Below are 55,890 nucleotides of genomic sequence, written 5' to 3' on the forward strand. Positions count from 1 at the left end.
AATCTGGTCCATTCCCCGAGCGCGCTTTCCACCCGTAGCGTGCCGCCGTGGCGCTGGATCACGCTATAGCTGATCGACAGTCCTAGTCCGAGTCCCTTGCCCACTTCGCGCGTCGTGAAGAAGGGCTCGAACACGCGGCCGAGCAGCTCGGGAGCGATGCCGCGGCCGTTGTCGCGCACCATCACGCCGAGGCGGTCCCCGTTCCAGCTCGCGACCACGTCGATCACGCTTTCCTGCCTGCCGCTGTCGCGGCAGGCCTGGCCCGCGTTGCCGAGCAGGTTGATCAGCACGCCGACGATGGCCGCCTCGTCGCCGGACACCAGGGTGTCGTCAGGAAGCGAGCGGTTGACCTGGACGCCCTTGATCTCGTGGCCGACCAGGCGCAGCGCGGAACTGAGCGCCCTCTCGAACAGGAAGTGCGACGGCTGCATCTCGCTGTCCGGCTTGCGGTAGGCGAACTTCTTCAGGTCGCCGACGATGTAGTGCACCCGCTGCATGCCCTGCTTGGCGTCGCTCAGGCATTCCATCAGCGACGGGCTGGCGCGCGCGGCCGGGTCCTCCATGCCCACGTCGATCGCCATCATGCAGAAGTTGACCGGGTTGTTCACCTCGTGCAGGAGTCCCGCCGACAGGGTGCCGATGGCCGCCATTTTTTCCTGCTGCAGCATCTGCCCCTTGATGTCGGCGAGGTCGCGGTTGGTCTTCTCCAGCTGCGAGTTGGTGGCGGCCACCTCGGCGCGCAGGCGAAACAGGCGGAAACGCGCGCGCTCGTTGAAGTAGGTGCAGATCGCGCTGATCGATGCGGACATGATGAGGAACAGCGAGTTCACCACCAGCGCGCCGCGCATGGTGAACGATTCGGGATGCGCCGAGCAGGCGGCAATCCACAGCACGAAGGTCACCGCGCTGAACGCCACGTTCTGCCACACCGTGAACGGCAGCGCCAGGCCGGACGCAAAGATCGCCAGCGGCAGGCCGCCGTAGTAGAGCGAGCTCGCGCCTTCGGTTTCCGCGATCATCCAGGTGATCATCACCTGCGGCAGCACCAGCCAGGTGAAGGTGAGTTCCATCCCGTGCGCCTCGCCCCAGCGCGTGCGCATCAGCCCGATGATGGCCAGGATCAGGAGGGAGAAGAAGATGCGGGCTTCCCCGAACAGCACCTGGCGCTCCGGATACAGGCCGTAATCCAGTCCCATGCCGAGCAGGATCAGGACGATCGCCGCCCACGCGCAGCCGCGCGAGAAGGCCAGCCGGTGTTCGCGGATCTGCGCCTCGTACCCTGTCATCAGTTCGGCGTTCACTGCAGCACTCCTACTTCGGCGAACACGTTCACGCCGGTGCTGTCCACGTATACGCGCTGCGGACCGCAGGTGGGCAGGATCGCCTGCATGCCGGCTTCGTCGCGGTACACCAGGTACCACTCGAGCAGGTGGCCCATCACGAACTGGCGGTCGGGATTGCAGGAATGGACATTGGTGACCAGCACCTTGCCGCCGGGCCGCGTGCGGCTGGCGAAATGGTCGGTCAGGCGGCTGCACACCTTGTCGGACAAATAGTCGAACAGGCCGGCGCAGTACACGGCGTCGAAATCGCGCGGCGGCGCCGGCGTGGTGCTGGTGCGGCGCTTGAGCAGGTTGTGGACCGAGTCGTGCACGCAGGTGATCGACACATCGTGGCCGGCCTGAGCGGCGATGCCGGACAGCTTGTCGCGCGTCCAGCCCAGGGTTTCCGCCGAAAAGTCGACCAGTTCGAACTGCAGGAAGGGCGCGTCCGGGCACTGCCGGATGAAGCGCTGGATCTCGATCGCCGGCCCGCACCCGACGTTCATCACGCGGTAGGGACGTCCCTCGCGCCGCGCATCGGCTGCCAGGCGGGTCAGGAAGCCGAGCAGGATGTCGATCCGGTTGCGGTGCGCCTGCGCCGCGGACGCGTTCAGGAATGCCGCATTCACGATCTGGAAGTAGGTGCTCGGACCCTGGCGCGGGTCGTCGATCATCTGGTTGACCATCTGGTAGTCGCCCGCATAGCCGAGCGGCTTGGTGAAGGTGCGGTGCACGAACGGCGCGCGCAGGATCAGCGGATGCAGCGCCGCCTGGGCGAACGAACGGTGGGCCGAATCCAGCTCGTCCTCGATCAGGCTCGCTTCGCCCTCCAGGCTGGCGAAATAGCCCTGCGTCTTCTCCACCAGCGGCGTGGCCAGCTCCTGGAAGAAGTCGGCGCGCAGCCGCCCGTCCTCCTTGGGCAGCGAGTCCGACATGTCGACCTGTTCGACCCAGCGCGATACGTCCGACAGGAACGCGCGCGCCTCGTTGACCAGGATCTGGTAATCGCGCCGGATGCGGAACCGTTCGCTCCAGTCCTTGACGAACAGCCTTGCCTGCGCCGACACCGAATCGGGCACGGGCACGTCGGACAGTTCGCGCCACTGCTCGATGAGCGTGACCGAGACCACTGCGGTCAGGCCGGTGTTGACCATGCTGATCACCACGGCCTTGCCGGAGTACGCGATGCCGGTGCCGAGCCGCACGGTGAGCTCGTTCAGCACCTCGCTGATCTGCACGATCGAATACGGGTTGTAGATCTCCATGACCAGCGCCGTACGCTGCAGGTTGACGATCGTGCCGCGCACGGACTCGCCCTGGGAGTTACGGAAGCTGACTACCGGATCGATTTGCGTTTGTGAGTGCACGATGTGGGCAGTAATAGTCAGGCAGCCTGGAAGCGCGTTGGCCGACTGGGTTCGTCAAGAAGCCATGGGAACTGATGGCGCGGCGGGGCGCATCAAAGGCGCGCGGGCTGGCAGGGTGCGTCGGGATGCGGTCGCGGCGGTCGGGGTAGGCAAATCATCCGTCTTGCTCCTCGCGGTGGATACGTAACGATCATAATAACGATCATTGATTTTTTGCAATGACAAAATGACCCTGTTGTAAGCGAGCAAAAATTCCCTGCCGAGGGGCCGGCGAGACGACCAAAGTTCACATATTTGATACACGCGGGCGGCCGTCCGACACACTCGCGCGCGGCCGGCGTGGCGGCCTTATTCCAGGCGCACCCAGACCTGCGAGCGGCCCAGCATGGGCACGCCGATGTAGCCGCGCACGCGCAGCTTGCGGCCGCCTTCGAGCAGCTCCAGCTTGCTGCGATAGACCTTGCCGTCGTCCGGATCGAGGATCTCGCCGCCGCTGTATTCCTCGCCATCCTTCCTGAGGCCGGACATGAAGACCATGCCGACCACGGGCTGGTTGTGGCGCGTGCCTTCGCAGCGCAGGCAGCGGGGATCAGGGTCCTGGCCGGGCGCGCGGTACAGCTTTTCGATGCGGCCTTCCAGCACGCCCTTGTGCTCGGTGATGCGGATCAGTGCCTTGGGCTTGCCGCTCACGTCGTCGACGCTCTGCCACAGCCCGACCGGCGACGCAGTCTGCGCGCATGCAGGCGCGCCCGATAGCAGCGCGATCAGGCCGATCAGGGCGGTGGTTCGCATTCGATGTCTCCCCAGTGATGTGTGAATCCTGTGTCGCCGGCCAACCGTCGCCAGATGCGGCCGGGTCAGCAGGCGCCGTTCTCGCAGTACAGCGTCACGCGGTTGCGCCCTTCCTGCTTGGAGCGGTACATGGCCTGGTCCGCGTGGTGCACCAGCTGCGCCGCATCCTCGCCGCAATCGGGGAACACGCTCACGCCGATGCTGCCCGAAATATGCAGTTCATTTCCGTCCACGATAAACGGTTCGTTGAGCAGGGCGAGGATGCCGGAGGCGACCTTTTGCGCGGCGGCGGCGGACGAGCAGTTCGGCAGCAGCACCGCGAATTCGTCGCCGCCCAGCCGGGCCAGCGTATCGGACTGGCGCAGGCCGCCGCGCACGCGCGACGCCACTCCGATCAACAGCTGGTCGCCGGTGGCGTGGCCGAAGGTGTCGTTGACCGGCTTGAACTTGTCCAGGTCGAAGTAGATGACGGCCAGGCGCGTCTTCTCGCGCTGCGCCAGCAGGATCGCCTGTTGCAGGCGGTCGCCGAACAGCGCGCGGTTGGCCAGCCCGGTCAGGGTGTCGTGGCTGGCCATGTGGCGCATCTGCTCTTCGTGCGACTTGCGTTCGTCGATGTTGGTGACCGTGCCGACCACGCGGTGCACGGCGCCCGACTCGCTGCGATCCACCACCATGGCGTGTTCCTGCACCCACGCCGTGACGCCCGGCGCGCGCTCGACGCGGTACTCGACGCTGTAGTCGGGGCTCCTGCCTTCGATCAGGTCGCGCAGTGCGGCGGTGACATGCGGCAGGTCGTCCGGATGGATGCGGTCCTTGAGGGCCGCAAAGCTCCACGCGATCGATGGCCCGGCAATGCCCAGCAGGGCCTGCGCGCGCGGCGTGAGCATCATGACGCCGGTGGGAACTTCCCAGTCCCACACGCCGGCGCCGGAGGCGTTCAATGCCAGCTGCCAGCGCGCTTCGGCGATGGCCATCGCCCTTTGCGCGCGCGCGCGGATGTAGCGCGCGGTGATCGCGCCCCAGCCCAGCACCAGCAGGGCGAGCGACAGGACGGCGCCCATCACGGTGGCGAACCGCTGGCGCTCGGCGTAGCGCGCCTGGGCGTCGAGCACCGATTGGCCGACCGTGACCACCAGGTTGTAGTTCGGCAGCCTGCGCCAGCCGTAGAAGCGTTCCACGCCATCGAGCCGGCTCACGCGGCGGAACCCGCCGCCGTGTTCGCGCACGCTGTCATCGTAGGGGTAGCCTGCCAGCGTGGCGCCGATATAGCGGTTGCTGCCGCCGCGCGAATTGCGGGCGAGGACCACGCCGCTGCGCACCAGGCTGATGGACGTGTCGTTCCCAAGATCGAGCTGGTTGTAGAAGCGCGAGAAGTATTCCGGCGACACCGATGCCACGATGATTGCGGCGAGCTGTCCGTTGCGGTCGAAGACCGGACGCGCGAACTGCACCCCGAGCACGCCGGAGGCCCTGCCGACCAGCGGACGGCTGATCACGAGGCGGTCGACCGGGTCGCGCAACAGGGTGGCCACGTGCTCGCGGTCCGATACGTCGATGCGGCGCTTCACCGGGCCTGAGCTGAGGAACGCGACGATGCCGTGCTTGTCGGTGACCGCGATCTGGAAGATCACCTTGCTGGTGAGCTCGCGGTTGAATTCGCCGAGTATGGCTCCGAAGTCCTCGCGGTTGCCGGTGTAGTGCCGCCGCAGCGAGAGCAGGGCGACGTCCACCGTGCTGATGGTGGAGTTGACCTCCTCGGAGAATGCGCGCGCCAGGTTGTTGACGGTGCGGTTGCTTTCGATCTGGGAGATCTTGCGCAGGTTCGCATGTTCGAGCGCCACACCGCCCCAGACGATCGACAGGCTGGCGGCAAGGAAAAGTGCCAGTCGTTTCAGCACCGCCGGACGCAAGTAGGGGCGGGAAATCGAATGCAGGGCTTGCAGTGTCGGCGCGTCTTGACCCATCAGATGCAGCGGAATAACCGAGTAGAAGAGCGGCTAGGATAACCGATGTCGTGATCATTGCGACAATAAAATGGAGGCGTTCCTGCGTGATCGCCGGACCGGTCCCGCCGGCGTCCCGGCTCCCGCCCGCCCAGCCACCCGCCAATCCGGATGCGCGAGGCCAAAAAAAACCGGGATCGCAATCCCGGTCTTTTGTGCAGTCCCGCTGTATCAGGCAGGCGGCAGCTTGGCGAACTGCTCGCGCATCTTGGCCAGCGTCGCCGAGAAGCTGGCGACGCGCTCGCGCTCCTGTTCCACCACCGCCGCCGGCGCGCGCGCCACGAAGCTTTCGCTCGACAGCTTGCCGCTGGCCTTGGCGATCTCGCCTTCCAGGCGCGCGATCTCCTTGGACAGGCGTTCGCGTTCGGCGCCGACATCGATCTCGACCTTGAGCATCAGCTTGGTGGTGCCGACCACGGACACCGCCGCCGGCGACTCCGGCAGCGTGTCGACGATCTGCACTTCCGACAGCTTGCCCAGCGACTGGATGTAGGGCGCGAAGCCGGCCATGCGCTCCTTGTCGGCTGCCGATGCCTCGACGATCAGCGGCACGCGCAGCGACGGCGCCAGCTTCATCTCGCCGCGCAGGTTGCGGGTGGCGTCGGTCAGCGACTTCAGCTCCAGCATCCACTGTTCCGCTGCCTCGTCCACTTTCGACAGGTCGGCCATCGGGTACTCCTGGCGCATGATCGAGTCGCCGTTCGGGTCGAGCGGGCGGCCGGCCATCGGCGCCACGGTCTGCCACAGTTCCTCGGTGACGAACGGGACGATCGGGTGCGCCAGGCGCAGCACCGTCTCCAGCACGTGCAGCAGGGTGTGGCGGGTGGCGCGCTGCTGGCCTTCGCTGCCGTTTTGCACCTGCACCTTGGCCACTTCCAGGTACCAGTCGCAGTACTCGTCCCAGACGAACTTGTAGATCGCGGCCGCGATGTTATCGAAACGGTAGTCGGCAAAGCCTTTCTCGACTTCGCTCTCGGCGCGCTGCAACAGCGAGATGATCCACTTGTCGGCCATCGACAGGTCGGCGTCGCTTGGCGAGCAGTCCTTGCCTTCGGTGTTCATCAGCACGAAGCGGGTCGCGTTCCACAGCTTGTTGCAGAAGTTGCGGTAGCCCTCGGCGCGGCCCAGGTCGAAGTTGATATTGCGGCCCAGCGAAGCGTAGCTCGCCATCGTGAAGCGCACCGCGTCGGTGCCGTAGGCCGGGATCCCGTTCGGGAATTCCTTGCGCGTCGCCTTGGCGATCTTTTCCGCGTCGCGCGGGTTCATCAGGCCGGTGGTGCGCTTGGCAACCAGGGTTTCGACGTCGATGCCGTCGATCAGGTCGATCGGGTCGAGCGTATTGCCCTTCGACTTGGACATCTTCTGGCCGCTCGAATCGCGCACCAGGCCGTGCACGTACACGGTCTCGAACGGGATCTTGCCGGTGAAGTGCGTAGTCATCATGACCATGCGCGCGACCCAGAAGAAGATGATGTCGAAGCCGGTCACCAGCACCGACGACGGCAGGAACATCTTCATGTCGACCGTCTCTTCCGGCCAGCCCATGGTGGAGAAGGGCACCAGCGCCGAAGAGAACCAGGTGTCGAGCACGTCTTCGTCGCGCTGCAGTTCGCCGCTGAAGCCGCGCGCCGCCGCCTGTTCCTTCGCGGCCTGCTCGTCGCGCGCGACATAGACATTGCCGGCGTCGTCGAACCACGCCGGGATGCGGTGGCCCCACCACAGCTGGCGCGAGATGCACCAGTCCTGGATGTTGCCCAGCCACTGGTTGTAGGTGGTGCTCCAGTTCTCCGGCACGAACTTGATCTCGCCGCTGGCGACTTTGTCGAGCGCGACTTCGGCCAGCGATTTGCCCGGGTTGAAGGTGCCTTCCGGCGCCGGCTTGGACATCGCCACGAACCACTGGTCGGTCAGCATCGGTTCGATCACGACGCCGGTGCGGTCGCCGCGCGGCACCATCAGCTTGTGCGGCTTGACTTCCTGCAGCAGGCCCTGCGCGTCCAGGTCGGCCACGATCTGCTTGCGCGCGGCGAAGCGGTCCATGCCGCGGTAGGCGGCCGGCGCGTCGTCGCTGATTTTCGCGTCCAGCGTCAGGATCGACGGCATCGGCAGGTTGTGGCGCAGCCCCACCTGGTAGTCGTTGAAGTCGTGCGCCGGCGTGATCTTCACGCAGCCGGTGCCGAATTCCTTGTCCACGTAGGAGTCGGCGATGATCGGGATTTCGCGGTCCGAGAGCGGCAGCTTGAGCATTTGGCCGACCAGCGGCACATAGCGCTCGTCGGTCGGGTCGACCGCCACGGCCACGTCGCCCAGCATGGTTTCAGGACGGGTGGTGGCAACCGTCAGGTGGCCGCTGCCATCGGCCAGCGGATAGCGGATGTACCACATCGAGCCGTCTTCTTCTTCCGACGCCACTTCCAGGTCGGACACGGCGGTGCCCAGCACCGGGTCCCAGTTGACCAAGCGCTTGCCGCGGTAGATCAGGCCCTGTTCGAACAGGCGTACGAACACTTCGGTCACGACCTTCGAGCGCGTCTCGTCCATCGTGAAATACTCGCGCTTCCAGTCGGCGGAGGCGCCCATGCGGCGCATCTGGCCGGTGATGGTGTTGCCCGACTTTTCCTTCCACTCCCACACCTTTTCGAGGAATTTCTCGCGGCCCAGGTCATGGCGCGAAATCTTCTGCGCGTCGAGCTGGCGCTCCACCACGATCTGGGTCGCGATGCCTGCGTGGTCGGTACCCGGCACCCATGCGGTGTTAAAGCCGCGCATGCGGTAGTAGCGGGTCAGGCCGTCCATGATGGTCTGGTTGAACGCGTGGCCCATGTGCAGTGTGCCGGTCACGTTCGGTGGCGGCAGCTGGATGCTGAAGGAGGGCTTGTCCGCGTCGGTGGTGGCGGTGAAATAACCGCGCTGCTCCCACTCGGTGCGCCAGAACTTTTCAATGTCGGCAGGCTCGAAAGACTTGGCTAATTCCATGATGTGGCAATAAGTTTTTTGCGAAACGACCATTATAGATGACGCAGGCAGCACCGGCACCGTCATTCAGCGCCGTCATCACTGCGCAGGCGGGGATTGGCGCCGGCCAGGACGAGAGGCGGCACCATGCATCCACGGACCTTTTTGCAGCCTGTCCCGCCAATCCGTCCGCCTGTCGCACCCGCCTCGCGTGGCCGCCCGGCCAGGATTATGGTTTCACCATCCCTGAGCCCATGTTCGAACTAGAAAAAAAGTTCTAGACAAAGCGATCTAGACGATTTATTCTGCTTTCAACAACAACGGAGCGCGCCATGCCGCCACTTGCAGATTTCCTGTCCACCTTCATGCCCAGCCTGGCCTGGGCGTTGCTCGACTTTGTCTGGCAGGGCATGCTGGTCGGCTGGGGCGCGGCGCTGCTGTTCTGCCTGATGCGCGGCGCTCGTCCGCAGGCCCGCTACCTGGTGGGCTGCGGGGCGCTGCTGCTGTGTATCGCCCTGCCGCTGTCGGGTGTCATCGTCCGCATGTCGGACGCACCGGCGCCGCCCGCAGTGAGCACGATGCTGCTGCCGCTGGCCGGCGCCGAACCCGGGGCCGCGATGCCGCAGGCGGCGCTGGCCGCGACCGTCCAGCTGTCCGGCTGGCGCGACGCGTTGCAGGAGCGCCTGCCACTGGTGCTGGCGCTGTGGGCCAGCGGCGCCGGCCTGCTGGCGCTGCGCATGGTCCTGGGCCTGGCCTGGGTGCGCAGCCGGAGCAGGGCGGGGCGCTCGACGCGCGACCCGGCGCTGCAGGCGCGGCTGACCCGCATGGCGCAGCGTTTCGGCATCGGGCGGCCGGTCGCGCTGGGCGTCGTCGGCGACCTGGACAGCCCGGTTACCGCCGGCTGGTGGCGCCCGGTCGTGCTGGTGCCTGCCGCCCTGATCGCGCGCATCCCGCCCGAGCTGCTCGAGGCGCTGCTCGCCCACGAACTGGCGCACATCCGCCGCCACGATTACCTCGTCAACCTGGTGCAGAGCGCGATCGAAATCGTGCTGTTCTATCACCCGACCGTCTGGTGGCTGTCCGGACGGGTACGCGCCGAGCGCGAACAGATTGCAGATGATTTAGCCGCAAGCATGCTGGGCGAACCGCGGCGCCTCGCACTTGCATTATCCGAGCTGGACCGCCTCCAGCTCGCTACGCCAACCCTGGCCCATGCGGCCCACGGAGGAAATCTCATGACACGCATTCAACGCCTGGTCAGCCCGACCAGCGAACCCCTGAACTGGAAAATCGCGGTGCCGATCCTCGGCCTGGCTGCGGCCTGCGCCGGCTTCTACGCCAACGCCGCGCAGCCGTCCGAACCTGGCGGCGGACGGTCCGCCGCGCATGCAGCGCATATCGCCAGCGAAGCCGGGCAGGCCTCTGCCGCGGCAGCGGCCGAGGCGGCGCGCTCGGCATCCGATGCAGCCCGTACCGCCAGCCGTGCAGCGGCAGGCGCGGCCCGCGCCGCCAAGGCGGGATCGGAGGAAGCGGCGCGGGCCGCCCGCGATGCTGCCCGCGATGCCGCCCATGCGGCGCGCGACGAGCGCAAGCGCGAGCGCCACTTTTCCCGCGGCGATGACGAAGGCGAACCTTACGCCATCGTCCGCCAGGGCGACCAGGGCAGCACCATGCACGGCAGCAGCGCCGACTGGGGCGACATCAAGGCCGCCCAGCGCAGCATCAACGGCGAATTCATCTGGTTCCGCCACGGTGGCCAGGCGTACGTGATCCAGGATCCCGCCTTGGTGGCCAAGGCCCATACCACCTGGGCGCCGGTCGACCAGCTGGGCAAGCAGATGAACGGCCTGGGCGACCAGATGAAGGAGCACGGCAAGGTGATGGAAAAACTGGGGCGTGAAATGAGCGCCGCAGCGCAGAAGAGCAAGCCATCCGACGCCAGGGTGCGCCAGTTCGAGCAGCGCATCCAGGAGCTCGCCGGCAAACAGGCGCAGCTGGCATCGCAGGCGGCGACCAAATCGATCAGCGCCGGCAGGGGCAGCGACGCCGAGCGCAAGGCCGCCGAACGCGAAATCGATCGCCTGGAGTCGCAGATGAACGCGATCGAAAAACAGATCGACGCCGAGAGCGACGCCTTCGAAGCCTACGTCGAAAAGCAGGCGCACGGCGACATGGAAGCCCTCGGCAAGAAGATGGAAGTGGCGGGCGAGCCGATGGAAAAGCTGGGCGAGCAGATGGACGCCCTCGGCGAGCGCATGGATGTCGCAAGCCGCGCCGCCGACAAGGCCATGCGCGCCCTGATCGAGGATGCGCGTGCGCGCGGCCTGGCGCGCCCGGCTCCACGCTCGTGATGCAGTCGGGGACTGTCCCCGCAGGGGACCGTCCGCCGATGTCTAGTCAGCTGGGCCAATAGAAGATCCGGGGGCAGTCCCTTGCAGGGACAGTCCCTTCCTGCTCTTGCATGACTGGCCACATCGGCCGATCGCCCCGCCTCACCGCCCCCGCGACGGTATAATCGCAGGATGCAGAATCTCCTCCTGAACCTCAATCCCGAACAACTCGCCGCCGTTACGCTGCCAGCGCAGAGCGCCCTGATCCTTGCAGGGGCCGGCTCCGGCAAGACGCGCGTGCTGACCACCCGCATCGCATGGCTGATCCAGACCGGCCAGGTCGGTCCGCAAGGCGTGATGGCCGTGACCTTTACCAACAAGGCGGCCAAGGAGATGCTCACGCGCCTCTCGGCCATGCTGCCGGTGAGCACCCGCGGGATGTGGATCGGGACCTTCCACGGCTTGTGTAACCGCCTGCTGCGCACGCACTACCGTGACGCGGCGCTGCCGTCGACGTTCCAGATCATGGATTCGCAGGACCAGCTGTCGATGATCAAGCGCCTGCTCAAGGCGCACAACATCGACGACGAGAAGTACCCGGCCAAGGACCTGATGTACTTCATCAATAACGCCAAGGACCAGGGCTTGCGCGCGCATGCGGTGGAAGTGTCGGACCCGATTGGCCGCAAGTTCGTCGAACTGTACGAGATCTACGACCAGCAGTGCCAGCGTGAAGGCGTGGTCGATTTCGCCGAGCTGCTGCTGCGCTCCTACGAACTCCTGTCGCGCAACCAGCCGCTGCGCGAGCACTACCAGTCGCGCTTCCGCCACATCCTGGTCGACGAGTTCCAGGATACCAACGACCTGCAGTACGCCTGGCTGAAGCTGATGGCCGGCCACGGCCAGCAGGTGGGCGGCGCACTGTTCGCGGTGGGCGACGACGACCAGTCGATCTACGCCTTCCGCGGCGCGAACGTGGGCAACATGGTCAAGTTCGAGCGCGAATTCCACGTGCAGAACCTGATCAAGCTGGAGCAGAACTACCGCTCGCACGGCCACATCCTGGATGCGGCCAACCTGCTCATTTCGAACAACAGCAACCGCCTTGGCAAGAACCTGCGCACCGACGCGGGCCACGGCGAGCCGGTGCGCGTGTACGAGGCGTCCTCCGACCTGGAGGAAGCGCAATGGATCGTGGACGAGGTGAAAAGCCTGGTGCGCGACGGCGCCCGCCGCGACGAGATCGCGGTGCTGTACCGCTCCAATGCGCAGTCGCGCGTGATCGAACATGCGCTGTTCGCCGCGGCCATCCCGTACCACGTGTACGGCGGCCTGCGCTATTTCCAGCGCGCCGAAGTCAAGCACGCCATCGCCTACCTGCAGCTGATGGACAATCCGCACAACGATTCGGCCTTCCTGCGGGTGGTGAACTTCCCCACGCGCGGCATCGGCATGCGCACCATCGAGCAGCTGCAGGACGCGGCGGCGCAGTACAACATCTCGCTGTACGCGGCGGTGCCCTACGTGACCGGCAAGGCCGGCACGCTGCTGGGCGGTTTCGTCAAACTGATCGAAGGCGTGCGCTTCGAAACCCAGCAGATGGCGCTGCCCGAGCTGGTGCGCGTGGTGCTCGATTCGAGCGGCTTGATGACGCACTACGCGGGCGAGAAGGAAGGCGCCGACCGCGTGGAGAACCTGGAGCAGATGGTGGGCGCGGCCAACCAGTTCGTGCAGGAAGAAGGCTTCGGCCAGGGCGCGCCCGCACACCTGGGGCCGCAGTCGCAGGCACAGGCGGGCAGCCCGATCGTCAACGAGGATGGCGTCGAGATCCTCGACGCTGATGCGCCGCTGGCCACCGTGATGTCCCCGCTGTCGGCGTTCCTGTCGCACGCCTCGCTGGAGGCGGGCGACGCCCAGGCGCAGGCCGGCCAGGACGCGCTGCAGCTGATGACCGTGCACTCGGCCAAGGGCCTGGAGTTCGACGCGGTGTTCATCACCGGCATGGAGGAGGGCCTGTTCCCTCACGAGAGCAGCTCGCGCGAGATGGCCGGCGTGGACGAGGAGCGCCGCCTGATGTACGTCGCGATCACGCGCGCGAAGAAGCGCCTGTACATGAGTTTCACGCAGCAGCGCATGCTGCATGGCCAGACCCGCTACAACATGAAGTCGCGCTTCTTCGACGAGCTGCCGGAGGAGTCGCTCAAGTGGATCACCCCGCGCATGCAGGGGCACTGGTTTGCGAACAAGAAGACCGCCTGGGACGACGCGGCCTTCAACGGCGGCTCGGACAACAAGATCGCGCAGCAGATCAAGCAGAAGTCGGCGGGCGGCCCGGGCTGGCGCATCGGCGAATCGGTGGTGCACGCCAAGTTCGGCGAAGGCGTCATCGTCAACCTGGAAGGCAGCGGCACCAATGCGCGCGCCCAGATCAACTTTGGCCGCGCCGGCATGAAGATGCTCGACCTCTCGGTCGCCAAGCTCGACCGCGTCAGCTAGCAACCGTCCGTCATCCCAGCGAAGGCTGGGATCTGTACTGAGTCAGCGAAGGGATCAGCTTGAAGAGGTTGGCTGCGGGCGCTCAGGCCTGCGTGTCGACCGCCGGCGGCGGCGAGTCCGGCTCCGGCGTCCCGAACAGCTGCCGGTAGCTCGCGTACAGCGAACACTGCGCGATGATGCCGAACATGACGATCACCGGCTGCAGGGCCAGCGCAAGGTATTTCGGCCCCGAGAACAATGCCACCAGCTGTGTCGCGAACACGAACAGCAGGAACCATCCCAGCGCGAACATGATGAACGCCCGCAGGTTGCGCCACACCGCGAAGAAGCTGTAGAACATCGACTTCGCCACGCCCATGCCGCGCCACAGGATCAGCGGCACCGCGAATGCGATCGCCGCCGTCGCCGGCAGGTAGATCAGCAGCGCCGCCAGGAAGGGCTTCCATAACTGCGCGGACTGCGCCTCCGGCGAGCGCGGGTCGAGCTGCCCCTGCGCCATCTTGGCCAGCGTGCCGTCGTCCATCCACATAATGGCGCCTACCACCAGCGCGATCACGCCGAAATACAGCAGGCCAAGCTTGAACAGCGGCGCGAACACCGGCTTGCGGAAACCCGTGACGATCAGTCCCGGCTCGACCAGCTCGCCGCGGTCGATGCGCGCGCCCGCGCGCATGAACGCGGCGCCGAATACCGGCAGCAGCATCAGCGTGAGCGGTTTGCCCACCACCGGAATCAGCTCGACGAAGACGATGAACAGCATGTAGCCGAGGAACAGGAAGGCGAGCCGGCCGGGCTGCTGGCGGAACAGGTCGAAGCCTTGCCGGATCCATTGCCAGCCCGTGCGAGCAGGGAGAGAGGTCATGTTGCGTTGAACAGTGCAGGTGGAGTATGGCCGATTCGCTGGCGCAGGATGCGCTCGAAATGGGTCGGGTCGTGCGGCGTGAGCAGCGCGGCATCGCGCGGCGCATGCAGGTCGTGCAGGCGCGACAGCCAGAAACGCAGGGCGGCGGCGCGCAGCATCGGCTGCCACGCCAGCGCCTCCGCGGCGGTGAACGGGCGTACCGCGCCGTAGGCGTCGGCCAGCGCGCGCACGCGCCCGGCGTCCAGCGCGCCGCTGCCGGGATCGACGCACCAGTCGTTGACGGTGACAGCGATGTCGAACAGCAGCGTGTCCACGCCGGCGAAGTAGAAATCGAAGAAGCCCGTCAGGCGGTCGCCGTCGAACATCACGTTGTTGCGGAACAGGTCCGCGTGCACGGGCGCGCGTTCCAGCTGGCGGCAGGCGTCCGAGCCGGCGAAGGCGTTCTGGAACGCCAGTTCGCTTTCCAGCAGCGCCGCCTCGGCAGCCGACAGGTGCGGCAGCACCTTGGGCGCAGTCTCGTTCCACCACGCGATGCCGCGCAGGTTGGGCTGGTCGAGCGGGAAGTCGCGCGCGGCGATGTGCATCTTCGCCAGCATCGCGCCGACCTGGGCGCAGTGATGCGCCTGCGGCGCCATCTGCGACTGGCCCGCCAGCTTGCTGACGATGGCCGCCGGCTTGCCCAGCAGCGGCACGCACAGCGCGCCGTCGCGGTTCGCGACCGGCGCCGGCACCAGCACCCCGCGCGCGGCCAGGTGGCGCATCAGTTCGAGGTAGAAGGGCAGCTGTTCGAAGCCGAGATTCTCGAAAATCGTCAGGACGTACTCGCCCGCGTCCGTGGTCAGGAAGAAGTTGCTGTTCTCGATGCCCGAGGCGATGCCGCGCACCGCGCGTGCTTCGCCCAGCGGGAATTGACCGATCCAGTCCGAGACTTCAGGCAGGCCAACGGTTGTGAAAACCGCCATGTAAAAACGTCCTTACTTGGCAGGGGGCGTCATCGGCGGCGGCGGTGGAACCGTCGCGCGCTTGCCGGCAGTGGGAGTGGCGGACTGCTGTTCGCCTTCCGCGGCCTGCTCGGGTTCCTTCGGCTTTGGCTGGCCGAACTGGAGCACCGACCACAACGGGGCGCGCGACGGGCCGCCCGCGACCTCGCCGGTTTCGGCCGTGCCGGTCTTCGGACGCAGCGTGTAGGTGCTGCCGCCTGCGGTCACGGTCGCTTCGGTGACCTGGTTGCCCACCTTGCGCTCGACAATGCGGGTGGTCGGACCCTTGGGCGGAATCAGCGGCGGCTCGGCGCCGCGCTCGAGTTCCTGGCGCGGCGTTTCCTGCTGCTGGCCTGCGGCCGTGGACTGCTGGGCAGCCGTTGGCTGTTGCGCGACCGGGGCGGCCTGTGCGACAGGCGCCGCCGGCTGCACCGGAGCGGTTTGCTGGGCCATGGCCGCACCGGCGACCAGAAGGGAAAGGAGCGGCAGGAGCTTCGGTTTGCGCAGCATGATGGTCACCTTGTGGACGTTTCGTCCATTGTAGCAAAATGGCAGCGCCGCCGCTCGTGCGCCGCCCTGTTAAATCGGGTTTTCGGCCCCATATGCCGGGTATCGGATTCTGCGATAATGTCTGTTGTCCCGGACCGGCTGGCACTGCCCCGTCCGCGCCCCTTTTTACTTCATTCGCCCTTATGCAAAACACCCTGCTGCTCGTCGACGGTTCCAGCTACCTGTATCGCGCCTATCATGCTCTTCCTGACCTGCGCAGCCCGGACGGCCACCCGACCGGCGCCATGCACGGCATGGTCAACATGCTGCGCCGCCTGCGCGTGGACTACCCTGCCGCGTACATCGCCTGCGTGTTCGACGCCAAGGGCAAGACTTTCCGCGACGACCTGTATGCCGAGTACAAGGCGCAGCGCGCGCCGATGCCGGACGACCTGCGCCTGCAGATCGACCCGATCCACGAGGCCGTCAGGCACATGGGCTGGCCGATCCTGACCGTGGAAGGCGTGGAGGCGGACGACGTGATCGGCACCCTGTGCTGCCAGGCGACCGCGCTGGGCATGAAGACCATCGTCTCGACCGGCGACAAGGACCTGGCGCAGCTCGTCAACGAGAACGTCACGCTGATCAACACCATGACCAACGAAAAACTGGACGTGGAAGGCGTGACGGCAAAGTTCGGCGTGCCGCCGGACCGCATCATCGACTACCTGACGCTGATCGGCGACTCGGTCGACAACATCCCGGGCGTGACCAAGTGCGGCCCCAAGACCGCGCTCAAGTGGCTGGCCGCGCACGGTAGCCTGGAAGGCGTGATGCAGAACGCGCATTCGATCACCGGCGCGGTGGGCGAGAACCTGCGCCAGGCGCTCGAGTGGCTGCCGCAGGGCCGCACGCTGATCACGGTCAAGTGCGACTGCGACCTGTCCGGCCACATCGTGTCGATCGGCGAGACGCTGACCGCGCGCGAAGAGGACAAGGACGCGCTGCGCGATTTCTTCGGCCGCTACGGCTTCAAGACGCTGCTGCGCGAACTGACCGCCAACGCGCCGGCAGCACCGCGCGGCCCGGCGCTCGATTCGCCGACCGGCGACCTGTTTGGCGAGGCCGCCGCACCGGTCAAGGCCGAGTACGAGACCGTCACCACCGATGAGCAGCTCGGCAAGTGGCTGGCGCTGATCGACGCCGCGACGCTCACCTCGGTCGACACCGAGACCACCTCGCTCGACCCGATGACCGCCCAGCTGGTCGGCATTTCGCTGTCGGTGGAAGCCGGCAAGGGCTGCTACATCCCGGTCGCGCACAATTACGCCGGCGCGCCGGCACAGCTGAACCGCGAGGCGGTGCTGGAGAAGATGCGCTCCTGGCTGGAGAATCCGGCCAAGGCCAAGGTCGGCCAGAACCTCAAGTTCGACGCGCACATCTTCCTGAACCACGGCGTCCACCTGCAGGGCATCGAGCACGACACCCTGCTTGAATCGTACGTGTTCGAATCGCACAAGCCGCACGACATGGACAACCTGGCCATGCGCCACCTGAACTACCAGACCATCCCGTACGTGGATGTTTGCGGCAAGGGCGCAGGCCAGCTGTGCTTCGACCAGGTCGAGCTGGCGCGCGCCACCGAGTACGCGGCCGAGGATTCCGACATCACCCTGCGCCTGCACAATGCGATGATCGGCCACGTCCAGGCCGACGAAAAGCTCACCTTCATCTACCGCAACATCGAACTGCCGACGGCCACCGTGCTGCGCAAGATCGAGCGCAACGGGGTGCTGATCGACGCCGCGCTGCTGGAGCAGCAGTCGCGCGAGCTGGGCGAGCGCATCGTGGAGCTGGAGCAGAAGGCCTATGAACTGGCCGGCGGCCAGTTCAACCTGGGCTCCCCCAAGCAGATCGGCGAAATCTTCTTCGGCAGGCTGGGCCTTCCGGTGGTCAAGAAGACCCCGACCGGCACCCCGTCCACCGACGAGGAAGTGCTGACCAAGCTGGCGGAGGACTTCCCGCTGCCGAAGGTGATCCTGGAGCACCGCGGCCTGTCCAAGCTCAAGTCCACCTACACGGACAAGCTGCCCAAGATGGTCAATCCGGACACCGGCCGCGTGCACACCAACTATGCGCAGGCAGTGGCGGTGACGGGGCGCCTGGCGTCCAACGATCCGAACCTGCAGAACATCCCGATCCGCACGGCGGAGGGCCGCCGCATCCGCGAAGCGTTCGTGGCCGGTCCCGGCAACGTGATCGTGTCCGCCGACTACTCGCAGATTGAATTGCGCATCATGGCGCACATCTCGGGCGACGAGGCGATGCTGCGCGCGTTCGCCGAAGGCGAGGACATCCACCGTGCCACCGCCGCGGAGATCTTCGGCGTGGCGCCGGCGGAAGTGGAGAGCGAACAGCGCCGCTACGCCAAGGTGATCAACTTCGGCCTGATCTACGGCATGAGCGCGTTCGGCCTCGCGGCCAACCTCGGCATCGAGCGTTCTGCGGCCAGCAGCTATATCGACAAGTACTTCGCGCGCTTCTCGGGCGTCAAGCGCTACATGGACGAAACGCGCATGGCCGCCAAGGCGCGCGGTTATGTCGAAACCGTTTTCGGCCGCCGCCTGTGGCTCCCGGAAATCAACTCGCCGAACGGCCCGCGCCGCGCCGGCGCCGAGCGCGCCGCGATCAACGCGCCGATGCAGGGCACTGCGGCAGACCTGATCAAGCTGGCCATGATCGCGGTGCAGGACTGGCTGGAGCGCGACGGCCTGGCCACGCGCATGATCATGCAGGTGCACGACGAACTGGTGCTGGAAGTGCCCGAGACCGAGCTGGACCTGGTGCGCACGAAGCTGCCGGAACTGATGGCCGGCGTCGCGAAGCTCGACGTCCCCCTGCTGGCCGAAGTCGGCATCGGCCCCAACTGGGACCAGGCACACTGACCCGCCGTTGCCGGTTCGGCATGGATCCCCGCCGTCGCGGGGATGACGGCAATGGCTGTGCACCGTTGCAGTTGTTCCGCTGATAAGATAGGCGTCCCATCAATAAGAACCGGAGGGACACCCATGAAAGACCTGATCGAAGACGCGAGCGGCCTGCTGAACGGCGCCAATGCTGCCTCCGACGGCACCGACCGCCGCGGCTTCCTGAAAGTAGCGCTTGGCACCGGATTCGCCGCCGCGGCACTGCCCGTTACCGCGCAGTCCGTGATCACCACCGACACCGAAGGCCTGACTGCCGGCGAAGTCACGGTCACCGTGGACGGCCAGGCGGTTCCGGTCTACCGCGCCCAGCCTGCCGGCAAGACCAAACTCCCGGTGATCCTGGTCGTCTCCGAGATCTTCGGCGTGCACGAGCACATCGCCGACGTCGCCCGCCGCTTCGCCAAGCAAGGCTACCTGGCGCTGGCGCCGCACCTGTTCGTTCGCCAGGGCGACCCCACCAAACAGGCCAATACCGCGGACCTGATCAAGAACATTATTTCCAAAACCCCGGACGCGCAGGTCATGAAGGACCTGGACGCGGTCGTCGCGTGGGCGAAGGAGAATGGCGGCGATACGTCGCGCATGGGCATCACCGGTTTCTGCTGGGGCGGGCGCATCACCTGGCTGTACGCCGCCCACAACCCGCAGGTCAAGGCCGGCGTGGCCTGGTACGGCCGCCTGGAGGGCAACAAGGACAGCACGATCAATCCGCAGCACCCGATCGACGTCGCCCCCACGCTGAAAGTGCCTGTGCTGGGACTGTACGGCGCCAAGGACACAGGCATCCCGGTCGAATCGGTCGAGCGCATGAAAGCGGTGCTGGCCAAAGGCCCCAGCAAGTCGGCCTTCGTCGTTTATCCGAACGCCGGCCACGCCTTCCATGCCGACTACCGCCCAAGCTATGTGGCGGAAGACGCGAAGGACGGCTGGAAGCGCATGATGGAGTGGTTCAAGAAGCACGGCGTCGCCTGATGTGATGCAAGCAGCAAGCCGGGGCGGTACAATGCCCGGCTTGCGCATCAAAAGAACAACAAGAGGCTTCAAATCGATTCGACCCTGATCTCCATTCTCCTGGCGACGACCATTGCGGGCGTGGCCAGCATCACCGCGGCCGCGGTGTTCTCGTTTACCCTGCTGTCGAAGATGGTCGAGCGCATGGTCAGCCTGTCGGTCGGCCTGATGCTGGCGACCTCGCTGCTGCACGCGCTGCCGGAGGCGTTCGAGTCGAACGCCGACCCGCGCACGCTGTTCGCGACGCTGCTGGGCGGATTGCTGGGGTTCTTCATCCTGGAAAAGCTGGCGGTGCTGCGCCATTCGCACCACCACGAAGGCGACGGCCACCACCACGCGCACGGCCATGACGCCAACGAGGCGGGCAAGTCGGGCTGGCTGATCCTGATCGGCGACGCCATGCACAATTTCACCGACGGCATCCTGATCGCCGCCGCCTTCATCGCCGATCCGCACCTGGGCATCGTGACCGGGGTGGCGATCATCGCGCACGAGATCCCGCAGGAGATCGGCGACTTCATCGTGCTGCTCAATGCCGGCTTCTCGCGACTGCGCGCCTATGTGTTCAACCTGATCTGCAGCCTGATGGCGATCGTCGGCGGTCTGGTGGGCTACTACACGCTGGACCAGGCGAGCGGCCTGGTGCCGTACGTGCTGGTGTTCGCGTCGAGCGGATTTATCTATATCGCCGTGAGCGACCTGATGCCGCAGATGCAGCGTCGCGCGACGGTGAAGGAATCGGTGCCGCAGGTGGTGCTGATCGCGATCGGCGTGCTGGCCGTGGTGCTGCTGACTTCCACCCGCCACTAGATAGGGAAGGGGACTGTCACCGCAGGTGACAGTCTCCGTTGCTTATTCCGCGCCGGTGGCAATCGGGCGCGCCGGGTCGGACGACCACTCGCTCCACGATCCCGGATACAGCGCTGCGCCATGCAGCCCGGCCACCTCCATCGCCAGCAGGTTATGGCACGCGGTCACGCCCGACCCGCACTGCATGATCGCCAGCTTCGGATCCGGCACGACTTTTTCAAAGTCGGCCCGCAGCGCAGCCGCATCCTTGAATCGTCCGTCCGCGTGCAGGTTGTCCTTGAAGAAGCGGTTCTTCGCGCCCGGGATATGCCCGCCCACCGGGTCGATGGTCTCGTTCTCGCCGCGGAAGCGGTCCGGCGCGCGCGCGTCGACGACGGTGCGCGCTCCGGTGGCGATATTCTCCAGCACGTCGGCGGCCGTGACGGCGCCCACCAGCGACGGTTTTTGCTGCAGGTTGCCGGTGTGCGGTTCGCGCACGGTCGACTCCATCGGCAGCCCCAGCGCCTGCCAGGCGGCCATCCCGCCGTCCAGCACAGCCACTTGCGGATGGCCGATCCAGCGCAGCAGCCACCACAGGCGCGCCGCGTACATGCCGCCGTGCGCGTCGTAGGCCACCACCTGGGTGTGCTCGCTGATGCCCAGTTCGCGCATCACCTCGGCCAGGAACTCGCGCCCCGGCAGCGGATGGCGGCCGCGGAAAGTGCCGTCCACCGCGTGCTTGTCGCCCGACAGCTGGCGTTCCAGGTCCGCGTACACGGCATTCCTGATATGGCCGATCCGGTAGCCTTCCCGGCCGGCCAGGGGATTGGCCAGGTCGAAGCGGCAGTCGACCACCACCCAGTCGGGGTCGTCGATGTGGCGCGCCAGTTCTTCCGCGGTGATCAGGGTCGTGTGCATGGTCTCCTCGTCAGGTTTCGCTTGCGATCGGGTCGGTGGTCGAAACGGCCTTGCCCCGTTCCGTGTTGCGCGTATTGTAGAACGTCACGGCGATGCCGGAAACAAGGATGATGCCCATGCCCAGCCAGACATGCCAGTCGAACACGTCGTTCCACAGGATCACGCCAATCAGGCTGGAGAAGATGATGCCGGTGTACTGGAGGTTCGCCACCACCAGCGTCTTGCCGACCCGGTAGGCGCGCGTCATTGCCATCTGCGCGACGGTGGCTGAGACGCCGAGCGCCAGCAGCAGGGCGCCGCCGCGCCAGTCGATCGCATGCAGGTTGGACGGGCCGCCTTCCAGAAGGGTGCCGGCGAAGCCGGCGGCCACGTTGGTCAGCGAGAAGTAGAACACCACGCGGTACTCGGGCTCGCCCATCTTGCCCAGGCGGCGCACCTGCAGGTAGGCCAGCGCGGACAGCATCCCGGACAGCAGGCCCATGACCCCACCGAGCCACTGGCGCGTCTCGATGGCCGGCTGCAGCACCAGCGTGACCCCGACGAAGGACAGCAGGATGGCGGCCACCAGCGGCCACTCGACATGGTTCTTCGAGTGCCACCAGCCCGCGATGAACAGGAAGGCTGCGATCCAGATCGGCGACATGTAGTTGAGCGTGACGGCGGTGGCCAGCGGCAGTTGGGCGATCGCGAGGAACCATAGCCACAGCGAGACCACGCCCACGCAGCCGCGCCACAGGTGCTCCTTGGCGAGCCGCGTGCGGAAGGTGCCGCGCTGGTGGCGCACGAGGAAGAACAGCATGGCGGAGCCGATCAGGCCCCGGTACATGACGATTTCGGAAGTCGTGAAGAATTCGGAGGCGACCTTGACGCATGCGCTCATCAGCGCAAACAGCAAGGTCGCCAGCAGCATCCAGGAGGATGCCATCAGCCGGTCAGGTCGATATGGCGGCGGTACCACTCATGGAAGTGCTGCATGCCGTCTTCCATCGGCGACTGGTAAGGACCGGCGTCGGTCTCGCCGCGCGCCAGCAGTGCGCGCCGGCCGGCGTCCATGCGCAGGGCGATTTCGTCGTCCTCGACCACGGTCTCCATGTAGGCGGCGCGTTCGGCCTCGATGAACTCGCGCTCGAACAGCACGATTTCTTCGGGATAATAGAACTCGACTACGTTGCGGGTCTTCTGCGGGCCGTCCGGATGCAGGGTCGACACCACCAGCACGTGCGGATACCACTCGACCATGATGTTCGGGTACAGGGTGAACCAGATCGCGCCTTTTTCGGGCGGCACGCCGCCGCGGAACTTGAGCACCTGGTCGTGCCAGCGCTTGTACACGTCCGAGCCGGGACGCACCAGGCTGCGGTTCACGCCGACCGTCTGCACGCTGAAGTCCTCGCCGAACTCCCAGCGCAGGTCGTCGCAGCTGACAAAGCCGCCCAGGCCCGCGTGGAACGGTTCGACGTGGTAGTCCTCCAGGTAGACCTCGATGAAGGTCTTCCAGTTGTAGTTGCAGGTCTGGACTTCCACGTGGTCGAACATGTAGCCGGAGAAATCGAGGTCCCTGGACACCGACAGTTCCTTCAGCTTTTCCATCACGTTGTAGCCGTTCTGCTCGAACAGCAGGCCGTTCCACGACTGGAGTTTGGTCTTGGGCAGGTTCAGGCACGGCGTGTCCGCGAAATGCGGCGCGCCGATCAGTTCACCCTTGAGGTCATAGGTCCAGCGGTGCAGCGGGCAGACGATGTTGTCCGCATTGCCGCGGCCATTCTTCATCAGCGCCTGGCGGTGGCGGCAAACGTTCGAAACGACTTCAATACCGTTCGCATTGTGCACCAGCATGCGTCCCTCGTTCTCCTGGACCAGCGTGGCGAAATCGCCCCGCTCCGGCACCATGAGTTCGTGGCCCACGTAGCGCGGACCTTTCTGGAACAGCTGTGCAATTTCGCGCTTGAGGAGCGCGTCGTCAAAATAGACATCTACCGGAAGCTGTGCATTGGAGCGCGCCAGCTTGGCGTGGGTAGCCAGATCGGACATCCCAACCCCCCTTTAATAAGTACTTCAACCCAAAGAAGAGAAAGAATCCAAAGACCAGTATGTTTAAGCTAGCGACAATACGGTATTTCGGACAGAACCAGAAATTATACCGCCAATTGTTCAGCTTCGCCCAACATCTCCCGGCCACCTGCACTTGAGGGGGCTGTTGTCCCACGAAATCGCGAGGAGGGGCGCGCGATACGATAAAATCCTGCCTTTTGTGCAATAGCAGCGCATGCGGCGCATCCCCGCGCCCCCGTTTGCTCTAAAATAAACGATTGGACTGGCACCGCCTGCGGCATCCGCACGGACCAGCTACACGTATTTATGGTTAAAAAATCTCACGCGGAAGGCACCGTGGCACCGGAATCGTTCGAACAGGCCATGGCCGAACTGGCCCAGCTGGTCACCCAAATGGAATCGGGACAATTGCCGCTGGAAGCATCGGTGGCGGCGTACGCGCGCGGCTCGGAACTGGTCAAGTACTGCGCGGCGCAGCTCGAAAAAGTGGAAGCGCAGGTGAAGGTACTCGAAGGCGACATGCTCAAGCCGTTCTCCGGCACCGGCGCGGAGGCCGCGGAATGACGCTGTCCTTTGGCGACTGGATGAAGGCGGTGCAGCAGCAGGTGGAAGTCGATCTCGCGGAATTCCTTCCTCCGGCATCGAAACAGCCCGCCAGGCTGCACGAGGCGATGCGCTACACCACGCTGGGCGGCGGCAAGCGCGTGCGCCCGCTGCTGGTGCATGCGGCCGGGGCGCTGTTCGCGGCCGACCCGCGCACGCTGGCGCGCGCCGCCTGCGCGGTCGAGATGATCCACGTGTACTCGCTGGTGCACGACGACATGCCCTGCATGGATGACGACGCGCTGCGCCGCGGCAAGCCGACCGTGCATGTGGCCTACGACGAAGCGACCGCCCTGTTGGTGGGCGACGCCCTGCAGTCCCAGGCCTTCGACGTGCTGGCCGGCGCCGACAGCGTGCCGCCGGCGCGGCTGGTGGCCATGCTGCGGGTGCTGGCGCATGCGGCCGGCGCGGCCGGCATGTGCGGCGGCCAGGCGATCGATCTCGACAGCGTGGGCCTGCAGCTCACGCTGGAACAGCTGGAGCAGATGCACCAGCTCAAGACCGGCGCGCTGCTGCGCGCCTCCGTGGTGCTGGGCGCGCTGGCCGGCGCCGAGCTGGATGCGGAAACGACGCGGGCGCTGGACGCCTACGCGCGTGCGATCGGCCTGGCGTTCCAGGTGGTCGACGACGTGCTTGACGCCACCGCCGATTCGGCCACGCTGGGCAAGACCGCCGGCAAGGACGCCGCCGCCAACAAACCGACCTACGTGTCGATCCTCGGCCTCGAGCCATCGAAGGCGCTGGCCGAACAACTGCGGCGCGACGCGCACGCTGCGCTGGAAGGCTTCGGCCCGGCCGCGCAGCGCCTGCGTGAGCTGGCCGACCTGATCGTGCAGCGCCAAGCATAGAGTAGTGAAGGAAAACATGAGCCTCCTGAATCACATCAACGACCCGGCAGACCTGCGCAAGCTGACCCGCACGCAGCTTACGCCGCTGGCCAACGAACTGCGCAGCTTCCTGCTCGACTCGGTCTCCAAGACCGGCGGCCACCTGTCGTCCAACCTCGGCACCGTCGAGCTGACGATCGCGCTGCATTACGTCTTCAATACGCCGAACGACCGCATCGTGTGGGACGTGGGCCACCAGACCTACTCGCACAAGATCCTGACCGGCCGCCGCGACCGCATGCACACGCTGCGCCAGCTGGACGGCATTTCGGGCTTCCCGCGCCGCGACGAATCGGAATACGACACCTTCGGCACCGCCCACTCGTCGACCTCGATCTCGGCCGCGCTGGGCATGGCGCAGGCGTCCAAGATCAAGGGCGAGCACCGCCACGCGATCGCCGTCATCGGCGACGGCTCCATGACCGCCGGCATGGCGTTCGAGGCGCTGAATAACGCGGGCGTGGACGACGACATCAACCTGCTGGTGGTCCTGAACGACAACGACATGTCGATCTCGCCGCCGGTCGGTGCGCTCAACCGCTACCTGGCGCGCCTGATGAGCGGCCAGTTCTACGCGGCCGCGCGCAACGTCGGCAAGACCGTGCTGCCAGGTCCCGTGATGGAGCTGGCCAAGCGCCTGGAGGAGCATGCCAAGGGCATGGTGGTCCCGGCCACGATGTTCGAGGAATTCGGCTTCAACTACATCGGCCCGATCGACGGCCACGACCTCGATTCGCTGATCCCGACGCTGGAGAACATCAGGAAGCTCAAGGGTCCGCAGTTCCTGCACGTCGTGACCAAGAAGGGGCAGGGCTACAAGCTGGCCGAGGCCGAGCCGATCCTGTACCACGGCACCGGCAAGTTCAACCCGAGCGAAGGCATCCTGCCGGCCAAGACCCCGGCCAAGATGACCTACACCGAGGTATTCGGCAACTGGCTGTGCGACATGGCCGCTGCCGACAAGCGCCTGGTCGGCATCACGCCGGCGATGCGCGAAGGCTCGGGCATGGTGCGCTTCGACCAGCTGTACAAGGACCGCTATTTCGACGTCGGCATCGCCGAGCAGCATTCGGTGACCTTCGGCGCGGGCCTGGCGACCGAGGGCCTCAAGCCTGTGGTGGCGATCTACTCGACCTTCCTGCAGCGCGCCTACGACCAGCTGATCCACGATGTGGCGCTGCAGAACCTGGACGTGACGTTCGCGCTCGACCGCGCCGGCATCGTCGGCGCCGACGGTGCGACCCACGCGGGCAACTACGACCTGGCCTACCTGCGCTGCATCCCGAACATGGTCGTGATGGCCGCGTCGGACGAGAACGAGTGCCGCCAGATGCTCACCACCGGCTACCACTACCCTGGACCGGCGGCGATCCGCTATCCGCGCGGCGCCGGCATTGGCGCGGCGATCGATCCGGCGCTGACCTCGCTCCCGATCGGCAAAGGCGAGATCAAGCGCGAAGGCAAGGGCATCGCGATCCTGGCGTTCGGCTCCATGGTGGCGCCGTCCATCGCCGCAGGCGAAGAGCTGGGCGCGACGGTGGCCAACATGCGCTTCGTGAAGCCGCTGGACGTCGAGCTGGTGAAGAAGCTGGCCGCCGACCACGACAGCATCGTGACGGTGGAAGAGGGCTGCGTGATGGGTGGCGCGGGCGCGGCGGTGGCGGAAGCGCTGGCGGCCGAAGGCATCGTCAAGCCGGTGCTGATGCTCGGCCTGCCGGACAAGTTCATCGACCACGGCGACCCGGCGGTGCTGCTGGCCGGCGTCGGCCTCGACGCCAAGGGCATCGCCAAATCGATCCGCGAGCGCTTCGGCGCCGGCGGCAAAGCCCGCCTCGTCGTCAACAACTAACCGAAAATGGGGACAGACCCCATTTTTTATGCTTCAGGCGGCAGTGACAGGGAGCGGGCCAGCAGCCACCCGGCGATGTAGCCGCCCGCCAGGCCGCCGAAGTGCGCGGCGTTGTCCGCGAAAATGGGGTCTGTCCCCATTTTCGAAATGGGGTCTGTCCCCATTTTTTATGCTTCAGGCGGCAGTGACAGGGAGCGGGCCAGCAGCCACCCGGCGATGTAGCCGCCCGCCAGGCCGCCGAAGTGCGCGGCGTTGTCCGTGAACGGATAAATCAACCCCGCCGCGACGTTGAACAGCAGGAAGAATGTGATCGAGCCGCGCAGGCTCCGCGCGATCGTGTGCGGCACGCCGCTGTCGGGCTTGCGCACGAAGGCCAGCAGCCCGCCGATGATGCCGAAGATGGCCCCCGAGGCGCCCACGCTGTTCACGTAGGGATTCCACAGCACGCTGGCCAGGCTGCCGCACACGCCCGCAATCAGGTAGAGCAGCGTGAAGCGCAGGCTGCCGAACATCCGCTCCACCAGCGTGCCCACCTGCACCAGCACGATCATGTTGAACGCGATGTGCAGCAAGCCGCCGTGCAGGAACATCGACGTCACCAGCCGCCACCACTCTCCCTGGAGCGTGTAGCGGCCCGCGTTGGAACCCCAGCGGATCAGCTGCTGTCCATGCGCGAGCGGGTTGTCCGGCACATTTTCCTGCCACATCAGTGCGAAGATCGCGATGTTCACCGCCAGCAGCGTCCACACGACCGGCGTCGAGGCGCGGTGCTCCAGCTGGCGATGGAAGGTTTCGACATCGGCCTGCGCGGCCGCGAAGGCTTCGGTGCGGCGTTGCGGCAGCGCGCCGACAATGCGCAGTGCCACTTCCGGATTGGCCACGCTGAAGCCGATCGTGCGGTCGCCGTCCACCCGCTGCTGGTCGAACTGGACGCGCTCGCCATCGGTCCACACGTTCACGATGTCGACCATGCGCACCCGTTCGCTGGCGGGCCTGCCCAGGCGGAAGGAGCGGCGCTCGTTGCCTTCCAGGGTCACGAAATCCGGTTCGATCACCAGCGAGCCCCGGCCCGCAAAGCGGAAAGGATTGCCTGCGCGGTTGCCGCCGCTGTGAAATCGGACTTCGAAACGCTCGGTTGCCGTCATTGCCTCGCCATGTGAATGTCAATGCCCCCATGCTAACCCGCACGGCAGGCGATGGCAATTTGCCATCAAAGTCAGACATTGTCGCCGATTATTGCGACACAATTGTTTATGTTTCATTACATGAACATAAGTTGTGTATCGGAAACGAAACACACAGACGTTTTGACATGGAAAGTAACCGGCGCATGCGCTACGCTGACCAGATCGATACCAATAGTTTCAGGAATTCGCAGTGCCATTGAACATCTACGTGAAGACAGGCCGCTTCGACGCGCGTCTCGAAAAGGCCTACCAGGTCGACCTGGCACAGGAGAAGCGCCGCGTCTACACGCGCACCTACCTCCTGTGTTCCGCGCTTTACGTGATGTTCGGGCTGCTCGACCGCTGGGCGCTGCCGCAGGCTTTCGTGCAGGCGTGGGTGATCCGGGCGCTGGTCATTGGCGTCAGTGCGCTCCCGTGCCTGCTCGCGATCCGCCGCCCGGAAGTGTTCGCGCGCCATTACACCGCCATCACCTGCGCCACCTATGTCTACTGGGGCTGGGGCATCCAGGCCATCATCCTGTGTGCCTCGCCCGGCGATATCGCATGGTCCGCGTATTACGCCGGCATGATCCTCGTCTCGATGGCGCTGTACAGCTGGACCTACCTGCTGCCGCGCTATGCGGCGATGGCCGGCTGCGTGATCGTCGGCCCGTACATCGTGCTGTCGCTAACGCACCAGGACATGGGCGCGACCCAGGAGAGCCTGCTGGTCCTGCTGACCAACCTCGCGTTCCTGCTGTCGGCCAATGCCGTCGGCCTGTTTTCGCTCCATACCCGCGAGCGCTTCTCGCGCCATAACTTCCTGCTTCGCAAACAGCTGCGCCACGACCTGCGCCAGGAAGAGCAGGCCAAGCTGCACAGCGAGCACCGCTCCGAACATGATCCGCTGACCGGCTTGCCGAACCGGGTGCGCTTCATGCGCAAGCTGGAGCAGCTGCTGCAAGAAACGCAGGCGCCCGGTTCGGTGGCCGTGCTGTTCCTCGACCTGAACGATTTCAAGCCGGTCAACGACCGCTTCGGCCATGCGGTGGGCGACCAGGTGCTGCGCTGCGTGGCGCAGCGCCTGCTCGGGACGATCCGCGCGACCGACCTGGTGGCGCGGCTGGGCGGGGACGAGTTTGTGGTGGCGCTGGCGCTACCGCAGCCGTGCGCGGTCACCGTCGCGCGGGTGATGGCCGAGCTGCACGAATGCATCGGCCAGCCGATCGAGCACAAGGGAAGGATGCTGCAGGTAAGCTGCAGTATTGGCAGCGCGTGCTATCCGGATGACGGCGGCAACGCGCACGAGCTGATGGAGGCGGCGGACCTGGCGATGTACGAATTCAAGCGGGCCCGCGACGCCGGTATGGCCGCGTAGCAGCCGTCATCCCGGCCCGGGATGACGGGTGAGGGATCGCGGGTTGTCAGCGCTTGCGCTCGTGCTGCCACAGCACGTCGCTGCCGCCGGCGTGGCGGTTCAGCACGCGCGCCAGCACGAACATCAGGTCCGAGAGGCGGTTCACGTACTGGCGCGGGTGTTCGTTCAGCGTCTCGCTGCGGCCCAGCGTGACGATGGCGCGCTCGGCACGGCGGCACACGGTGCGGCACACGTGGGCCAGCGACGCGGCGCGCGAGCCGGCCGGCAGGATGAATTCCTTCAGCGCCGGCAGATGCTCGTTGTACTTCTCCAGCAGTTCGTCCAGGCGCGCCACGTGCTCCGGCTTGATCATCTGGTAGCCAGGGATGCACAGCTCCCCGCCCAGGTCGAACAGGTCGTGCTGGATCGTGACCAGGTCCTCGCGTACCTCGGCCGGCAGGTCTTCCGCCAGCAGCAGGCCGATGAAGGAATTGAGCTCGTCCACCTCGCCGATCGAGTGGATCCGCAAGCTGTCCTTTTCGGTGCGGCTGCCGTCGCCAAGGCCCGTGGTGCCATTGTCGCCGGTGCGCGTTGCGATCTTTGAAAGCCTGTTACCCATCTCATACCCTGTCGCGAAAAAAGAATAGCCGAGGATACGACAAATCGGGGCGATTGTGCTTACAATTCCGCTATGCTTTCCCATCCAACCGACCTTGCCGGGCGCAGGGCACAAGTCGCCCAGGCCTTGCTGGCGCGCCTTCCATCCCACGTAGTGCTGCACGATCCTGAGGACACCCGTCCATACGAATGCGACGGCCTGACCGCCTACCGTCGGCTGCCGATGATCGTGACGCTGCCCGAAAGCGAAGCCGAGGTGCTGTCCATCCTGGCGGTCTGCCGCGAACTGGGCGTGCGCATCGTGCCGCGCGGCGCGGGCACCGGCCTGTCGGGCGGCGCGATGCCGATCGAGGATGGCGTGGTGCTCTCGACTGCGCGCCTGAACCGCATCGTGCGCATGGACCCGTATGGCCGGCTGGCGGTCGTGCAGCCGGGCGTGCGCAACCTGGCGATCTCCGAAGCGGCCGCGCCGTATGGCCTGTACTACGCACCCGACCCGTCCTCGCAGATCGCCTGCACCATCGGCGGCAACGTGGCCGAAAACTCGGGCGGCGTGCACTGCCTGAAATACGGCCTGACCGTCCACAATGTGCTGCGCGTGCGCGTGGCCACCATCGAAGGCGATGTGGTCGAGCTGGGCGGGGAAGCGCTGGATGCGCCAGGTCTCGACCTGCTGTCCGTGTTCATCGGATCGGAAGGCATGCTCGGCATCGTCACCGAAGTCACCGTGAAACTGGTCCCCAAGCCGTCCGTCGCGCGCGTCATCATGGCCTCGTTCGACGACGTGGTCACGGGCGGCAATGCGGTAGCCAGCGTGATCGCGGCCGGCATCATCCCGGCCGGCCTGGAGATGATGGACGGCACCTCGGTGCGCATGGTCGAGCCGTTCGTGAAAGCGGGCTACGACACCGGCGCGGCAGCGATCCTGCTGTGCGAAGCGGACGGCACGCCGGACGAGGTGGAAGAGGAAATCGCGCGCATGAGCGAGGTGCTGTCGTGCGCCGGCGCCACCGCGATCGCCGTGTCCACCAGCGAGTCCGAACGCATGCGCTTCTGGTCCGGCCGCAAGAACGCTTTCCCGGCGGCCGGGCGCATCTCGCCGGACTACTACTGCATGGACGGCACCATCCCGCGCAAGAACCTCGCGCAGGTACTGACCCGCATCGAGCAGATGGAAGCGAAGTACGGACTGCGCTGCGCCAACGTGTTCCACGCCGGCGACGGCAACCTGCATCCGCTGATCCTGTTCGACGCGAACAAGCCGGACGAGTTCGAGCGCGCGGAGGCGTTCGGCGCCGAGATCCTGGAGCTGTGCGTGGAAGTCGGCGGCACGATCACCGGCGAGCATGGCGTCGGCGTCGAGAAGATCGGCTCGATGTGCGTGCAGTTCGCGCGCGCGGAGCTGGACGCCTTCTTCGACGTGAAGCGCGCCTTCGATCCGCCGTTCCTGCTTAACCCGGACAAGGCCATTCCCACGCTGAACCGCTGCGCCGAATTCGGCAAGATGCACGTGGCCGCCGGGCAGCTCAAATTCGCGCACCTGCCGCGCTTCTGACGAGGTTCCAACAAATGCAGGACGTGATCGAACAATTCCGCGAACGTGTACTCCACGGCCGGCCGCTGCGCATCCGCGGCGGAGGCACCAAGGACTTCTACGGCCAGCCGCCTGCGGGCGAGGTGCTCGATACGCGCGCATACAGCGGCATCATCGACTATGAGCCGACCGAACTGGTCATCACAGCACGGTCGGGTACACCGCTGGCGCAGATCGAAGCCGTGCTGGCGGAGCGCGGGCAGATGCTGGCTTTCGAGCCGCCCCATTTCGGGGGCGGCGCCACGCTGGGCGGCGCGATCGCCAGCGGCCTGTCCGGCCCGCGCCGCGCCAGCAGCGGCGCGGTACGCGACTTCGTGCTGGGCGTGGTCATGATGGATGCGAAAGGCGAGGTACTGCGCTTTGGCGGGCAGGTGATGAAGAACGTCGCCGGCTACGACGTCACGCGCCTGATGGCCGGTTCGCTCGGCACGCTGGGGCTCATGCTCGAGCACTCGGTCAAGGTCCTGCCGCGGCCCGTGGCCGAAACCACGCTGCGTTTCGAGCTCAGTGAAGGCGACGCGCTGCGCACGCTGAACCTGTGGGCGGGCAAGCCTTTGCCGGTGTCCGCAACCTGCTGGCACGATGGCGTGCTGTCGGTGCGGCTGTCGGGCGCGCACGCGGCAGTCGAGGCGGCACTGCGTACGCTGGGCGGGGAGCGCGTCGATGATGCCGGCGGCTTCTGGGCCGGCCTGCGCGAGCAGCGCCACGCCTTCTTCGAGGGAGAGCAAGCGCTGTGGCGCCTGTCGCTGCCATCGACCGCCGCACCGCTCGACCTGCGCGGGCCGCAGCTGATCGAGTGGGGCGGAGCGCAGCGCTGGCTCAGGGCCGATGCCAACGAGGCCATCGCGCACGGCGTCCGCCGCGCCGCCGCCATCGCGGGCGGGCACGCGACCCTGTTCAGGGCCGGCGACAAGTCGGCAGGCGTGTTCCACCCGCTGCCGCCCGCACTCGCCAGGATCAACCAGCGCATGAAGGACGCATTCGACCCTTCGAACATGTTCAACCCGGGACGGATGTTCTGATGCAAACCAATCTCGCCGATTTCATCAAAGGCACCGCCGAAGGCCGCGAGGCCGAAGAGATCCTGCGCGCCTGCGTGCACTGCGGCTTCTGTACCGCGACCTGCCCGACCTACCAGGTGCTGGGCGACGAGCTCGATGGCCCGCGCGGGCGCATCTACCTGATCAAGCAGGTGCTGGAAGGGGCGCAGCCGACCCGCAAGACGCAGCTGCACCTGGACCGCTGCCTGACCTGCCGCAATTGCGAAACCACGTGCCCGTCGGGCGTGCGTTACGGCCGCCTGGTCGACATCGGCCGCCGCGTGGTCGATTCGATGGTGCCGCGTCCGGCAGCCGACCGCGTCAGGCGCACCATGCTCAAGGAAGCGCTGCCGCGCAAGTGGCTGTTCACGCCGGCGTACCGGACCGGCAAGGCGGTTCGCGGCGTGCTGCCCGCGTCCCTGCAAGCCAAGCTGCCTGATACTGCCCCGGTGGGACAGTGGCCGCAACGCACGCATGCGCGCAAGATGCTGCTGCTCGACGGCTGCGTGCAGCCGGCCATGTCGCCCAATATCAATGCCGCAGCGGCGCGCGTGCTGGACGCTGTCGGAGTCGAGCTGGTCGTGGCGCCCAGGGCCGGCTGCTGCGGCGCGCTGCGTTTCCACCTGAACGACCAGGACGCGGGACTGGACGACATGCGGCGCAATATCGACGCGTGGTGGCCGTACGTGAACGACGTGGAAGCGATCGTGATGACGGCGTCGGGATGCGGCGTGACCGTGAAGGAGTACGGCCACCTGCTCGCGCATGACGAAGCATATGCGCACAAGGCGCGCGCGATCTCGGACCTGGCCGTGGACCTGTCGGAGCTGATGCCTCAGTTCGAGGCGCAGCTGGCGGAACTGGTGCGCGAGCGTCCGGCGGGGAGGGTGGCTTACCATCCGCCGTGCACGCTGCAGCATGGCCAGCAGATCCGAGGCAAGGTCGAGGGCGTTCTGCGCGCGGCGGGCGTCGAGGTGACGCTGTGCGCGGACAGCCATCTGTGCTGCGGGTCGGCAGGGACGTACTCGGTACTGCATCCGGAAATTGCGAACGAGCTGCGCGACCGCAAGCTGGCGAACCTGGAAGCGGAGCGGCCGGCCCGCATCGTGTCGGCGAATATCGGCTGCATCACGCACCTGCAGTCGGGGACCGCGACGCCGGTCGAGCACTGGATCGAGCTCCTCGACCGCGCACTGGGCTGACGCGTCATCCCCGCGGACGCGCAGGTACGTCTACTCTTCGGCTAATAGCTTTTCGATGTCGGCGCGGAGCTCGTCCGGGCCGGTTTGCGGCGCGTAGCGCTGCACCACCTGTCCATCGCGCCCGACCAGGAACTTGGTGAAGTTCCACTTGATCGCCTGCGTGCCGAGCACGCCGGGCGCCTGCTTCTTCAGGAAGCGGAACAGGGGATGCGCGCCGTTGCCGTTGACATCCACCTTGGCGAACATCGGGAATGTGACCCCGAAGTTCTTTTCGCAGAATTCGCCAATCTGCTGTTCCGACCCCGGCTCCTGCCCCCGGAACTGGTTGCAGGGGAAGCCCAGCACCACCAGCCCGCGCCCGCGGTATTCCTCGTACAGCCGCTCCAGCGCCTTGTACTGCGGCGTGAACACGCACTCGCTGGCCGTGTTCACGACCAGCAGCACGCGGCCGCGGTACTGCGAAAGGTCGACCGCTTCGCCGCCGAGCGCCGTGGCGCTGAAGTCGAACGCATCCACGCTTTACACCAGCCCGAGGTGTTCCGTGCCCGCCGACAGGTCGCGGTCCTTCGACGCCTTGCCGTTCAGCTTGATGGTCAGGCGCAGGTCGTTGACCGAGTCCGCGTTGCGCAGCGCGTCTTCGTAGGTGATCTTGTCCGCCTCGTGCAGGTCGAACAGCGCCTGGTCGAAGGTCTGCATGCCCAGCTCGCGCGACTTCTTCATGATCTCCTTGATCTCGTGGACTTCGCCCTTGAAGATCAGGTCCGAGATCAGCGGGGAGTTGAGCATGATCTCGATCGCGACCACGCGACCCTTGGCGCCTTTCTTCGGAATCAGGCGCTGCGAGATCAGGCCCTTGAGGTTGAGCGATAGGTCCATCAGCAGCTGCTGGCGGCGCTCTTCCGGGAAGAAGTTGATGATGCGGTCGAGCGCCTGGTTGGCGCTGTTCGCGTGCAGTGTCGCCAGGCACAGGTGGCCGGTTTCCGCGAACGCGATCGCATGTTCCATCGTCTCGCGGTCGCGGATCTCGCCGATCTGGATCACGTCCGGCGCCTGGCGCAGGGAGTTCTTCAGCGCCGCCTCGAACGACTCGGTGTCCACCCCGACTTCACGCTGCGTGATCACGCAGTTCTTGTGCGGGTGGACGTATTCGACCGGATCTTCGATGGTCAGGATGTGGCCGTAGCTGTTCTCGTTGCGGTAGCCGACCATTGCCGCCATCGTGGTCGATTTGCCGGAGCCCGTGGCGCCCACCATGATCACCAGTCCACGCTTGGTCATGATGACGTCCTTGAGCACCGGCGGCAGGTCGAGGTCTTCCAGCTTCGGGATGGTGGTGGTGATCACGCGGATCACCATGCCCACGCAGCTCATCTGAACGAAAGCGGAGACACGGAAGCGCCCCAGGTCGCCCGGGCTGATCGCGAAGTTCGCTTCCTTGGACAGTTCGAAGCCGGCGGTCTGCTTGTCGTTCATGATCGAGCGCGCCAGGTCGGACGTGTGGCTGGCCGTCAGCGCCTGGTTCGACACCGGCGTGACCTTGCCGTCGATCTTGATCGCAGGCGGGAAGCCGGCGGTGATGAACAGGTCCGACCCGCCTTTGCTGACCATCAGGCGCAGCAGGTCGAACATGAATTTTGATGCCTGGTCGCGTTCCATTTATTGTTGTTCCAATCAGCCGGGGAAGTTTTCGGGGATCTTCGCGTACGCGCGGGCGGCGGCCGACGAGATGACGTTGCGGCGCACGAGGTCCGACAGGTTCTGGTCCAGCGTTTGCATGCCGACCGAGGAACCGGTCTGGATCGCCGAGTACATCTGCGCGATCTTCGCTTCGCGGATCAGGTTGCGGATCGCCGGCGTGCCCACCATGATTTCGTGCGCGGCCACGCGGCCGTTGCCGTCCTTGGTCTTGAGCAGGGTCTGCGAGATCACGGCCTGCAGCGATTCGGACAGCATCGCGCGCACCATTTCCTTTTCGTCGGCGGGGAACACATCGACGATACGGTCGATAGTCTTGGCGGCGGAGGAGGTGTGCAGCGTGCCGAACACCAGGTGGCCGGTTTCAGCGGCGGACAGCGCCAGGCGGATGGTCTCCAGGTCGCGCAGTTCGCCGACCAGGATCGCGTCCGGGTCTTCGCGCAGCGCCGAGCGCAGCGCGTTGTTGAAGGACAGCGTGTGCGGGCCGACTTCGCGCTGGTTGATCAGGCACTTCTTCGATTCGTGCACGAACTCGATCGGATCTTCGATGGTGAGGATGTGGCCGTATTCGTTCTCGTTCAGGTGGTTGACCATCGCGGCCAGCGTCGTCGATTTGCCGGAACCGGTCGGACCGGTCACCAGCACCAGGCCGCGCGGGCGCAGCGCGAACTCGGCAAAGATCCTCGGCGCGTTCAGGTCTTCCAGGCTCAGGATCTTCGATGGAATCGTCCGCAGCACGGCGGCCGCGCCGCGGCCCTGGTTGTAGGCGTTGACGCGGAAGCGCGCCAGGCCCGGAATCTCGAACGAAAAGTCGCATTCGAGCACTTCCTCGTACTGCTTGCGCTGGCCATCGTTCATGATGTCGTACACCATGCTGTGCACATCCTTGTGCTCGAGCGGCGGCAGGTTGATGCGGCGCACGTCGCCGTGCACGCGGATCATCGGCGGCAGCCCGGCCGACAGGTGCAGGTCGGAGGCCTTGTTCTTGACTGAGAAAGCGAGGAGTTCGGAGATGTCCATTTATAATCCTGTACCGTGGATGGGCGTCCTGTGCGGACGCGCGCACGCATCCGACGGACCAATGCCCGCTTAAACGATTATGTCCACAATCGCCAACAACTTGCAAGCAGTCGATGCCGACATTTCCGCAGCGGCGCAGGCCGCGCAGCGCAGCCGCGAGAGCGTGCGCCTGCTCGCGGTATCCAAGACGTTCGGACCCGACGCCGTGCTGGAAGCGCTGCGCGCCGGCCAGAGCGCGTTCGGCGAAAACTATGTGCAGGAAGCGCTGGACAAGATCGCTGCGCTGGAGGGCCACGGCATCGAGTGGCATTTCATCGGCCCCATCCAGAGCAACAAGACGCGGCCGATCGCCAACCACTTCGACTGGGTGCACACGGTCGAGCGGCTGAAGATCGCGCAGCGCCTGTCGGAACAGCGCGAGGCGGGCCGCGGGCCGCTGAACATTTGCCTTCAGGTTAACGTTAGTGGCGAAGAGAGCAAGAGCGGCTGCACGCCGGAAGAGCTGCCCGCGCTGGCCGACGCGGTGCGCGCGCTACCGAACCTGCGACTGCGCGGGTTGATGGCGATACCGGAACCGGAAACCGACTACGACAAGCAGCGCGCTTCGTTCCGCAAGCTGCGCAATCTGTTCGACCAGTTGAATGCGCAGGGCTTCGGCCTCGATACGCTGTCGATGGGGATGTCGGCCGACATGGCCGCCGCGGTGGCCGAGGGCGCGACCATCGTGCGCGTCGGCAGCGCGATCTTCGGCGCGCGCAGCTACCCACAGGAGCGATGATGAAGATTGCATTTATCGGCGGCGGCAACATGGCCACTGCCCTGATCGCGGGCCTGGCAGGCAGGCTGCTGCCGGGGGCGAACATCCATGTGGTGGACCCCAGTGAAGAGGCGCTGGCGCGGCTGGCGTCGAGCTATGGCGTGACGACCGCGCAGTCCATCGACAACAGCGTGGGCGCCTGCGACGTCGTGGTGCTGGCAGTGAAACCGCAGCAGATGCGCGATGTCGCCGCCGCGCTGGCGCCGCAGCTGACAGCCGGACCGCTAGTGCTGTCGATTGCCGCGGGCATTCGCGCGGCCGACTTGTCGCGCTGGCTGGGCGGCTATGGCGCGATCGTGCGCACGATGCCGAACACGCCCGCGCTGATCGGCAAAGGCATCACCGGCATGGTGGCGACTGGCAGCGTCAGCGAACTGCAGCGCGTGGCGGCGGACGACATCATGAAGGCCGTTGGCCAGACCGTGTGGCTGGACGACGAGGTGCTGATCGATCCTGTGACGGCCATTTCGGGCAGCGGGCCGGCCTATGTGTTCTACTTCATCGAGGCGATGCAGCAGGCGGCCGAAGAGATGGGGTTAAGCGCGGAGCAGGGCAGGCAGCTGGCGCTGGAGACTTTCACGGGGGCGGCGCAGCTTGCGGCGCAGTCGCCCGATCCGGTGACGGTGCTGCGCGAACGTGTCACGTCGAAGGGCGGCACCACGCACGCGGCCATCAGCAGCATGGAGGCGGCCGGCGTGAAAGCCGCGATCGTCGCGGCGGTGAAGGCAGCCGCGCACCGTGGCCGCGAGCTGGGCGACCAGCTCGGCGCCGACTAAGACCAGGATATACCCCCCTGTTTTTCGACGAGCCAAAAAAAAACGGCATATACCCCAGGGGGGTATATGCCTGACTTTGCTGCACAGCGCGATCCCCCCCGGGGTATATCCTAGAGCGGCGCGTGATCCGGATCCGGGCTGGCCGCGCGGGCGCTGCGGATGGTGGAGAGCAGGCCGCCGACCACCTTCCACGCGCCGGCGGCGGCCGTGATCAGCGGTATCGCGCGCTTCGGCCGCATGAGGAGGAACCCCACGACTGCGCCGGCCACGGCCAGCGGCACCGCGATGTTCCCGCCAAAGCGCTCGCGCACCGAAGCCAGCATGCCGGCCGGCTTCGACACGGGCGACCTGAGCTCCGCCAGGGCGGAACGCGCATCGCCGCGCTGCAGTTCGCAGGTTGCAATCAGCGCTTCGCGGCGCTGCGCCAGCGTCATCTTATCCATGGTGCCCCCTCACGCAGTCCACGTCCTTGCGCAGTTCGGCCAGCGTATGCGACAGCAGCGCGGGCTTCGACCTGATCTCGGACTTCACCTTCATCATGAGCAGGATCGCCCCGAACCCGTACAGGATCGCCAGCAGTCCGGTGGCGAGCAGCGGGTGCTCCTCCCAGAACAGCAGGATGACGAAGAAGGTCACCAGCACCACGGTCATCGCCGCCAGGAACAGCGCCATCAGCGACAGCACCAGGTAGCGCAGCATGCGCTGCGCTTCTTCCTGCAGCTCCACCGACGCCAGCTCCACGCGGGTCTGCACCATCGCCACCAGCGTGGCGCCCAGTCGTCCTGCGGATTCGAAGATCGACACGGCTTAGCGGCGTGCGATGAGCATGCCGATCACGACGCCAACCGCCGCGCCGATCCCGACTGCCTTCCACGGATTCTCGTGCACGTACTCGTCGGTGGCCCGGGCCGCTTCCTTGGTCTTGGCGACCACGGCTTCTTCCATCTTGATGATGTCGTCCTTGGCGATGCGCAGGGTGCGCTCGAATTTGTCCTTGGCCGCGAGCAGCTCTTCGCCGGTCAGGTGGCTGCCCTGGCGCAGCCATTGTTCGGCGTCGCTGACCACCGTGCGCAGGTCGTCCAGCAGTTTGTCGCGGGCCGAGGATTTGGTTGGGATTGCCTGGATCATGTTGTTGTCCCCTGTGAAATATTAACGTAAGGCATAGTCTAGCGCGATCCCGCAAAACAGTGCCGCACCCAACCAATTGTTGTGACGGAACGCAGCAAAACAGCGCATCCGGTCCCGGTCCCTGATCAGGGAATAGTGGTAGAGGGCGATGGCTGCGGCCACCGCCACCCCGGCGACGAACCAGCCGCGCAGGCCGAGCTCCCAGCCGCAGGCCAGGATGATCGCCAGCGCCGCGCCGTAGCACAGCATGATGGCGGCCACGTCGAATCGGCCGAAGGTGATGGCGGAGGTGCGGATGCCGATCTTGAGGTCGTCGTCGCGGTCGACCATCGCATATTCGGTGTCGTAGGCGACGGCCCAGAACACGTTCGCCACCAGCAGCCACCACGCGACCGGCGGCACCGTGTCCTGGATGGCAGCGAACGCCATCGGGATGCCGAAGCCGAACGCGATGCCCAGGTAGGCCTGCGGGATCGCGAAGAAGCGCTTGAAGTAGGGGTAGGTGCCGGCGATGATGAGTGCGGCGACCGACAGCTGCTTGGTCAGCGCATTGAGCGGCAGGATCAGCAGGAAGGCGAGCAGCGACAGCACGGCCGCTACCATCACCGCCTCGCGCGCCTTGATCTTGCCGCTGGTGATCGGGCGGTCGGCGGTGCGCTTGACGTAGCGGTCGAAGTCGCGGTCCGCGTAGTCGTTGATCGCGCAGCCGGCCGAGCGCATGAGGATCGTGCCGAGCGTGAAAATGACGATGATGTCGAGCGGCGGATGCCCGTCGGAGGCGAACCAGATCGCGTTCAGGGTGGGCCACAGCAGCAGCAGGCTGCCGATGGGCTTATCGAGTCGTACGAGACGGTAGTACAGTGCGAGCCGGTTCATGCGCCCTTGTCATCGTGATATGGGAAGCGCGCATTTTAACCGCTGGCGCGGGAGGGGACTAACCTCTCAGGCTGCCGGCAGCATGTGCACGCCGGGCAGCTTGCATTCGGCCACCGCCGCCACGATCGCGTCGATCGCCGCACGCCGCGTAAAGCTCTTGCGCCACACCAGCACCACGCGCCGCGACGGCGCCGGTTCCTCGAATGGCACGAAGCGCAGCATCCCGTCCCGTGCATCCATGTCCGGCACCGAGGCCCGCGGCAGCACGGTCAGTCCGATCCCGGCGGCGACCATGTGCCGGATCGTCTCGAGCGACGATCCTTCGAAGGTGCGCTGCATGCCGTTGCCCGGCGCCGCGTAGCGCGCCATCTCCGGGCACACTTCCAGCACCTGGTCGCGGAAGCAGTGCCCCGTCCCCAGCAGCAGCATGGTCTCGGACTTGAGGTCCTTGGCGGGGATCGACTTGCGATTGGCCCAGGCGTGGTTTTTCGGCATCGCCACCACGAAAGGCTCGTCATACAGCGCCTGCGTGGACATGCCGTGCTCCGGCAGCGGCAGTGCCATGATCGCCGCATCCAGTTCGCCCTGGCGCAGCAGCTCCAGCAGGCGCACCGTGAAGTTCTCCTGCAGGATCAGCGGCATCTGCGGCACGTTATCGATCACGTTCTTGACCAGCGGCGGCAGCAGGTAGGGGGCAATCGTGTAGATCACCCCCAGGCGCAGCGGCCCTGCCAGCGGATCCTTGTTCTGCTTGGCCAGCTCCTTGATCGCCGCCGTCTGCTCCAGCACCCGTTCGGCCTGCGCGATGATCTGCTGGCCCAGCGGCGTCACCGAGATTTCCGCGCCGCCCCGTTCGAACAGCGTCACGCCAAGCTCGTCCTCGAGCTTCTTGATCGCGACGGACAGCGTGGGCTGGGCCACGTAACACGCCTCCGCGGCATGGCCAAAATGCCTGGCTCTTGCAACGGCGACAATGTATTTGAGTTCGGTGAGGGTCATACTCCTATTGAAACACAAGCATATTGCGCTGGCAATCTGTGGTTTGGGGACTGTCCCGGCGCGACTGTCCCCGGTCTTTCGATGAGCACCGAAGAAAAGGCCGGGGACAGTCCCGCAGGGACAGTCCCCTTCTATATAATCACCCGTCAGTTCAGTCATAGAAAGGCGCGCATGTCCTCGACCTTTGGCCCCGACGAAGCGCGGGCGTACCTCCACAAGCTGCTCACGGTGATGCACCAGCAGGGCGGATCCGACCTGTTCATCTCCGCCGACTTCCCGCCCTCCATGAAGCACCAGGGTGCGATGAAGCCGATGAGCCAGCAGAAGCTCACCCCCGAGATCACGCGCGCGCTGGCCCTGTCGATCATGAACGACAAGCAGCGCACCGAGCTCGAGGCGGAGATGGAGTCCAATTTCGCGATCTCGATCCCCGGCGCGACGCGCTTCCGCATCAACGTCTTCGTGCAGCAGCAGGCCGTCGCCATGGTGTGCCGCACGATCGCTTCCGAGATCCCGAATTTCGAAAAGCTCGACCTGCCGGACGTGCTCAAGGACGTCATCATGACCAAGCGCGGCCTCGTGCTGGTCGTGGGCGGTACCGGGTCGGGCAAGTCGACCACGCTGGCCGCGATGATCGACTACCGCAACGCCAACTCGGCGGGCCACATCATCACCGTGGAAGACCCGGTCGAATACGTCCACAAGAACAAGGGCTGCCTGATCACGCACCGCGAAGTGGGCGTGGACACGCTGTCGTGGCACAACGCGCTGAAGAACACGCTGCGCCAGGCGCCGGACGTGATCCTGATCGGCGAGATCCGCGATACCGAAACCATGGAGCACGCGATCGCGTTCGCCGAGACCGGCCACCTGTGCCTGGGCACCCTGCACGCGAACAATGCGAACCAGACCATGGACCGCATCATCAACTTCTTCCCGGAAGAGCGGCGCAACCAACTGCTGATGGACCTGTCCTCGAACCTGCGCGCGATCGTCTCGCAGCGCCTGGTGCGAACCGAGGACGGCAAGGGCCGCAAGGCCGCCATCGAGATCCTGCTCAACACCGCCACCATCAGCGAGATGATCCTGAAAGGGAACTTCCACGGCATCAAGGAGATCATGCACAAGTCGCGCGAACTGGGCATGTGCACCTTCGACCAGGCGCTGTACGAGCTGTACAACAAGGGCTTCATCAGCTACGACGAGGCGATCCGCAACGCCGACTCGGCCAACGGCCTGCGCCTGCAGATCAAGCTGCGCGGCGACCGCAAGGAACCCGGCACCGGCACCGGCACCACTGCCGATGACCTCTCCATGGCGATCGAGGAAGAACCGGAAGACGAAGAAGAGAAAAAATAACGTCGTCCCCGCGCTGGCCGGCCGCCTTCGCGGGGACCCATATCGAGCATCAGAACCCACACACAAGAAATGCCAACTTTCGAATCCAAAATCTGCCCGCGCTCCGAGCTCGCGGCCCGCGTCGCCGCCTTGCCCAAGCCCGTCGTACTGACCAACGGCGTGTTCGACATCCTGCACCGCGGCCACGTGACCTACCTTGCGCAAGCGCGCGAACTGGGCGCCTCGCTGGTGGTTGCCGCCAACACCGACGCCTCCGTCAAGCGCCTGGGCAAAGGCGACGACCGCCCGCTGAACACCTGCGCGGACCGCATGGCCGTGCTGGCTGCGCTCGAGTCGGTGAGCCTCGTCGTCGAGTTCGACGAGGACACCGCGCTGGAAGTCGTGCAGGAAGCCCGCCCCGACATCTACGCCAAGGGCGGCGACTACGTGATGAACGAAATCCCGGAAGGCAAGGCCGTGATCAGCTACGGCGGGACTGCTGTCGCGATCGACTTCGAACACGACCGTTCCACCACCAAGCTGCTCGCCCGCGTCCGCTCCTTCAGCTAACGCTCCGCGTCATCCCGGCAGCCGCCGGGATCACGGCGCATTGCACGCTCACCTTGAACTTCATCGCTGCGCAAACAATACTGTAGTCCCACCGATCATTTTCCAACCTCAGGAGGAGATCATGGACGACCAGGCAAACATCAGCCTCATCCGCCAGTGCTACGACAGCTTCCTGCGCGGCGACATCGAGCACCTGCTGACATTCATGGCGCAGGACATCCGCTGGGATCTGCCCCGCATGGAAGGGGTGCCGTATTCCGGCAAGCGCCAGGGCATCGACCAGGTGCGTGAATTCTTCCAGCTGCTCGACCGCAGCCAGAAGCCGCTCGAGTTCCATCCCGGCGAGTTTGTCGCGCAGGGCGACCACGTCGTGGTCTTCGGTCACTACGAATGGGCAGTCAAGAGCGACGGCCGCGAGTGGGGCGCCGACTTCGCGCACAGCTTCAGGATCCGCAACGGCAAGGTCTCGTCCTTCCACGAATACACCGACACGCATGCTGCCGTCGAGGCGTACCGCGCGGGCGCGGGCGCATCGGCCGGCCAGGCGGCCCAGCCGGACCGTCCATCCATGCATTGAGCACCCAGCGGAGGGATCATGAGCGAGCAGTCGAACATCGAACTGATCAAGGAGTGCTACGACGCATTCACGAAAGGCGACCTGCCGCGTTTGCTGAGCCACATGTCGCCGGATATCGAATGGGAGCTTCCTGAGCTGGAAGGCGTGGCCTTCTCCGGCACGCGCAGCGGGCAGGCACAGGTGATCGAATTCTTCCAGATGGTGAGCGCGGCGCAGGACATCCGCGACTTCCGTCCGATCGAATTCATCGCCCAGGGCGACCGCGTCGTGGTGCGCGGCCATTACGACTGGACGGTCAAGTCGACCGGCGTGGACTTCGGCAGCGAGTGGATCCACTTCTTCACGGTAAAGGACGGCCTGGTGACCGCCTTCCGCGAATTCATGGATACCCACGTCGTGGTGGAAGCCTATCGCGTGCCCCACGGTGCCATGCCGAGCCCCGAGTGCCCGGCCATCCACTAATTCAAGCGCCGGCCGCTACAGGTCGCCAACAAGCTTGATTCCCTCGACCGTCGCCAGGCCGAGCTGGCGTAGCTCGTCTGCGCTTTTGGGATACGGATAGCTGACGATACCCTTGACACCAAATCCACGCAGCGTGGCCTGGCTCGGGAAGTAGAAGGTATCCGGTGATGCGTTTTTGGCCGTCAACTCGACGGAAACATGCTTTTTGCTCGCAAAGGCTTTCGTGATGGCTTCGGCGGCCAGGGCCTCATCCAACTGTTCCTGTTCGGTCTCGAAATACGTGCTCCCATCGACTTTGACTAGCAAGTGAACAGGTTTCTTTGTTGGCGCAGTTAGCTTGTATGAGCGAAGTAGCAGTTCCTGCGAGATGCCCAGCTTGCGAAACAAGTCGTCATCGGCTTGGTACAGGAGTTCCATCTGCCGATTGAGCTCGCTGAGGCGGCTTGGGTCTTTCTCTTGCTTGCCTATGGTCCGAACAAGGCCGCCGTGAAATCCGACAACCGCATCTCGCAGGAGCGTTTTGGTTCGGCCTGCCAAAAACACGTAGTTGGCACAGGCCGACAAACAGTGCCTGGCCACGGTCACGTGGACGCCGAGTTCAGCAACCGCTGCGCCGATTTTCTGGCCCGCTGCTGCATCACCTCCGCCGGAGGTGATGGTCAGTCGCCGAGCTCCTGCGCGAAGGTGCCGGATCAGCGCTTCAGCAGATTCCTTCGTGATCGCTCCTCGATAGACGAGCTCATTCACGTCGTGGCAGATATGGAAGTCGTCCGCACGGGCATGAACGCTAACGGAGGCCGCCACGATGAAAAGCCAGGTCATTGGGCGCATGACGCGTCTCTCTTTCCTCGAAAAACAGGACTTCATTCTCGTGCAACTGCCAAAGAGCAGAGTTGGCAGAACGCAATAGACCTGCAACTTCCCCTTAACGCGAGCCTATCTGGACGACCTGAGGTAGGCGCGCAAGTCGCTGGTAGTCGAGGCCGGCGCGCTGTATCGTGATAATCGGTGTACCGCCAGGGGGGGGGGATATTCGGGCAGTGGATTGCCGAGATACGGAGGTATTTCAGGATTCGGGCTCTCAGGTGGGCGGCCGTCCCCCAGCACCGGTTCTGGTGCAGGGGCTATCTTCAATTTTTTTCGGTGCGATCCATCAGCGCCGGCCACCAAGCGGGACGGTACTTCAATCTTAGCAGCGCGACGCCGGAATGAAACTCAAGAAAATTCTGGGTTGGTGTGACTGCGCGGATTGCCCCATTTTGGTTCGCACAATATCCAAAGCCAATCGTGCGGCCTTGGTTTGAAGCTAGGGAATCCAATTGCCCATAGCTGCCATATTTGGCCGAAATGATAATGCCATCGTCATACTCGATGCGGTCCAAGCGTCCGTGTTCATCATAAACATAGTCTCCAACGATTGTTTCGTCATCACGGTCCCCAATTTGTTCCTGTACCAAACGGTCGTTCTCGTAGAAGTAATGTATGCGGCCTTCTCCGCTAGTCGCCACGTACGGACGTCCGCGGAGTGGCACCATCTCGATAGGATTGACGCGAATCGCGCCCGTGAGCGCAGGTGCCTCGTCGCTGGAGATGCGACGTTTGACTGAGGCGGTACCTGGTTCCGATCTGTCGCCGCTAGAGACTTCCCGCGATGCGTGGGGCCTGCTCGACAAGGAATTCGGCTGATAAACCTGTGCGGCCACAGTCGCGGAATAACTGGCCGTAACGAGCACCACAACGGGGACGATGTGCAACTCGAACTTCGACATGCGCTCTCTCCAAGGTCAGGTTGAGTCGGAGGGCGGGCAAGCCGCCGTTCCGACATCATCCGGCATTGGGCGCATTGTTGATTTATCAATGAGCAAACGGGCGCAGCTAGCCGCCCGTTGACATTGCACAGGCAAGCCTAGCTCACTGATCTTTTGAGGAGATGGCGAAATTTGCTGCTCCCGATGGACTGGCGGGCGCGGCCTCGCCGCGATCCGCGCAACACGAGCCTATCTGGACGACTTGAGGTAGGCGCGCAAGCCGTGGGTCAGGACGAAGGGGAACACGCTGGCGTGGTCTTCGCCGTCGAACACGCGCACGCGGGTTGTCAGGCTGGGGTAGCGGTGCGAGCGGAGCGCACTGTCGAAGTCGCGCAGGTCGGCCACCATGTCCGCATCTTCTTCCGTGCGCGAGCGCGTCTTCCCCTTGGGCAGGCGCTCAAGGCCGCCGATGCCGAAGTAAAGCGAGGCGGGCAGGTCGCGATGCTTCGCAGCGTAGCCCTTCTCCCGGTCGAACATGACGCCTGCATCGAACCAGAGTGAGGGGCTGCCGAGGATGTAATGCTGGAAGGTGCGCGGCTCGTTCAGCAGCACGTCGAGGCCGAGCAGGCTGCCGTACGAGTGGCCGATGAAGACCTTGCGCTGCATGTCGGCGCGATACTCGCGCGCGATCAGCGGGAACACTTCCGACGAGACGAACTTTGCATAGGCCGCCGCTTCGCCGAACGCGGGACGGCGTTGCGGCATGTCCGAACGGTAGTCGAAGCTGCGCGGCACGGTGGGCGTGTAATCGCGCCGGCGGCTGTAGTTGCCGGTATCGCCTTTCGCATACGACAGGCCGACGACAATGACTTCCTCCATCCCCGCATGCTTGTGCAGGCGCTGCGCGATGTTGCGCACCACCGGGAACGCGTAGTTGGCATCCACGACGAACAGGACCGGGTAGCGCTGCCCGCTCGCGCGGTAGGAGTCGGGCAGGGCGACGAAGACCTGGTACTCACGTTTCAGCGACGGCGCGCGCACATCGCGCACCGCGGTGTTCTCGAGCGCGAAGCCGGATGGTGCGGCAGAAGATGCAGCGATGGCGCTGGCTGACACGCAGGCGAGCGCGAGGAGAAGGAGCTTGATTGTCATTCGTTGTCTTCGTGGAGGGTGAATGCCCGGCGGGCGCCGGGCTGGCGGTCGCCGCGTTGCGTCAGGCACCGCCGGCGTAGCCGTTCTGGCGCCATGCTTCGAATACGACTACCGCGACCGTGTTGGAGAGATTGAGGCTGCGGTTATTCGGCATCATGGGCAGGCGGATGCGCTGCGCGGGAGGGAACGATTCGCGCAGTTCAGGCGCGAGGCCGCGCGTCTCGCTGCCGAACACGAACACGTCGCCAGGCTTGAATTGCGCGTTCGCGAAAGGCGACGAACCGTGCGTGGTCATCGCGAACATGCGCGTGCGATCGGGATTCTCGGCAGCGAGGTAGTCGTCCCAGCTCTTGTGGACCTTCATCGTCGCGTACTCGTGGTAATCGAGTCCGGCGCGCTTCATCTTGCTGTCTTCGAGCGGGAAACCGAGCGGCTCGATCAGGTGCAGTTGCGCGCCCGTGTTTGCGCACAGTCGGATGACGTTGCCGGTATTCGGCGGAATTTCGGGCGAGACGAGTACGACGTGGAACAAGTGATTCTCCGGATGTTAGGACGGCGGCGTGCGTGCGAACACGAGGTTCGACACGCGCGCGGCGCCTGACCGCTTGAACAGGGCGGCCAATTCGCCGAGAGTGTGGCCGCTTGTCATCACGTCGTCAACCACGCCGACGTGCTTGCCCCGGACCAGCCATATCGCCGGCGGCGACAGCGCGAATGCATTGTGGACGTTGCGCGCGCGTCCGGCAGGGGCTACAGACGACTGGGCGCGGGTCTCGGTCACGCGCAGTGCCAGCGCCGGGTGCAGGGCGATACCCAGCGTGCGTGCCAGCGGGCGGGCAATCTCAAGCGCCTGGTTGAAGCCCCGGCTGGTCAGGCGGCCGTCGCCGAGCGGGACGGGGCAGAGCAGGTCCGGGACGATGAACGAGGTGTCGGCCATGATCGCTTCATGCAGCATGGTGGCAAACCAGCCGGCCAGGGGGAGGGCGGCGGCGAACTTCAGGCGCAGGACGAGGCGGTCCAGGGGCGGGGCGTAGTCGGTAGCGGCGATGGTGGCGTCGAACGAGGGAGTGTGCGCGAGACACCTGGCGCAGAGGCTTCCGGCCAGGTCCATCGGGTTGGCGCAGGCAGTGCAGCGGCGGCGCGTGTTCTTCACATAGTCGGTAACGCATGGCGGACACACAAGATCGGGGCTGGCCATGCCGCAGATGGCGCAGTGGCAGGGCAGGGTAGTGCGCGCCAGCGTGGTCGCGATCCGGCGCCATGACGTCGAGTTGCGCATGCCTTTCTCCCTGACGTGATCCGCGAACCGTCGTTCCAGGCCGGTGGGGGCGCTGCCGTCGGCGGCAGGGGCGGCGCGGGCCATGTACACTGCGGGGTTTGTCGCATTTGGTTTATTTGCTATGGCTTCATCGCAGTCTCCCTCAAAAATGAGCGCGCCGATTGACCCGGCGCTGGTCCGCCGCCTGTTTTCCGATCCGGCGCGCGTCGCGCCGTTCGATTTCCTGCGCCGCGAGATCGCCAACCGGATGCACGAACGCCGCTCGGTGGTGAAGGTGGCGCCTCAGCGCGTGCTCGACGCGGGCTGCGGCACCGGTGCAGACCTTGCAATGTTGCAAAAAGATTATCCTTCGGCGCAGGTTGTCGGCATCGATGCCTCCCCGGCCATGCTGGCGCAGGTGCCGTCTCCGAAAAAGTCCCTGTTCGACAAGCTGCTGCCCTCCAAGGCCGGGACCGACCTGCTGTGTGGCGATTTTGGCAATCTTCCGCTCGACCGGAACTCGGTGGACCTGGTCTGGTCCAACCTGGCATTGCACTGGCATCCCCAGCCGGACCGCGTCTTTGCCGAGTGGCGCCGTGTGTTGCGCGTGGATGGGCTGCTGATGTTCTCAAGCTTTGGGCCGGACACCTTCAAGGAGGTCGCCGCGGCGTTCGCGGCAGCGGGCGAGGGGCCGCGCACGCTGCCGTTCGTGGATATGCATGACTTTGGCGACCAACTGGTCGAGGCTGGCTTCTCGACGCCCGTGATGGACGTGGAGCGGCTGACGGTGACTTATGACACCGTCGACGCGCTGCTGGCGGACGTGCGGGCCGTGGGCGGCAATCCGCTGGCCACCCGGCCGCGCGGGCTGCTGGGCCGTGCGGCCTGGCAGCGGGTGCGGGAGGCGTTCGAGCGGCGCCGGCGCCCGGACGGCAAGCTGGGGCTGACCTTCGAGATCATCTACGGGCATGCGTTCAGGCCGCAGGCCAAAACCACGGCGGCAGGCGAGTCGATCATCCGATTCGAGCCGCGCAAGCCGCGCTGAGGGCAGGGGCTGCGGGCGGGGCGTTGACTATCGGTACGGGGTGCCGCGCCCCGCGAATTCGGCGCAAAATGATGCGCCGCCATGCTGCAGAATGGCCTCGTTCCTACTAGGGGAACAAGGATTTGTCCTTGATGCAGATCCTATTTCCTGAGTATAATCACCGACTAATTTTGTCGATAGTGCTTCCGTTTTCGTAAAGAAAACGCGAATAAATCGGCGGCGGCAGATCACAGCTACATCCAGTTCCATCCCGTTTTCATGCTTTTTCGAGCGTGCCGGTACGGCGTGGGGCCTGTTTGTGTCGCACAGAGTATTGGGCGGGACACCTGCAACCAGGGTGGGCCGTTGAAAAAATTTCTACTTTTGGGTGGTTGGGGAAAACATGAACTATGTAAAGCGACTTCAAGCGTCGATGCTCGGCCTGGCAGTCATGGCCGTTGCGGCGCCAGTGATGGCGGCAGCTCCGGCGGCGGGCGTGGATGGGAGGCCGATGGCAAATCAGCTGAACCTGCATGCGCCGGTCACGAAAATCGCGGAAGAAATGTACAGCCTGAACATGCTGATGATGTGGGTCTGCGTCGCGATCGGCCTGGGCGTGTTCGGCGTGATGTTCTACTCGATTCTCAAGCACCGCAAATCGGTAGGCCACAAGCCGGCGACCTTCCACGAGTCCACCGCGGTTGAAATCGCGTGGACCATCGTCCCGTTCCTGATCGTTATCCTGATGGCGCTGCCGGCGACCAAGACCGTGGTGGCGATGAAGGACACCTCCAACGCCGACATCACCATCAAAGTGACCGGCATGCAGTGGAAGTGGGGCTACGACTACCTGAAGGGTGAAGGCGAAGGCATTTCGTTCCTGTCGACCCTGTCGACCCCGCGCTCGCAAGTCGGCGCGCCAGGCGAGGCGCCAACCGCGCCGCGCGGCGAGAACTACCTGATGGAAGTGGACAACGAAGTCGTCGTCCCTGTGAACAAGAAGATCCGCCTCGTCCTGACCGCGAACGACGTCATCCACGCATGGATGATCCCGTCCTTCGGCGTGAAGCAGGATGCGATTCCAGGCTTCGTGCGCGACACCTGGTTCAAGGCAGAGAAGGTCGGCGTGTACCGCGGCCAGTGCGCTGAACTGTGCGGCAAAGAGCACGCATTCATGCCGATCGTGGTGCGCGTCGTGTCTGATGCGGAATACACCGCGTGGGTCGACACCAAGAAGAAGGAAATGGCTGCATCCGCAGAAGACCCGAACAAGGTCTGGACCCTGGACGAGCTGAAGACCAAGGGCGAAGGCGTGTACGCCGCGAACTGCGTGGCCTGCCACCAGGCCAACGGCCAGGGCATCCCGAACGCATTCCCATCGCTGGCTGGTTCGGCGATCGTGACCGGTCCGCGCCAGGCGCAGATCGACACCGTGGTGCATGGCCTGGATACGCCTAGGTTCCCGGGCACCATGCCAGCCCAGGTGACCCTGTCGGCGACCGATATCGCTGCCGTGATCACCTACACCCGTAACGCCTTCGGCAACACGGCTGCGGAAAACATCGTTCAACCAGCCGAAGTAGTGGCTGCACGTAGCAAGTAATCAGGAGCGAGAGATGAGCACCACCACTATTGATCACGCGCACGATCATCACGCGCACGACGACCACCACCACGCCCCGACGGGTTTCCGCCGCTGGCTGTTCGCGACCAACCACAAGGACATCGGTAGCCTGTACCTGTGGTTCTCGTTCACCATGCTGCTGTCCGGCGGCGTGCTGGCGCTGGGTATCCGCTCCGAGCTGTTCCAGCCTGGCCTGCAGTTCTTCAATCCGGAGTTCTTCAACTCCCTGACCACCATGCACGGCCTGATCATGGTGTTCGGCGCGATCATGCCGGCGTTCGTGGGCTTCGCGAACTGGATGATCCCGCTGCAGATCGGCGCGTCGGACATGGCGTTCGCGCGCATGAACAACTTCTCGTTCTGGCTGCTGCCGCCTGCGGCAATCCTGCTGGTCGGCTCGTTCTTCGTGCCTGGCGGCGCAACCGCTGCCGGCTGGACCCTGTACGCTCCGCTGTCGACCCAGATGGGCATCGGCATGGACATGGCCATCTTCGCCGTCCACATCATGGGCGCGTCGTCGATCATGGGCGCAATCAACATCATCGTCACCATCCTGAACATGCGCGCTCCTGGCATGACCCTGATGAAGATGCCGATGTTCTGCTGGACCTGGCTGATCACCGCCTACCTGCTGATCGCCGTGATGCCAGTGCTGGCAGGCGCGATCACCATGACCCTGACCGACCGTCACTTCGGCACCGCGTTCTTCAACGCAGCCGGCGGCGGCGACCCGGTCATGTACCAGCACATCTTCTGGTTCTTCGGTCACCCTGAGGTGTACATCATGATCCTGCCGGCGTTCGGTATCGTCTCGCAGATCGTGCCGGCCTTCGCGCGCAAGCCGCTGTTCGGCTACGCATCGATGGTGTACGCAACCGCGTCGATCGCGATCCTGTCGTTCATCGTCTGGGCGCACCACATGTTCACCACCGGTATGCCGGTGACTTCGCAGCTGTTCTTCATGTACGCGACCATGCTGATCGCGGTGCCGACCGGCGTGAAGGTGTTCAACTGGGTCGCCACGATGTGGAAGGGCTCGATGACCTTCGAAACCCCGATGCTGTTCTCGGTCGGCTTCATCTTCGTGTTCACCATCGGCGGCTTCACCGGCCTGATCCTGGCCGTGACCCCGATCGACATTCAGCTGCAGGACACCTACTACGTGGTGGCGCACTTCCACTACGTGCTGGTGGCAGGCTCGCTGTTCGCGCTGTTCGCAGGCTTCTACTACTGGGGCCCGAAGTGGACCGGCTACATGTACAACGAGACCATGGGCAAAGTGCACTTCTGGCTGTCCCTGATCACGTTCAACATCACCTTCTTCCCAATGCACTTCCTGGGACTGGCAGGTATGCCGCGCCGCTACGCCGACTATCCGGCGCAGTTCACGGACTTCAACATGATCGCGACCATCGGCGCGTTCGGCTTCGGCCTGACGCAGGTGTTCTTCCTGCTGTTCGTGGTCTTCCCATCGCTGCGCGGTGGCAAGAAGGCTGCCGACAAGCCATGGGAAGGCGCGGAAGGCCTGGAGTGGACCGTGCCGTCGCCGGCGCCGTTCCACACCTTTGAAACCCCGCCCCTGGTGAAGTAATCTTGCAGGTTCGCAGGCGCCCCCGAGGCGCCTGTGGCCGTGAAAGCTGTGGAAATGCCTGACGATCCAAAGAAACCGAACAACCTGCGCACCGGCCTGATCCTGCTGGGAGTCGCGTTGTTCTTCGCCCTGGCGCTGGTAGTTAAACGAACCTGGTTGATGTAACGTGGTAGCAAGGGAACAATCCGGCCAGATTCGCATGAACAAGGCGATGATGGTCAAGCTGGTGATCTTCGCAGCGCTGATGGGTGGCTTCGGCTACGCACTGGTTCCGGTGTACGAACACCTGTGCGAAGTGTTGGGGATTAACGTCCTGACCCAGCGCGACGGCACCGTGCAGTACGACGCCAACACCCAGGTCGACCGCACGCGCAAGATCACGATCGAGCTGGACAGCAACTCGCAGGGCCCGTGGCGTTTCCGCACGACCCAGCGCAGCGTCGATGTCCACCCGGGCGAGCTGACCACCGTGATGTACGAAGTGGTCAACACGCTGGACCGCAAGGTCGCGGGGCAGGCGATCCCGAGCTATGCGCCGCAAGCGGCCACACCGCATTTCAAGAAGGTCGAGTGCTTCTGCTTCCAGCAGCAGGAACTGGGCCCGAAGGAGGCGAAGCAATTCCCGGTGGTGTTCTTCATCGACCCGGCCCTGCCGAAAGAGACGAAGACCATCACCCTGTCGTACACGTTCTTTGAAGTTGCAGGCGTGTCGGCACCGAAGTAAAGCGAGACAGCGATGGATGAAGGACTGAAGCAAGCCACGCAGCGCAAGTTGTCGTTTGGCGCCACCATGAAGGCCGTGTTCTGGTCCTTCTTCGGCGTGCGCAAGCGCAAGCACTACGAGGAAGATTCAGCGCAGCTGAATCCGGTCTACCTGATCATTGCCGGACTGATCGGCGCCGCGGCGTTCATCGGCATCCTGGTGATGATCGTGCGCATCGCCGTCAGCTAAAGAATTAAAGTAACCACACCGAAGTTTGATTGAGGGAGATGAAGATGAGTGCAACCAAAGCCGCAGCACCGTATTACTACGTGCCCGGTCCTTCCCGTTGGCCGATCATGGCCGGCATGTCGCTGTTGGCGACCATGATCGGTGCATCGGCGTGGGTCAACGACCTGCCGTGGGGCATGCCGCTGAACCTGATCGGTATCGCGGCCACCGTGGTCGTGCTGTATTTCTGGTTCGGCGACGCGATCGCGGAATCGGAAGGCGGCATGTACTCCAAGCGCATCGACACCTCGTTCCGCTGGTCGATGAGCTGGTTCATCTTCTCGGAAGTGATGTTCTTCGGCGCGTTCTTCGGCGCGCTGTTCTACGCCCGTGCCGTCACCATGCCGTGGCTCGCGGACCTGGACCACAAGGTCATCTGGCCTGACTTCACCGCGACCTGGGGCAACACCGGTCCTGCCGGCCTGGTCGAGCCGTTCCAGACCATGGGCCCGTTCCCGATCCCGACCATCAATACCGCACTGCTGCTGCTGTCGGGCGTCACCCTGACCATCTCGCACCACGCACTGCGCCTGAACCAGCGCGGCAAGACCGCATTCTGGCTGGCCGCGACCATCCTGCTGGGCGCAGTCTTCATGGGCTTCCAGGCATACGAGTACATGCACGCGTACGCCGACCTGAACCTGAAGCTGACCTCGGGCATCTACGGTTCGACCTTCTTCCTGCTGACCGGCTTCCACGGCTTCCACGTGACCATGGGCGCAATCATGCTGGCAGTGGTGCTGTACCGCCTGATGAAGGGCCACTTCACCGCAGAAAACCACTTCGCATTCGAAGGCGCCGCGTGGTACTGGCACTTCGTCGACGTTGTCTGGCTCGGCCTGTACGTCGTCGTCTACTGGCTGTAACAGCAGCCGGGGGCCGTTCCCGACGGGGACTGTCCCCAGCGCTTTAGCTGGCACAAAAAGAAAAGCCGCCCGCAGGGACCACCCCGCGCGCGGCTTTTTAACGATTCAGGCAGTTTAGTAGCGCATTCCCGTCGGCTGGATCCAGCCCATGTAATGCGCCACCAGGATCAGGATGAACAGCAGCACCGACAGCCCGACCCGCAGCGCGAGCGAATGCACGGTCTTGTTGCTGGTGCCCTTGTCGCGCATCATGTAGAACAGCGCCGACCCGAGGCTGGCCAGGATGAGGATGAAGGCGATCGCGACGAAGATTTTCATGGTTAACCCGTTGTTGACGAAGGCTGTATTTTAATGCGCTTCCGGTTCCGGCCAATTCCTTTCATTGCCACCGCCCTGCTGGTGGCGCTCGGCATCGCCCTCGGGCAATGGCAGGACCGCCGTGCGCTCGAGAAAATCGCGCGCGCCGACCTGCTGGCCGCGCAGGGCAGGCTGGCGCCGCTGGAACTCGGCGGCCGCAAGCTGCGGCCCGCAGCGGTCGAATACCGCCGCGTGGTGGCCAAGGGAACCTGGGTGCCGCGCTGGGCGACCTATCTCGACAACCGGCCGCACGACGGCCGCGCCGGCCTGTACGTGCTGATGCCGCTGCGCCTGTCCGGCAGCAGCATGCACGTACTGGTGGCGCGCGGCTGGGTTCCGCGCAACGCCACGCAGCGCGACCTGATCCTGCCGTACGACACGCCCAGGGGCGAGGTGCAGGTAAGCGGCATCGCGGTGGCGGGCATGGGCAATGTCATGCAGCTGGGCGAGCCGGCTTCGATCAAGCCGGGCGCGATCCTCCAGAATATCGATCCGGCCGCGTTTTCGCTGGCCAGCGGGCTGCCGGTGCAACCGTTCTTCGTGCAGCAGGAAGGCGGCGCGGACGACAAGCTGGTGCGCGCATGGCCGGCGCCGTCGCTGGGCGTCGACAAGCACAAGGGTTATGCATTCCAATGGTATGCGCTGGCAGTGATGGCGCTCCTCTTTTTTGTCATTACGGGATTCAGAAGTGGAAAACACAAATCAGAAGACTAAGGGCCGCTGGAAGCTGATGGCGGTGCTGGCGGTATGCGCCGCGCCGCTGATCGCGTCCTACGTGGTGTATTACGGCGGCTTTGCCGAGTCCTTCGGCCGCACCAACTACGGCACCATCCTCGACCCGCGCCAGCACCAGACGCCGCCGCTGAACGCGTCCACGCTGGACGGCAAGCCGACCAGCATCGATGCGCTCAAGGGCAAGTGGCTGATGGTGCGCACCGGCCCGGCCGCTTGCGACGACGCCTGCCGCAAGCAGGTCTTCGCGATGCGCCAGCTGCGCCTGATGCAGGGCAAGGAGATGGACCGCGTGGAGCGCGTGTGGCTGGTGACCGACCAGGCGCCGCTCGATATCGCGCTGCTCAAGGAATATGACGGCATGACCGTGCTGCGCGTCGACCCGCAGGCGCTGCAGCGCTGGCTGCCGGTGGAGCAGGGTTCGCGCATGGACGATCACCTGTACATGATCGACCCGCTCGGCAACCTGATGATGCGCTTCCCGAAGGACCCGGAACCTCAGAAGGTGAAAAAGGATATCGGCAAGCTGCTCAAGGCTTCCGCGATCGGCTGACGCAATGAGCCCGAGCCACCTGTTCCTGATGAGCGCCACCGCGCTCGCGGTCTGCACCGTCCCGCTG

General features: G+C 65.1%; 55 protein-coding genes (2 of these 55 cut by a window edge). 28 read left to right on the top strand and 27 right to left on the bottom strand.

Annotated elements, in window-relative coordinates:
• From ACFSQR_RS13590 to ACFSQR_RS13610, 5 genes are all read right to left on the bottom strand, one after another.
• A protein-coding gene (locus ACFSQR_RS13590) for a sensor histidine kinase (protein ID WP_377730597.1) crosses the window boundary here: on the bottom strand, positions 1–1,286 show its 5' portion. 28 nt of this gene lie to the left of the window's left edge; the window shows 1,286 of its 1,314 coding nt (coding positions 1–1,286); the start codon lies at positions 1,284–1,286; the stop codon falls past the left edge of the window.
• Positions 1,287–1,297: 11 nt separating this feature from the next.
• Positions 1,298–2,689, bottom strand: a complete 1,392-nt coding sequence (locus ACFSQR_RS13595) for a class I SAM-dependent methyltransferase (RefSeq protein ID WP_377730421.1) — start codon at positions 2,687–2,689, stop codon at positions 1,298–1,300.
• 348 nt (positions 2,690–3,037) lie between these two features.
• Complete coding sequence (locus ACFSQR_RS13600; protein ID WP_377730422.1) at positions 3,038–3,481, bottom strand: DUF2147 domain-containing protein; 444 nt, start codon at positions 3,479–3,481, stop codon at positions 3,038–3,040.
• A gap of 65 nt (positions 3,482–3,546) precedes the next feature.
• Positions 3,547–5,379 (bottom strand): diguanylate cyclase domain-containing protein, encoded by a 1,833-nt coding sequence (locus tag ACFSQR_RS13605; protein ID WP_377730423.1) that lies wholly within the window; start codon positions 5,377–5,379, stop codon positions 3,547–3,549.
• 276 nt (positions 5,380–5,655) lie between these two features.
• Positions 5,656–8,460: a valine--tRNA ligase gene (locus tag ACFSQR_RS13610; RefSeq protein ID WP_377730424.1), complete on the bottom strand. Its 2,805-nt coding sequence runs from the start codon at positions 8,458–8,460 to the stop codon at positions 5,656–5,658.
• Between the two features lie 311 nt (positions 8,461–8,771).
• Here ACFSQR_RS13610 and ACFSQR_RS13615 point away from each other — a divergent pair, with 311 nt between their 5' ends.
• Positions 8,772–10,790 carry a M56 family metallopeptidase gene (locus ACFSQR_RS13615; protein ID WP_377730425.1) on the top strand — a complete coding sequence of 673 codons (2,019 nt, stop codon included), beginning with the start codon at positions 8,772–8,774 and terminating at the stop codon, positions 10,788–10,790.
• 171 nt (positions 10,791–10,961) lie between these two features.
• Positions 10,962–13,265, top strand: coding sequence for a UvrD-helicase domain-containing protein (locus ACFSQR_RS13620; protein ID WP_377730427.1), 2,304 nt, complete (start codon positions 10,962–10,964; stop codon positions 13,263–13,265).
• An 82-nt stretch (positions 13,266–13,347) separates the two neighbouring features.
• Here ACFSQR_RS13620 and ACFSQR_RS13625 read toward each other — a convergent pair whose 3' ends face one another.
• Genes ACFSQR_RS13625 through ACFSQR_RS13635 form a run of 3 tightly spaced genes read right to left on the bottom strand, consistent with a single transcriptional unit; the run spans position 13,348 to position 15,617 of the window.
• Positions 13,348–14,127 (bottom strand): BPSS1780 family membrane protein, encoded by a 780-nt coding sequence (locus ACFSQR_RS13625; protein WP_377730428.1) that lies wholly within the window; start codon positions 14,125–14,127, stop codon positions 13,348–13,350.
• Positions 14,124–15,089: a homoserine kinase gene (locus tag ACFSQR_RS13630; protein WP_377730430.1), complete on the bottom strand. Its 966-nt coding sequence runs from the start codon at positions 15,087–15,089 to the stop codon at positions 14,124–14,126. The genes ACFSQR_RS13625 and ACFSQR_RS13630 overlap by 4 nt, the downstream gene beginning before the upstream one ends.
• 12 nt (positions 15,090–15,101) lie before the next feature.
• Entirely contained in the window at positions 15,102–15,617 is a 516-nt protein-coding gene (locus tag ACFSQR_RS13635; protein ID WP_377730431.1) for a hypothetical protein, read from the bottom strand.
• A 182-nt stretch (positions 15,618–15,799) separates the two neighbouring features.
• On the opposite strand from ACFSQR_RS13635, the gene polA reads away from it, so the two are divergent.
• From polA to ACFSQR_RS13650, 3 genes are all read left to right on the top strand, one after another.
• Positions 15,800–18,541: a DNA polymerase I gene (polA, locus tag ACFSQR_RS13640; protein ID WP_377730432.1), complete on the top strand. Its 2,742-nt coding sequence runs from the start codon at positions 15,800–15,802 to the stop codon at positions 18,539–18,541.
• A gap of 123 nt (positions 18,542–18,664) precedes the next feature.
• Complete coding sequence (locus tag ACFSQR_RS13645) at positions 18,665–19,555, top strand: dienelactone hydrolase family protein (protein WP_377730433.1); 891 nt, start codon at positions 18,665–18,667, stop codon at positions 19,553–19,555.
• 171 nt (positions 19,556–19,726) lie between these two features.
• Entirely contained in the window at positions 19,727–20,404 is a 678-nt protein-coding gene (locus tag ACFSQR_RS13650) for a ZIP family metal transporter (RefSeq protein WP_377730599.1), read from the top strand.
• A gap of 42 nt (positions 20,405–20,446) precedes the next feature.
• Here the strand turns inward: ACFSQR_RS13650 and ACFSQR_RS13655 are convergent, their stop codons facing one another.
• The 3 genes from ACFSQR_RS13655 to ACFSQR_RS13665 are packed head-to-tail and all read right to left on the bottom strand — an operon-like array spanning position 20,447 to position 23,332.
• Positions 20,447–21,301: a sulfurtransferase gene (locus tag ACFSQR_RS13655; protein ID WP_377730434.1), complete on the bottom strand. Its 855-nt coding sequence runs from the start codon at positions 21,299–21,301 to the stop codon at positions 20,447–20,449.
• A gap of 10 nt (positions 21,302–21,311) precedes the next feature.
• Entirely contained in the window at positions 21,312–22,226 is a 915-nt protein-coding gene (locus ACFSQR_RS13660; RefSeq protein ID WP_377730435.1) for a DMT family transporter, read from the bottom strand.
• A complete protein-coding gene (locus ACFSQR_RS13665) occupies positions 22,226–23,332 on the bottom strand; it encodes an aromatic ring-hydroxylating dioxygenase subunit alpha (protein ID WP_377730436.1) in 1,107 nt (368 codons plus the stop codon). Before ACFSQR_RS13665 ends, ACFSQR_RS13660 begins: the two co-directional genes overlap by 1 nt.
• A gap of 327 nt (positions 23,333–23,659) precedes the next feature.
• On the opposite strand from ACFSQR_RS13665, the gene ACFSQR_RS13670 reads away from it, so the two are divergent.
• From ACFSQR_RS13670 to dxs, 3 genes are read left to right on the top strand one after another with little or no spacing between them, the layout of a single operon-like run.
• On the top strand, positions 23,660–23,917 hold the full coding sequence (locus ACFSQR_RS13670; protein ID WP_377730437.1) for an exodeoxyribonuclease VII small subunit: 258 nt from the start codon (positions 23,660–23,662) through the stop codon (positions 23,915–23,917).
• Positions 23,914–24,804 (top strand): polyprenyl synthetase family protein, encoded by an 891-nt coding sequence (locus ACFSQR_RS13675; RefSeq protein ID WP_377730438.1) that lies wholly within the window; start codon positions 23,914–23,916, stop codon positions 24,802–24,804. Before ACFSQR_RS13670 ends, ACFSQR_RS13675 begins: the two co-directional genes overlap by 4 nt.
• Before the next feature lie 16 nt (positions 24,805–24,820).
• Positions 24,821–26,692, top strand: coding sequence for a 1-deoxy-D-xylulose-5-phosphate synthase (dxs, locus tag ACFSQR_RS13680; protein WP_377730439.1), 1,872 nt, complete (start codon positions 24,821–24,823; stop codon positions 26,690–26,692).
• Positions 26,693–26,859: 167 nt separating this feature from the next.
• Here dxs and ACFSQR_RS13685 read toward each other — a convergent pair whose 3' ends face one another.
• Positions 26,860–27,837 (bottom strand): rhomboid family intramembrane serine protease, encoded by a 978-nt coding sequence (locus ACFSQR_RS13685; protein WP_377730440.1) that lies wholly within the window; start codon positions 27,835–27,837, stop codon positions 26,860–26,862.
• Between the two features lie 232 nt (positions 27,838–28,069).
• Between ACFSQR_RS13685 and ACFSQR_RS13690 the strand changes: the two genes are divergently transcribed.
• On the top strand, positions 28,070–29,236 hold the full coding sequence (locus tag ACFSQR_RS13690) for a diguanylate cyclase domain-containing protein (RefSeq protein WP_377730442.1): 1,167 nt from the start codon (positions 28,070–28,072) through the stop codon (positions 29,234–29,236).
• Positions 29,237–29,282: 46 nt separating this feature from the next.
• On the opposite strand, the gene ACFSQR_RS13695 is transcribed toward ACFSQR_RS13690, so the two are convergent.
• The gene (locus ACFSQR_RS13695) at positions 29,283–29,834 is read right to left on the bottom strand and encodes a cob(I)yrinic acid a,c-diamide adenosyltransferase (RefSeq protein ID WP_377730443.1); all 552 of its coding nucleotides are present in this window, start codon (positions 29,832–29,834) and stop codon (positions 29,283–29,285) included.
• Positions 29,835–29,906: 72 nt separating this feature from the next.
• Between ACFSQR_RS13695 and ACFSQR_RS13700 the strand changes: the two genes are divergently transcribed.
• The 3 genes from ACFSQR_RS13700 to glcF are packed head-to-tail and all read left to right on the top strand — an operon-like array spanning position 29,907 to position 33,669.
• The gene (locus tag ACFSQR_RS13700) at positions 29,907–31,388 is read left to right on the top strand and encodes an FAD-linked oxidase C-terminal domain-containing protein (protein WP_377730444.1); all 1,482 of its coding nucleotides are present in this window, start codon (positions 29,907–29,909) and stop codon (positions 31,386–31,388) included.
• A 14-nt stretch (positions 31,389–31,402) separates the two neighbouring features.
• Positions 31,403–32,449: a glycolate oxidase subunit GlcE gene (glcE, locus tag ACFSQR_RS13705; protein WP_377730445.1), complete on the top strand. Its 1,047-nt coding sequence runs from the start codon at positions 31,403–31,405 to the stop codon at positions 32,447–32,449.
• Positions 32,449–33,669, top strand: a complete 1,221-nt coding sequence (gene glcF / locus ACFSQR_RS13710) for a glycolate oxidase subunit GlcF (RefSeq protein WP_377730446.1) — start codon at positions 32,449–32,451, stop codon at positions 33,667–33,669. The genes glcE and glcF overlap by 1 nt, the downstream gene beginning before the upstream one ends.
• A gap of 30 nt (positions 33,670–33,699) precedes the next feature.
• On the opposite strand, the gene ACFSQR_RS13715 is transcribed toward glcF, so the two are convergent.
• The 3 genes from ACFSQR_RS13715 to ACFSQR_RS13725 are packed head-to-tail and all read right to left on the bottom strand — an operon-like array spanning position 33,700 to position 36,384.
• Positions 33,700–34,185 (bottom strand): glutathione peroxidase, encoded by a 486-nt coding sequence (locus ACFSQR_RS13715; RefSeq protein WP_377730447.1) that lies wholly within the window; start codon positions 34,183–34,185, stop codon positions 33,700–33,702.
• A 3-nt stretch (positions 34,186–34,188) separates the two neighbouring features.
• A complete protein-coding gene (locus tag ACFSQR_RS13720) occupies positions 34,189–35,325 on the bottom strand; it encodes a PilT/PilU family type 4a pilus ATPase (protein ID WP_377730448.1) in 1,137 nt (378 codons plus the stop codon).
• Between the two features lie 15 nt (positions 35,326–35,340).
• On the bottom strand, positions 35,341–36,384 hold the full coding sequence (locus ACFSQR_RS13725) for a type IV pilus twitching motility protein PilT (protein WP_377730449.1): 1,044 nt from the start codon (positions 36,382–36,384) through the stop codon (positions 35,341–35,343).
• A gap of 79 nt (positions 36,385–36,463) precedes the next feature.
• On the opposite strand from ACFSQR_RS13725, the gene ACFSQR_RS13730 reads away from it, so the two are divergent.
• Both ACFSQR_RS13730 and proC read left to right on the top strand, forming a co-directional pair.
• Complete coding sequence (locus ACFSQR_RS13730; protein ID WP_377730450.1) at positions 36,464–37,162, top strand: YggS family pyridoxal phosphate-dependent enzyme; 699 nt, start codon at positions 36,464–36,466, stop codon at positions 37,160–37,162.
• Positions 37,162–37,977: a pyrroline-5-carboxylate reductase gene (gene proC, locus ACFSQR_RS13735; protein ID WP_377730451.1), complete on the top strand. Its 816-nt coding sequence runs from the start codon at positions 37,162–37,164 to the stop codon at positions 37,975–37,977. The genes ACFSQR_RS13730 and proC overlap by 1 nt, the downstream gene beginning before the upstream one ends.
• A gap of 110 nt (positions 37,978–38,087) precedes the next feature.
• Here the strand turns inward: proC and ACFSQR_RS13740 are convergent, their stop codons facing one another.
• The 5 genes from ACFSQR_RS13740 to ACFSQR_RS13760 all read right to left on the bottom strand — a co-directional run bounded on the left by ACFSQR_RS13740 (position 38,088) and on the right by ACFSQR_RS13760 (position 40,980).
• The gene (locus ACFSQR_RS13740; RefSeq protein ID WP_377730452.1) at positions 38,088–38,420 is read right to left on the bottom strand and encodes a hypothetical protein; all 333 of its coding nucleotides are present in this window, start codon (positions 38,418–38,420) and stop codon (positions 38,088–38,090) included.
• Positions 38,413–38,781 (bottom strand): phage holin family protein, encoded by a 369-nt coding sequence (locus ACFSQR_RS13745; protein ID WP_377730453.1) that lies wholly within the window; start codon positions 38,779–38,781, stop codon positions 38,413–38,415. Before ACFSQR_RS13745 ends, ACFSQR_RS13740 begins: the two co-directional genes overlap by 8 nt.
• 3 nt (positions 38,782–38,784) lie before the next feature.
• Positions 38,785–39,105 (bottom strand): YqjD family protein, encoded by a 321-nt coding sequence (locus ACFSQR_RS13750; RefSeq protein WP_377730455.1) that lies wholly within the window; start codon positions 39,103–39,105, stop codon positions 38,785–38,787.
• 21 nt (positions 39,106–39,126) lie between these two features.
• A complete protein-coding gene (ubiA, locus tag ACFSQR_RS13755; RefSeq protein WP_377730456.1) occupies positions 39,127–39,981 on the bottom strand; it encodes a 4-hydroxybenzoate octaprenyltransferase in 855 nt (284 codons plus the stop codon).
• A 66-nt stretch (positions 39,982–40,047) separates the two neighbouring features.
• Complete coding sequence (locus ACFSQR_RS13760) at positions 40,048–40,980, bottom strand: hydrogen peroxide-inducible genes activator (RefSeq protein ID WP_377730457.1); 933 nt, start codon at positions 40,978–40,980, stop codon at positions 40,048–40,050.
• A 171-nt stretch (positions 40,981–41,151) separates the two neighbouring features.
• Between ACFSQR_RS13760 and ACFSQR_RS13765 the strand changes: the two genes are divergently transcribed.
• The 4 genes from ACFSQR_RS13765 (at position 41,152) to ACFSQR_RS13780 (ending at position 43,927) form a co-directional block, all read left to right on the top strand.
• Positions 41,152–42,339, top strand: coding sequence for a PilT/PilU family type 4a pilus ATPase (locus tag ACFSQR_RS13765; RefSeq protein WP_377730459.1), 1,188 nt, complete (start codon positions 41,152–41,154; stop codon positions 42,337–42,339).
• A gap of 69 nt (positions 42,340–42,408) precedes the next feature.
• On the top strand, positions 42,409–42,888 hold the full coding sequence (gene rfaE2, locus ACFSQR_RS13770) for a D-glycero-beta-D-manno-heptose 1-phosphate adenylyltransferase (RefSeq protein WP_377730460.1): 480 nt from the start codon (positions 42,409–42,411) through the stop codon (positions 42,886–42,888).
• Positions 42,889–43,009: 121 nt separating this feature from the next.
• On the top strand, positions 43,010–43,465 hold the full coding sequence (locus ACFSQR_RS13775) for a nuclear transport factor 2 family protein (RefSeq protein WP_377730461.1): 456 nt from the start codon (positions 43,010–43,012) through the stop codon (positions 43,463–43,465).
• An 18-nt stretch (positions 43,466–43,483) separates the two neighbouring features.
• A complete protein-coding gene (locus ACFSQR_RS13780) occupies positions 43,484–43,927 on the top strand; it encodes a nuclear transport factor 2 family protein (protein ID WP_377730463.1) in 444 nt (147 codons plus the stop codon).
• A gap of 15 nt (positions 43,928–43,942) precedes the next feature.
• Here the strand turns inward: ACFSQR_RS13780 and ACFSQR_RS13785 are convergent, their stop codons facing one another.
• The 5 genes from ACFSQR_RS13785 to ACFSQR_RS13805 form a co-directional block, all read right to left on the bottom strand.
• Positions 43,943–44,758, bottom strand: coding sequence for a hypothetical protein (locus ACFSQR_RS13785; RefSeq protein WP_377730464.1), 816 nt, complete (start codon positions 44,756–44,758; stop codon positions 43,943–43,945).
• 299 nt (positions 44,759–45,057) lie between these two features.
• Complete coding sequence (locus ACFSQR_RS13790) at positions 45,058–45,696, bottom strand: hypothetical protein (RefSeq protein ID WP_377730465.1); 639 nt, start codon at positions 45,694–45,696, stop codon at positions 45,058–45,060.
• 228 nt (positions 45,697–45,924) lie between these two features.
• Positions 45,925–46,827: an alpha/beta hydrolase gene (locus ACFSQR_RS13795; protein WP_377730466.1), complete on the bottom strand. Its 903-nt coding sequence runs from the start codon at positions 46,825–46,827 to the stop codon at positions 45,925–45,927.
• Between the two features lie 61 nt (positions 46,828–46,888).
• Positions 46,889–47,359: a tRNA (uridine(34)/cytosine(34)/5-carboxymethylaminomethyluridine(34)-2'-O)-methyltransferase TrmL gene (gene trmL, locus ACFSQR_RS13800; protein ID WP_377730467.1), complete on the bottom strand. Its 471-nt coding sequence runs from the start codon at positions 47,357–47,359 to the stop codon at positions 46,889–46,891.
• Positions 47,360–47,374: 15 nt separating this feature from the next.
• Positions 47,375–48,106 (bottom strand): ComF family protein, encoded by a 732-nt coding sequence (locus tag ACFSQR_RS13805; RefSeq protein WP_377730468.1) that lies wholly within the window; start codon positions 48,104–48,106, stop codon positions 47,375–47,377.
• Between the two features lie 148 nt (positions 48,107–48,254).
• On the opposite strand from ACFSQR_RS13805, the gene ACFSQR_RS13810 reads away from it, so the two are divergent.
• From ACFSQR_RS13810 to ACFSQR_RS13840, 7 genes are all read left to right on the top strand, one after another.
• On the top strand, positions 48,255–49,130 hold the full coding sequence (locus tag ACFSQR_RS13810; protein ID WP_377730469.1) for a methyltransferase domain-containing protein: 876 nt from the start codon (positions 48,255–48,257) through the stop codon (positions 49,128–49,130).
• A gap of 382 nt (positions 49,131–49,512) precedes the next feature.
• Entirely contained in the window at positions 49,513–50,712 is a 1,200-nt protein-coding gene (coxB, locus tag ACFSQR_RS13815; RefSeq protein ID WP_377730470.1) for a cytochrome c oxidase subunit II, read from the top strand.
• Positions 50,713–50,725: 13 nt separating this feature from the next.
• Complete coding sequence (gene ctaD / locus ACFSQR_RS13820; protein WP_377730471.1) at positions 50,726–52,324, top strand: cytochrome c oxidase subunit I; 1,599 nt, start codon at positions 50,726–50,728, stop codon at positions 52,322–52,324.
• Positions 52,325–52,378: 54 nt separating this feature from the next.
• Positions 52,379–52,489: a cytochrome oxidase small assembly protein gene (locus tag ACFSQR_RS13825; protein ID WP_377730472.1), complete on the top strand. Its 111-nt coding sequence runs from the start codon at positions 52,379–52,381 to the stop codon at positions 52,487–52,489.
• 28 nt (positions 52,490–52,517) lie between these two features.
• Positions 52,518–53,048, top strand: a complete 531-nt coding sequence (locus tag ACFSQR_RS13830; RefSeq protein ID WP_377730600.1) for a cytochrome c oxidase assembly protein — start codon at positions 52,518–52,520, stop codon at positions 53,046–53,048.
• Between the two features lie 12 nt (positions 53,049–53,060).
• Positions 53,061–53,276, top strand: a complete 216-nt coding sequence (locus ACFSQR_RS13835) for a DUF2970 domain-containing protein (protein WP_377730473.1) — start codon at positions 53,061–53,063, stop codon at positions 53,274–53,276.
• 44 nt (positions 53,277–53,320) lie between these two features.
• Complete coding sequence (locus ACFSQR_RS13840) at positions 53,321–54,181, top strand: cytochrome c oxidase subunit 3 (protein WP_377730474.1); 861 nt, start codon at positions 53,321–53,323, stop codon at positions 54,179–54,181.
• Positions 54,182–54,295: 114 nt separating this feature from the next.
• Here ACFSQR_RS13840 and ACFSQR_RS13845 read toward each other — a convergent pair whose 3' ends face one another.
• Positions 54,296–54,499, bottom strand: a complete 204-nt coding sequence (locus ACFSQR_RS13845; RefSeq protein WP_377730475.1) for a twin transmembrane helix small protein — start codon at positions 54,497–54,499, stop codon at positions 54,296–54,298.
• Positions 54,500–54,532: 33 nt separating this feature from the next.
• Here ACFSQR_RS13845 and ACFSQR_RS13850 point away from each other — a divergent pair, with 33 nt between their 5' ends.
• The 3 genes in view from ACFSQR_RS13850 to ACFSQR_RS13860 are tightly spaced (at most 4 nt apart) and all read left to right on the top strand, a layout consistent with a single transcriptional unit that may run on beyond the window.
• A complete protein-coding gene (locus ACFSQR_RS13850; protein WP_377730476.1) occupies positions 54,533–55,252 on the top strand; it encodes an SURF1 family protein in 720 nt (239 codons plus the stop codon).
• Positions 55,227–55,823 (top strand): SCO family protein, encoded by a 597-nt coding sequence (locus ACFSQR_RS13855; protein ID WP_377730477.1) that lies wholly within the window; start codon positions 55,227–55,229, stop codon positions 55,821–55,823. Before ACFSQR_RS13850 ends, ACFSQR_RS13855 begins: the two co-directional genes overlap by 26 nt.
• A gap of 4 nt (positions 55,824–55,827) precedes the next feature.
• A protein-coding gene (locus ACFSQR_RS13860) for a heme A synthase (protein ID WP_377730478.1) crosses the window boundary here: on the top strand, positions 55,828–55,890 show its start. It continues 1,032 nt past the right edge of the window; the window shows 63 of its 1,095 coding nt (coding positions 1–63); the start codon lies at positions 55,828–55,830; the stop codon falls past the right edge of the window.

Source organism: Pseudoduganella sp. GCM10020061, assembly GCF_042683405.1.
GTDB lineage: Bacteria > Pseudomonadota > Gammaproteobacteria > Burkholderiales > Burkholderiaceae_D > Telluria.

Bases quoted from the DNA above. Each gene is read 5' to 3' on its own strand.
- ACFSQR_RS13810 (WP_377730469.1), top strand. From the start codon at position 48,255: ATGAGCGCGCCGATTGACCCGGCGCTGGTCCGCCGCCTGTTTTCCGAT.
- ACFSQR_RS13835 (WP_377730473.1), top strand. From the start codon at position 53,061: ATGGATGAAGGACTGAAGCAAGCCACGCAGCGCAAGTTGTCGTTTGGC.
- ACFSQR_RS13725 (WP_377730449.1), bottom strand. From the start codon at position 36,384: ATGGACATCTCCGAACTCCTCGCTTTCTCAGTCAAGAACAAGGCCTCC.
- ACFSQR_RS13740 (WP_377730452.1), bottom strand. From the start codon at position 38,420: ATGGATAAGATGACGCTGGCGCAGCGCCGCGAAGCGCTGATTGCAACC.
- ACFSQR_RS13805 (WP_377730468.1), bottom strand. From the start codon at position 48,106: ATGCGCAACTCGACGTCATGGCGCCGGATCGCGACCACGCTGGCGCGC.
- ubiA (WP_377730456.1), bottom strand. From the start codon at position 39,981: ATGAACCGGCTCGCACTGTACTACCGTCTCGTACGACTCGATAAGCCC.
- ACFSQR_RS13780 (WP_377730463.1), top strand. From the start codon at position 43,484: ATGAGCGAGCAGTCGAACATCGAACTGATCAAGGAGTGCTACGACGCA.
- ACFSQR_RS13645 (WP_377730433.1), top strand. From the start codon at position 18,665: ATGAAAGACCTGATCGAAGACGCGAGCGGCCTGCTGAACGGCGCCAAT.
- ACFSQR_RS13825 (WP_377730472.1), top strand. From the start codon at position 52,379: ATGCCTGACGATCCAAAGAAACCGAACAACCTGCGCACCGGCCTGATC.
- ACFSQR_RS13675 (WP_377730438.1), top strand. From the start codon at position 23,914: ATGACGCTGTCCTTTGGCGACTGGATGAAGGCGGTGCAGCAGCAGGTG.
- ACFSQR_RS13840 (WP_377730474.1), top strand. From the start codon at position 53,321: ATGAGTGCAACCAAAGCCGCAGCACCGTATTACTACGTGCCCGGTCCT.
- dxs (WP_377730439.1), top strand. From the start codon at position 24,821: ATGAGCCTCCTGAATCACATCAACGACCCGGCAGACCTGCGCAAGCTG.
- ACFSQR_RS13790 (WP_377730465.1), bottom strand. From the start codon at position 45,696: ATGTCGAAGTTCGAGTTGCACATCGTCCCCGTTGTGGTGCTCGTTACG.
- ACFSQR_RS13695 (WP_377730443.1), bottom strand. From the start codon at position 29,834: ATGGGTAACAGGCTTTCAAAGATCGCAACGCGCACCGGCGACAATGGC.
- ACFSQR_RS13665 (WP_377730436.1), bottom strand. From the start codon at position 23,332: ATGTCCGATCTGGCTACCCACGCCAAGCTGGCGCGCTCCAATGCACAG.
- ACFSQR_RS13760 (WP_377730457.1), bottom strand. From the start codon at position 40,980: ATGACCCTCACCGAACTCAAATACATTGTCGCCGTTGCAAGAGCCAGG.
- ACFSQR_RS13635 (WP_377730431.1), bottom strand. From the start codon at position 15,617: ATGCTGCGCAAACCGAAGCTCCTGCCGCTCCTTTCCCTTCTGGTCGCC.
- ACFSQR_RS13785 (WP_377730464.1), bottom strand. From the start codon at position 44,758: ATGCGCCCAATGACCTGGCTTTTCATCGTGGCGGCCTCCGTTAGCGTT.
- ACFSQR_RS13720 (WP_377730448.1), bottom strand. From the start codon at position 35,325: ATGGAACGCGACCAGGCATCAAAATTCATGTTCGACCTGCTGCGCCTG.
- ctaD (WP_377730471.1), top strand. From the start codon at position 50,726: ATGAGCACCACCACTATTGATCACGCGCACGATCATCACGCGCACGAC.
- coxB (WP_377730470.1), top strand. From the start codon at position 49,513: ATGAACTATGTAAAGCGACTTCAAGCGTCGATGCTCGGCCTGGCAGTC.
- ACFSQR_RS13795 (WP_377730466.1), bottom strand. From the start codon at position 46,827: ATGACAATCAAGCTCCTTCTCCTCGCGCTCGCCTGCGTGTCAGCCAGC.
- ACFSQR_RS13685 (WP_377730440.1), bottom strand. From the start codon at position 27,837: ATGACGGCAACCGAGCGTTTCGAAGTCCGATTTCACAGCGGCGGCAAC.
- ACFSQR_RS13600 (WP_377730422.1), bottom strand. From the start codon at position 3,481: ATGCGAACCACCGCCCTGATCGGCCTGATCGCGCTGCTATCGGGCGCG.
- ACFSQR_RS13700 (WP_377730444.1), top strand. From the start codon at position 29,907: ATGCTTTCCCATCCAACCGACCTTGCCGGGCGCAGGGCACAAGTCGCC.
- ACFSQR_RS13615 (WP_377730425.1), top strand. From the start codon at position 8,772: ATGCCGCCACTTGCAGATTTCCTGTCCACCTTCATGCCCAGCCTGGCC.
- ACFSQR_RS13625 (WP_377730428.1), bottom strand. From the start codon at position 14,127: ATGACCTCTCTCCCTGCTCGCACGGGCTGGCAATGGATCCGGCAAGGC.
- glcF (WP_377730446.1), top strand. From the start codon at position 32,449: ATGCAAACCAATCTCGCCGATTTCATCAAAGGCACCGCCGAAGGCCGC.
- ACFSQR_RS13850 (WP_377730476.1), top strand. From the start codon at position 54,533: ATGCGCTTCCGGTTCCGGCCAATTCCTTTCATTGCCACCGCCCTGCTG.
- ACFSQR_RS13670 (WP_377730437.1), top strand. From the start codon at position 23,660: ATGGTTAAAAAATCTCACGCGGAAGGCACCGTGGCACCGGAATCGTTC.
- glcE (WP_377730445.1), top strand. From the start codon at position 31,403: ATGCAGGACGTGATCGAACAATTCCGCGAACGTGTACTCCACGGCCGG.
- ACFSQR_RS13750 (WP_377730455.1), bottom strand. From the start codon at position 39,105: ATGATCCAGGCAATCCCAACCAAATCCTCGGCCCGCGACAAACTGCTG.
- polA (WP_377730432.1), top strand. From the start codon at position 15,800: ATGCAAAACACCCTGCTGCTCGTCGACGGTTCCAGCTACCTGTATCGC.
- rfaE2 (WP_377730460.1), top strand. From the start codon at position 42,409: ATGCCAACTTTCGAATCCAAAATCTGCCCGCGCTCCGAGCTCGCGGCC.
- ACFSQR_RS13775 (WP_377730461.1), top strand. From the start codon at position 43,010: ATGGACGACCAGGCAAACATCAGCCTCATCCGCCAGTGCTACGACAGC.
- ACFSQR_RS13620 (WP_377730427.1), top strand. From the start codon at position 10,962: ATGCAGAATCTCCTCCTGAACCTCAATCCCGAACAACTCGCCGCCGTT.
- ACFSQR_RS13630 (WP_377730430.1), bottom strand. From the start codon at position 15,089: ATGGCGGTTTTCACAACCGTTGGCCTGCCTGAAGTCTCGGACTGGATC.
- ACFSQR_RS13765 (WP_377730459.1), top strand. From the start codon at position 41,152: ATGTCCTCGACCTTTGGCCCCGACGAAGCGCGGGCGTACCTCCACAAG.
- proC (WP_377730451.1), top strand. From the start codon at position 37,162: ATGAAGATTGCATTTATCGGCGGCGGCAACATGGCCACTGCCCTGATC.
- ACFSQR_RS13655 (WP_377730434.1), bottom strand. From the start codon at position 21,301: ATGCACACGACCCTGATCACCGCGGAAGAACTGGCGCGCCACATCGAC.
- ACFSQR_RS13845 (WP_377730475.1), bottom strand. From the start codon at position 54,499: ATGAAAATCTTCGTCGCGATCGCCTTCATCCTCATCCTGGCCAGCCTC.
- ACFSQR_RS13730 (WP_377730450.1), top strand. From the start codon at position 36,464: ATGTCCACAATCGCCAACAACTTGCAAGCAGTCGATGCCGACATTTCC.
- ACFSQR_RS13660 (WP_377730435.1), bottom strand. From the start codon at position 22,226: ATGGCATCCTCCTGGATGCTGCTGGCGACCTTGCTGTTTGCGCTGATG.
- ACFSQR_RS13650 (WP_377730599.1), top strand. From the start codon at position 19,727: ATGGTCGAGCGCATGGTCAGCCTGTCGGTCGGCCTGATGCTGGCGACC.
- ACFSQR_RS13610 (WP_377730424.1), bottom strand. From the start codon at position 8,460: ATGGAATTAGCCAAGTCTTTCGAGCCTGCCGACATTGAAAAGTTCTGG.